Origin of the sequence: Streptomyces sp. NPDC057697 (genome assembly GCF_042799335.1) — a bacterium.
Taxonomy (GTDB): Bacteria; Actinomycetota; Actinomycetes; order Streptomycetales; family Streptomycetaceae; genus Streptomyces.
Genome location: NZ_JBHVJA010000010.1, coordinates 54,933 through 110,356, shown reverse-complemented (window position 1 = coordinate 110,356; position 55,424 = coordinate 54,933). Strand labels below are relative to the sequence as shown.

Sequence of the window (55,424 nt, the reverse complement as noted above, 5' to 3'; positions counted from 1 at the left end):
GACGGTCCGGGCGACCGACTCCTTGAAGTCGTTGTTCTTGACGACGAGCTGGCTGACGATCAGGCCGATCGCGGTCGGCACCATCATCCAGGTGACGTACTTGAGGATCGTGGAGATGCCGGTGCGCAGTTCGGACTGGACGAGGGTGAAGCGGGACGCCTCCTCGGCGAGCTGGGCGGCGTAGGCCTCGCGGCCGACCTTGGTGGCGGTGAAGGCGCCGCCGCCCGCGACGACGAAGCTGCCGGACATGACCGGGTCGCCGGGGTGCTTGAGCACCGGGTCGGCCTCGCCGGTGAGCAGCGACTCGTCGATCTCCAGGCCGTCGGCCTCGGCGACCGTGCCGTCGACGACGGCCTTGTCGCCGGGGCCCAGTTCGACCAGGTCGCCGAGGACGATCTCGGAGGTGGAGATCTCGGCCGTGACCCCGTCGCGCCGCACCGTGGGTCTGGCCTCACCGATGACCGCGAGGCTGTCCAGGGTCTTCTTGGCCCGCCATTCCTGGATGATGCCGATGCCGGTGTTGGCGATGATCACGAAGCCGAAGAGGCCGTCCTGGATCGGCGCGACGAACAGCATGATCAGCCAGAGCACGCCGATGATCAGGTTGAACCGGGTGAAGACGTTGGCGCGCACGATCTCGCGGAGGGAGCGGGACGAGCGCACGGGTACGTCGTTGACCTCGCCGCGGGCGATCCGCTCGGCCACCTCGGCCGCGGTCAGCCCGCGCGGGTCCACCGTCGGCGCGGGCAGCCGCACCGGATGGACCGGATCGAGCTCGGCCCCGGCGTCGATCATGGCCGAGCCCGGACGGCCGGTGGAACTGCTTGTTTCGGGGGTCTGCTCACCGAAGGAATGGGATGCCCGCTGCGTCATGGTTTCGACGGTACGGGGGGATGGTCCGGTTCACCCACCGGGTGGTCCGAAGATCAGACCGGCGGAGGAGGGGAATGGTCCTGTGGGGGTACGGGGAGGGTGCCGGACCCTTCAGGGGGTGGAGGTGCCGGAGCCCAAGGGGCTGAAAGGCGCCGGAGCCCCGGACACCGGAGCTTCAGCCGCCGGAACCTCAGACGTCGGCGCCGCTCCCGGCGGTGCCGTTCCCGGTGGTGCCGCTCCCGGCGTCCGCGGACGCGGCCGCGGCGGCCGCCCGCTTGATCGCGGCGTCACGCCCCCGCACGTACCAGATGCCGATCAGGCCGAGTCCCGCGCCGGCCAGACAGGTCCACACCCACCACAGGTGGCCGTGGTCGTCGAACCAGTTGTAGAACGGGATCTGGACCAGGAAGAGGACGAACCAGAGGATCGTGCCGCCGGTGATGGTGGCGACGACGGGCCCCTCCAGGGGCTCGGGTGCCTCGTGCTTCGGTGTCCACTTCGCCATGGGCTCAGTGTATGGGCCCCCCGCTCGGGCGCGGGGAGCGCCCGAGCGAAGCCCTCCGGTGCGGGCGGCCCAAGGGTCTACGCGCGGAGATAGCGATCTTCGCCTTATGTATTCATACTGAATCTGCTTACGGCTGTCTCGATTTATTCGTGTGAAAGTCCAAAGCTGACCGCATTTAAGCCACTCTACGTACGACTGAGGTCATACATGTCCCCCTCGGCCACCGCTCCGGTCGACGCCAGGCAGCCCGCGGCACCCCAGCCGCAGAACGGTCTGGATCGTTTCTTCAAGATCTCCGAGCGGGGGTCGTCGGTCGCCCGCGAGATTCGCGGCGGATTCGCCACGTTCTTCGCAATGGCGTACATCATCGTGCTGAATCCGATCATTCTCGGTAGCGCCAAGGACATGTACGGCCATCAGCTCGATGGCGGCCAGCTGGTCACCGCCACCGTGCTGACCGCCGCGTTCTCCACGCTGCTGATGGGCGTCATCGGCAATGTGCCGATCGCGCTGGCGGCCGGTCTCGGCGTCAACACCGTCGTGGCCCTCCAGCTCGCGCCCCGGATGAGCTGGCCGGACGCGATGGGCATGGTGGTCCTCGCGGGCATCGTGGTGATGCTGCTGGTCGCCACCGGTCTGCGGGAACGCGTGATGCACGCCGTGCCGACCTCGCTGCGCAAGGGCATCGCGATCGGCATCGGCCTCTTCATCCTGCTGATCGGCCTGGTCGACTCGGGCTTCGTCTCCCGTGTCCCGGACCTCGCGCACACCACCGTGCCGCTCCAGCTCGGCGGCGACGGCCACCTCAACGGCTGGCCGGTCCTGGTCTTCGTCCTCGGCGCGCTGCTCACCCTGGCGCTGATCGTCCGCAAGGTGCCGGGCGCCATCCTGATCTCCATCGTCGCGATGACGGTCGTCGCGATGATCATCGACGCGATCGCCGACCTGCCGGGCCAGGCGTGGGGGCTGACCGTCCCGCAGTGGCCGGGCAACCCGGTCGCCACCCCGGACTTCGGGCTGATCGGCAAGGTCAGTCTGTTCGGCGGCTTCGACAAGGTCGGCGTGCTCACCGGCATCCTGTTCGTCTTCACCGTGCTGCTGTCCTGCTTCTTCGACGCGATGGGCACCATCCTCGGGGTCGGCGACGAGGCGAAGCTGACGGACCAGGACGGCAACTTCCCCGGCATCAACAAGGTGCTGTTCGTGGACGGCATCGCGGTCGCCGCGGGCGGCGCGACCTCCGCCTCGGCGGGCACCTGCTTCGTGGAGTCGACCGCGGGCGTCGGCGAGGGGGCCCGCACCGGCTTCGCGAGCATCGTGACGGGTCTGCTGTTCACGGTGGCGCTGTTCCTGACGCCGCTGGCGACCATGGTCCCGTCGCAGGCGGCCACCCCCGCGCTGCTGGCGGTGGGCTTCCTGATCATCTCGGGCTCGGTGCGGGACATCGACTGGAGCGACTACACGCTCGCCATCCCGGCCTTCCTCGCCATGCTGATGATGCCGTTCACGTACTCGATCACCAACGGCATCGGCATCGGCTTCATCGCCTTCTGCGTGCTGCGGGCGGTGGCCGGGCGCTGGCGCGAGGTGCCGGTGCCCATGTACGTGGTCTCGGCGGTCTTCGTCTTCTACTACGCGATGCCGGCCCTCGGCCTCACGTGACCTCTTCGGTTCTGATCCCCGCGGTCCCCTCCGGGCCGTAGAACCTCTCCGTCTCGTCGACGGCCGCCTTGAAGCGCTCGTCGAAGTCATCGCGAATGAGCGTCCGGACGACATAGTCCTGGACGCTCATTCCGCGTTTGGCGGCGTGCTGCCGGAGCCGGTCGAGCAGCTCACCGTCTATCCGCAGGCTGAGCACAGTCGATCCCATGGCAAGCAGGGTTACGGTCCGTCGCGTCGTTTCGCGTCACTTTCCGGATGCGCCTCACTCGTTCGGGTGATGGATTGGGTGAAGTGCCTCTCGCGCGTGTAACACGAATGGTCTTTAGGGTAGGTAATGAGTTACGCTAATAAACATGCCTGACCTGATCCACGACGGTGACAGTGCCGCCGCCGTGAGCTCCCTCCGCTCCGCCGTGATGCTGCTCAGCCGGCGCCTCAAGCACCAGCGTGTCGACGAGTCGCTGAGCCCCACCGAGATGTCGGTGCTCGGCACGCTCGCCCGGTGCGGCTCGGCCACCCCCGGCGAGCTGGCCCGCAAGGAGCATGTGCAGCCTCCGTCGATGACTCGCATCGTCGCGCTGCTCGAAGCGAAGGGACTGGTCAGACTGGAACCGCACCCCGATGACCGTCGCCAGAAGGTGGTCAGCCAGACCGAGCAGGCGGAAGCCATGCTCGAAGAGAGCCGCTCCAAGCGGAACGCCTGGCTGACCGCTCTCGCCGAGGGCCTGGACGAGGACGAGTGGGAGACGCTCCGCAGGGCCGCGCCCGTGCTGGAGAAGCTCGCCCACCTCTAGCGGGGCGGGCCGCGCCGGACGAGAGCCCGCGCGCCGCCCGCACCACCGCTCCCGTCAGTCAGCGAAACGTATACGCCCGAGGAGGCGAACCCTTTTGAGTACGGGATCCGGAGCAGACTCCGCCCCCGCACCGACTTCCACCCACGAGAGCAAGCCCGGCGGGACCTTCTCGTCGCTGAAGATCCGTAACTACCGCCTGTTCGCCACGGGCGCCGTGATCTCCAACACCGGTACCTGGATGTCCCGCATCACGCAGGACTGGCTTGTCCTGAGCCTCACCGGGTCCGCCACCGCCGTCGGCATCACCACGGCCCTCCAGTTTCTTCCGATGCTTCTGTTCGGCCTCTACGGCGGCGTCATCGCGGACCGCCTGCCGAAGCGGAAGCTGCTCCTCATCACCCAGGCGGCGCTCGGTGTCTGCGGGGTCTCCCTCGCGGTGCTCACGCTCTCCGGCATGGTCCAGGTGTGGCACGTCTACCTCATCGCCTTCCTGCTCGGCCTGGTGACGGTGGTCGACAACCCGGCCCGGCAGTCGTTCGTCTCCGAGATGGTGGGCCCCGCGCAGCTGCGCAACGCGGTCAGTCTCAACTCGGCGAACTTCCAGTCCGCCCGGCTCATCGGCCCGGCCGTCGCCGGTGTCCTGATCACCACGGTCGGCAGCGGCTGGGCCTTCATGTTCAACGGCCTGTCCTTCGGCGCCCCGCTCATCGGCCTGCTGATGATGCGGACGAGCGAGCTGCACCCGGCCACCGTCGTGCCGCGCGCCAAGGGCCAGCTGCGGGAGGGCCTGCGCTACGTCTCCGGCCGCCCGGAGCTGATCTGGCCCATCGTCCTGGTCGGCTTCGTCGGCACGTTCGGGTTCAACTTCCCGATCTGGCTCACCGCCTTCGCGGACGAGATCTTCCACGGCGGCGCCGGGATGTACTCGTACTTCAACATCCTCATGGCCGCCGGTTCCCTCGCCGGTGCCCTGCTCGCCGCCCGCCGCCGCTCCTCCCGGCTGCGGATGCTGGTGGCCGCGGGCACGGTGTTCGGCGTGCTGGAGATCATCGCCTCCATGGCGCCGTCCGTCTGGCTCTTCGCGATCCTGCTGGTGCCGATCGGCATGATCGGACTGACGACCAACATCAGCGCCAACACCACCGTCCAGATGGCCGCCGACCCGGCCATGCGCGGCCGGGTCATGAGCCTGTACATGATGGTCTTCGCCGGAGGTACCCCGGTGGGCGCCCCGATCGTCGGCTGGATCAGCGACGCCTACGGGGTCCGTACGGGCATGGCGGCCGGCGGCGCGTTCTCGCTGCTGGCCGCGGTCGGAGTCGGCCTCATGCTGGCCCGCGCGGGCGGCCTGCGCCTGCGGGTGGACCTGCGCCCGGGGCGCCCGCACCTCCGGTTCGTCCCCCGGGAGGAACTGGCCACGGCGGCGTGAGCGCCGGCCCGTGAACCACATGGCGCGGCCCCGACCGGTACTCACCGGTCGGGGCCGCGCCATGTACCGGGGGCGTCAGTCGCGGGGGAAGTCGCCGGTCTCCAGGGCGAGGCCCACCACGGTGGAGGTGAGATCGACCGGGGTGCCGAAGTCGAGGCTCAGCACGCTGCGGTACTCGTCCTCCTTCGGGAGCGTGTGGAGGTGCCACGTGCCGGTGTACGGGTCGACGATGAGGTACACGGGCACCCCGGCGGTGGCGTAGGTGGCCTTCTTCGATCCGTAGTCGTTGGCGGCGGTGTCCTTGGAGATCACCTCGGCGACCAACTCGATGTCCTGGTAGCGCCAGCGGCCGTTGGAGTCCTTGGAGGCCTCCTCGGACAGGGCCACGACATCGGAGGCGAAGCCATTGAGACGCCCCGGAAAATCGATGCGCACGTCGGACTTCAACCGCTTCCTCGGGTACCTGGCACGGAGTTGTTCGACGATGTCGAAGATGATCTCCCAGTGGGTGTCCCGTTGCGGCGACATGTAGATGTTCCCCTCGACGATCTCGACCTTGAATCCCTCGGGGGTGGGCTCAAGCCACTCGAACATCATGTCCAGAGTGCGCTCGTCGCTGCTGTCGGCCATCTCGATCCTGTCGGTCTCTACGACGGTCATCGTGGCGCTCCTCCCCGCTGCCGCGCGGGCGCGGGCAGCCGCGTAGTACAACGATACGTACGGAAACGGGGACACGCCGGTACGGTGCGACACTCGGCCCATGAGCCGTCTCAGACTCTTCGTCGCCGTGCTGCCGCCCGACTCCGCAGTCGAGGAACTGCGCCGCGCCGTCGCCCCGCTGCACGCGCTTGACGGGGCCGGCGGGCTGCGCTGGACGGACCCGTCCGGCTGGCACTTCACCCTCGCCTTCCTCGGGGCCGTGGACGAGGAGCTGCTGCCCGAGCTGAAGGAGCGGCTGGCGCGGGCCGCCCGCCGGACCGAGCCCTTCCCGCTGCGGATCCACGGTGCCGGGCGGTTCGGCGGGCGGGCGCTCTGGGCCGGGGCCGCGGGCTCGATCGACCTGCTGCGGCTGCTCGCCGAGCGCGCGGACGCCGCCGCCCGCCGCACCGGCGTCCCGATGGAGGGGCACCGCCGCTACAGCCCGCACCTCACCCTCGCCCGCAGCCGCCACGAGACCGACCTGCGCCCCTGCGCCGAGGCGCTCGGAGGCTTCGAGGGCACGGTGTGGGAGGTCGGTGAGATGGCCCTCGTACGCAGCGATCCGCCGGTTCCGGGGGTGCCGGGCGCGCAGCCCCGGTACGAGGTGGTCGCAGCCTGGTCGCTGGGGCGCTGAGACCGGCGGTTACGCTCGGAGGGTGGATCCCAAGACCAGAAACCGCATCATGGCGGCCGTGCTCGTGCTGATGTTCGTCGTCGTCGCCGTGGCGGCCGCCGTAGGGGCGTGACGCGGCCGCCCGCCGCGCACCCCTTCGTCAGTCGGCGAGGGCCCGCGCGGTCTCCCGGGCGAACGCCTCCGGGTTGTCCAGCATGATGTTGTGCCCGCACCCCGGTACGGCCACGACCCGTACCCCGTGCGCGGTGAGCCGTTCCTCGCCGGGCAGCGGCCCGGCGTTCCGCGGCCGCAGGAAGGTGCGCGGAATCCGCAGCTCCAGCAGCAGCTCGCGCATCGTCGGCGCCGTCCCGCGCACCAGGTGCACCGCGCTGCGGTGCAGCGCCTCCCGGCCCGCCAGACGCATGGTCGCCCACCAGTGCGGCCCCACCCGGTCGCGCACCTCGGACCAGCCGTGCGCGAGGAACTCCTCCTCCGAGTACGCCGCGATGCCGCTGCTGCCCGGCCGCCCGGCCCCGGGCACCATCGGGTCCAGATTGGCGTCGGCCAGGACCAGCCGGGCCACCAGGTGCGGATGGCGCGCCGCGAGCACGACGGCCACCGCGCCGCCCATGCTGTGCGCGACCACGTCCGTACCGTGCGCACCCGCCGCCTCCAGCGCCGCCGCCACCGCGTCGGCGTGCTCCTCCAGCGTGTAGCCGAAGTCCACGGGGCGGTCGCTGATCCCGAAGCCCAGCAGGTCCATGAGGAGCGAGCGCTCCCCGGCCAGCAGGGGATGGGTGGCGCTCGCGGTGAAGTACGGGCCGGAGGAGGCCCCGAGCCCGTGCAGGAAGACCCGGGTGCGGGTGGATCCGGACCGGCAGGGTGTCTCCACCCATCTGATGCGCGCCCCGTCGTCCGTCACCCGGGCGTCGTGCATGTCGTCCCCCTCGTCGTCGTCGCCGTCACCACCGCTGCCCTTGAGCATCGGGGAGACTATACATAGATGCCGATGTATAAGGTTCGTCGGAGAGGATACGCACATGCTGGAACTGGCCATCCTTGGATTTCTGTACGGACAACCGCTGCACGGCTACGAACTGAAGCGCCGGGTCGCCCACCTCACCGGACACGTCCGCCCCATCGCGGACGGCACGCTGTACCCGGCGATCAAGCGGCTGGAGCGCGCCGGATGGCTGGAGCGCCGCACCGAACCCGGCAGCAGGGCCGCCCCCCGCCACACCCTCACCCTGACCGGCCCGGGGCGCGAGGAGCTGCTGCGGCGTCTGCGGGAGGCCGGAGAGGTGGACATCAGCGACGAGAACCGCTGGTTCACCGTCCTCGCCTTCCTGCGCCATCTGCCGTCCCCGGCCGAGCAGGCGGACGTGCTGCGACGCCGGCTGGCGTTCCTGGAGGAGCCGAGCAGCTTCTTCTACGAGGGGGAGCGGCCGCTCGGCGCCGAGTCGTTCGACGACCCCTTCCGGCGGGGGCTGCTGCGGATCGCCCGCGCCACCAGCGAGGCGGAGCTGAGCTGGCTCGGGTCGACGCTGGAGGAACTGGACGCGCGCTGAGACGGCGGCGGGCCGCGCTGAGACGGCGGCGCCCCGCGCGGACACGGCCGCGGGCCGCCTCCGCACCCGTCCCCCGGCGGGGACGGGACGGCGACGGCCCGTGTCCTGACGATCCGGTGATCGCGTCGGCCCGGCCTTCGCCGACCGACGTGATCACCGGACGGTCCTCACCAGGCGAAGGCCTCCGGCGAGGGCCCCGGCCCCGGGAAGATCTCGTCCAGCGACGCCAGCAGCTCGGCCGGGAGGTCGAGCTCCAGCGCCCGCACCGCCGAGTCCAGCTGCTCCCGGTTGCGCGGCCCGACGATCGGCCCGGTCACCCCCGGACGGGTGAGCAGCCAGGCCAGGCCGACCTCGCCCGGCTCCAGTCCGTGCTTGTCCAGCAGATCCTCGTACGCCTGGATCTTCTCGCGCTGGGCCGCGTTCTTCAGCGCGTCCGCGCTGCGGCCCGAGCCCGAGCGCCCGGCCGTCCCCTCGCGCTCCTTCTTCAGCACGCCGCCCAGCAGCCCGCCGTGCAGCGGGGACCACGGGATCACGCCGAGGCCGTAATCCTGCGCTGCCGGGATGACCTCCATCTCGGCGCGGCGCTCGATCAGGTTGTAGATGCACTGCTCGCTGACCAGACCCAGCGAGCCGCGCCGGGCGGCCAGCTCATTGGCCTGGGCGATCTTGTAACCGGCGAAGTTCGACGAACCCGCGTAGAGGATCTTGCCCTGCTGCACCAGGACGTCGATCGCCTGCCAGATCTCCTCGAAGGGGGTGTTCCGGTCGACGTGGTGGAACTGGTAGAGGTCGATGTGATCCGTCTGGAGCCTCTTCAGCGAGGCGTCGACGGAGCGCCGGATGTTCACGGCGGAGAGCTTGTCGTGGTTGGGCCATGCCTCGCCGTCGGCGCCCATGTTCCCGTACATCTTGGTGGCCAGGACCACCTTGTCGCGGCGGCCGCCGCCCTGGGCGAACCAGGTGCCGATGATCTCCTCGGTGCGGCCCTTGTTCTCGCCCCAGCCGTACACATTCGCGGTGTCGAAGAAGTTCAGGCCCGTGTCCAGCGCCGCGTCCATGATGGCGTGGCTGTCCGACTCGTTGGTCTGCGGGCCGAAGTTCATGGTGCCGAGGACGAGACGGCTGACCTTGAGTCCGGTGCGTCCGAGCTGCGTGTACTCCATGGACACCAAGCCAACGCCTTCGAGTCCGCTCAAGGCAAGGGCACCCGGGCACGACCGCCCGGACGGACCGGCGAAGACGCTCCGCCGGGGGCGGCGCCACGCGGCGCGTAGCCTGGCTGCCGTGAATTCCGTACCGCGCGTCCTGGCCGTACTCGACGATCTGCTCCGCGACGCGCCCCGTGACGCGCGCGGGGCGCTGTGGCAACTGGCCGAACAGGGACGGGAGCTGGACGCCAACCTGGTGCGGCTGCCGCCCGGCGGCGAGGTCGGCACGCACCAGGAGAACGTCCTGGACGTGCTGCTGGTCGTCGTCGCGGGCAGCGGCCGGATCGACACGGGCGACGGCGCGCTGGAGCTGACGCCCGCCACCGTGGCCTGGCTGCCCCGGACCTCCCGCCGGTCCCTCGCCGCCGGTCCGGACGGCCTCGCCTGGCTGACCGTCCACCGCCGCCGCCCCGGCCTCGCCATCACGTCCCCGGCCGCCCCCGCCCCGGCGGACGAGGGCGGCGAGGGCCCCTGCATGCTGGACCGGGTCTGCCCGGGGTGCGGGCGGCTCTCGCAGGACCCGGAGCCGGTGTTCTGCAGCCGGTGCGGGGTGCGGTTCGCCGAGGGGTGAGCCGGGCGGCTCCGGGCGCGGACGGCAGCGGCCGTACGGTGGGCGAATCGCAAGTGCCGTGCCCTGATGCGTATATGACCGAGCGTCTAGTCTGTTGCTCCATGTAGTCCACAGGGGGTCGCATGCACAGCGAGGGTACGGCCGGTCGCGACGCGGACCACGGGCAGGGCGACGGCTCCCCCCGCGGGGCCGGGGGCGGCTGGACGGGCGACTTCCTCCGGAGCGACTCGACCGGGCAGGCGCAGTCGTGGCCGGAACCGCTCTCGCCGGACGCGTCCTCGGAACGGGCCGCACGGCCCGCGCTGCCCGCGCCGCACATCGTGATCGACGGCCGTTACGAGCTGCTGCACAGCCTCGGACGCGGCGGCATGGGCGAGGTCTGGGAGGCGCTGGACACCCGCCTGGACCGGCACGTGGCGGTGAAGGGCCTGCTCGGCCGGGACGCCGTCGGAGCGGCCACGCAGGAACAGATGATGCAGCGGGCCCGCCGGGAGGCCGCGGCCATCGCCAAGATCAGGCACCCGAACGTGGTGGCGGTGCACGACCGGGTCGAGTCTGGCAACCAGGTCTGGATCGTGATGGACCTGCTCGACGCGCGTTCGCTCGCGGACCTGATCCGGGAGGAGCGGCGGCTCCCGGTGCGGCGCACGGCCGCGATCGGGCTCCAGGTGCTGAGCGGACTGCGGGCGGTCCACGAGGCGCGGGTGGTCCACCGCGACGTGAAGCCCGCCAACATCCTTTTCGCCAAGGACGACTTCGCGATCCTGGTCGACTTCGGCATCGCGACCTTCGACGGCGCCGCCCCGCTCACCCGGGCCGGCGAGCTCATCGGCACCTTCAAGTACCTGGCGCCCGAACTGCTCTCCCAGACCACGCAGGAGACCGTCGCCACCTCGGCGTCCGACCTGTGGTCGCTGGGCGTCACGCTGTACGAGATGGTCGAGGGCAGGCACCCCTTCGACCGGCCCAACGAGTACGAGGTACTGGTCGCCGCCTGCCAGTCCGACCCCCTGCCGATGGAGCACGGCCAGGAGCTGGCCGAGGTCGTGGGCAGGCTGATGGACAAGGACCCGGCCCGGCGGCTGAGCGCGGCGAACGCGGAGGACATGCTGCGCGACCTCCTGCGCACGACGGCCGCGCGGCCGGACCCGGTGCGCCCCGCGACCCCGCGGGAGGAGCCCGCGCCCGCCCCCGACCCCGCACCGCTCCCGCCGCCGCGCCCCCCGCAGCGTCAGGGTCCCGAGCGCGTCCCGCGGCAACAGCCGCCGCAGCGGCGCGTCCCGGGCCGGCGGAAGGTCTCGGCGGCCGTGGTGTGCGGGGCCCTGGTGCTCGGTCTCGGGTGGTTCGCCGCGGACCGGATGCGCGGGGACGGCCCGGCGGACGCGGCCCCCCGGCCGGGTCAGGGCGCGCGGGCGGAGCCGTACAGGAAGACGCACCCGATCCTGAAGGTGGGCGTCAAGGCGGACCAGCCCGGACTGAGCGAGAAGACCAAGGACGGCACGTACCGCGGGTACGAGATCGACCTGGCCTACGCCATCGGGCACGACATGGGCTACGGCCGCGACCAGGTCACCTTCGAGCCGGTGAGCAGCGAGAACCGGAGCACGATACTGCAGAAGGGCGATGTGGACCTGGTCATCGCCACCTACAGCATCACGGAGGAACGCAAACACGCGAAGGCCCCCGACTACAGCGTCGCGTTCGCCGGTCCGTACTACGTGGCCAGCCGGAGCTTCATGGTCCGCAGGAAGGCGAAGACGGTGTCGATCGACGACGCCCGGATGCTGCGGAAGAGGCAGTTCGAGGTGTGCACCGCGAGGAGTTCCACCTACGAGTCGTGGCTGCCCAGGGCGGGCTACAACATGACGGGGTCGCTGCCCAACGGCTACGACCGGTGCGTACGCGACCTGCTGGACCCGACGTCCTCGGTCTACGCGGTGAGCACGGACGACGTCATCCTCGCCGGATTCGTCAGGGACAACCCCGCCGAACTGAAGCGGCTGGACAGCGGTCCGGGCGCGGAGGGCTACGGCGTCGCCATGAAACCGGACGAGAAGGGGCTGAAGACGGAGGTGTGCTCGTCGCTGAAGAAGATCATGGCCGACGGGATCTGGGAGCAGTTGTACGCCGAGCACCTCGCACCGCTGCTGAACAGGTCGAGCCCGCCCAACAAGCCGAAGCTGGCGGAGTGCCCGTCCTGATCCCGTGCGCCCGCGCCCCGGTAGCCTCGCGGGATGGGGCTCGACATCACGGTGGTGATCGCCGACTGGGCATGGCTGGGCGAAGTGCCCGAGCGCGAGAGGCTGTTGCGGCTGAGGGACGCCTGGTACGCCGACGAGACGGGGCTGTGGGACGACGACGCCCCCGTGGTCCGGGGCGGCTGGGAGCGCCTGCGGGGGCCGGACGCCGCCTTCTTCGCCCTCTACGAGTTCCGTGACACCCTCGGCTCGTTCGCACCGCACTTCTGGGCCACGCACCACTGGGAGCGCCTCCGCGACCACGCCGATCCGCCGCTGCGGTCCGGGCTGGACGCCCTCCTGCTCGGACTGGTCCGGGACGGCGGGCCGGGGGAGACGGACCGCGGCTTCTTCGGCGACGACCCGAAGATCTCGTACGGTCTGCTGCTGGCACGGTCGCCGGAGGGCGTCCGGGAGCTCGCCGCGAGCTGGGCGGACGTGCGGCCGCGCCTCGACGGCCTGCGCGAGCCCTTCGACGTGTACCGCGCCGGATCCGGCGGCCGGTCCGGGGGATTCGACGCGTTCGCCGGACTGCTGACGGAGTGGGGCCATGTCCTCACCGAGGCCGCCGGGCGGGGCTGGGGAGTCGTGGGGCTGAGCGAGTAGGAAGGGCACGGACCGCGCGCCGGACGCTGCCCCCGCGAAAACACCTGGAGGGGGCCGCCCCCGGCGGACATGATGACGGCATGAGTACACGCGTACGTCCCGTGCAGGCGCTGATCGTTGTGGACATCCAGGCGGACGCGGTCCGCGGCGACCGGGCCGTGCCCGACGCGGCCCGGCTCGTGGAGCGGACGGCGGAGCTGATCGCGCGGGCGCGCGCGGCCGGGGCGCTCGTCGTCCACGTGCAGAACGACGGGCGGCCGGGGACGGGCGACGAGCCGGGGACGCCGGGGTGGGAGCTCCACCACCCCGTCGAGCCCTCGGCCACGGAGACGGTGATCCGCAAGACCCGGGACGACGGGTTCCACGGGACGCCGCTGGAGGGCCTGTTGACCGGCGCCGGGGTGCGGGCGCTCGCCGTCTGCGGGGTGATGTCGGAGATGTGCGTGCTGGCGACGGCCCGTACGGCGCTGGAGCTGGGCTACCGGGTCGTCCTGCCGCACGACGCCCACGCGACGCACGACATCCCGGCCGCCCCCGGGATCAGCGGGCCCGTCCCGGCCGCCACGGTCTCACGGGTCGCCGAATGGGCCCTCGGCAGCGATCCGGAGGTCGTCGCGCACGCCGCGGACGTCGCGTTCGCGGCCCCGGCCCCGGGAGCCGGGTGAACCGGACGGAGCGGGAACCGCCGCGGCCGGTCCTGTCGTCCTCACGCGCGCCACATGCGCGGGCCGCGCGCGAGTGCTTGTGCGGGCCGCGCCACCGACCCGAACTCCGAGGAGCAGCATGAGAGTCACCGGCAGCACGCGCCCCCGCGGCGGCAGCCGAGACGGTACCGCCTCCCTTCCCCGACGCAGCTCCCGCACGGCTCTCCTGAACGGCTCGAAGGCGGTGCTGGCCGTCGCGCTCCTCGTGGGCGCGGCCGCCGCCTGCGGCCCGTCGGGCGACGGGACCCATGCGGCCAAGGACTGGAAGGTCGGCGACTGCGCGGGGCCCGACAGCAGCGCGAAGGACGCCTACCAGCCCCTGGACTGCGACGACTCCAAGGCGACGATCAAGGCCCTGGAGATCAAGGACGGCGCCGTCTTCTCCGACTCCATCCAGTGCCCGGCCGGTACGGACTCGATCATCTCGGTGAAGGTCTCCTTCGGGTCCGGTGGCGACGCCCGGTCCGGCATCCCCAGCAAGACCATCTGCGGCCGCAACCTGAGCGGCGACCACCCCGGTGACGCGGGGGCGGGCGGCGGTCAGCTGGTGGAGGGCGACTGCGTGGACGACCAGGCCAAGGAGGTCGCCTGCGGCAGCGGCGGAAGCGGTGTGAGCAAGGTGCTCGACCTGACGAAGACGGCCGAGCAGTGCCCGGCCGGCAGCAAGCCGCTGGAGCTGTTCCCGAGCCCCGGCCGCCCCTACGACGCGATCTGCACCGGCAAGGTCTGACCGGCCCGTACCGGCGTCCGCCGCCGGGGCCGGTGGTACGGGGGCGACGCCTCCCGACGGCCGGGCCCGGCGGTCAGGCGCCCGGCGCGGCGCCCCGGCGGAACAGGGCCGTCCAGAGGAAGGGTTCGCCGAAGTGCGGGGAGCCGGAGGGCTCGTCGCGCATCCGGCGGAGCTCGGTCTCCGTCAGGTCCGCGAAGATCCGGCGCAGCGACTCCGGGGTGTAGGCGAGGCCGCCGCGCAGCCCGCCCCGGTCGTAGAGGGCCGCGTCGGGGAGTTCGGAGCCCATGCCGCCCTCACCGGCCGCGAAGCAGGTGAGGGCGAAGCCGCCGCCCGGGACGAGGACCCGGTCGAGCAGGGCGAGATAGCTGACGCGGCGGTGCGGCGGCAGGTGGTGGAAGCAGCCGGAGTCGTAGACGAGGTCGTACGGGCCGGTCAGCACCGTCTCCGTGAGGGTGAAGATGTCGCCGTGGTGGAAGCGGACCTCGGCCCCGGCCTCGCGGGCGCGCTCCCCGGCCCAGGCGAGGGCCGCCGGGGACAGGTCCACCGCGTCGACCTCGAAGCCCAGGGACGCCAGGTGGACGGCGTTCCGGCCCGGCCCGCAGCCGAGTTCGAGGACGCGGCCCGGCGCGATCAGCCCCCGGTCGACGTACGAGACGAGGTTCTCGTCCGGCTTCGCCGCGAAGAACGGCACGGGCTTCTCCCGGTCCGCGTAGAAGCCGTCCCACCAGGCGCCCGCCCCGGGCGTCCAGCGGTCGGTCTCCCGGGCGAACAGGCCGTCCATGAGCCTGAGTACGTCCTCCGTCGTGCGGATGCTCCGGTCCATGCGAACCCCTTCGCTCTCAGGGGTGAATCGTAGGGTCCCCGGAACCGGGAGCCCGGGGCGGCCGGGACCGGCGCGAGGCGTCGGCGGCCCCGTGGCGGCCGGGCGTGGAGCCCCCGTCAACATCCGTCGCACGGGCGGCCGTCGGGCGCGGGCGCATGCCTGCAGGGGCGTGAAGGGGCGTGTCCCGCGCCCCCGGGCGGGTGTTTCTTCGGGAGTCGGGCAGCCGAGGAGGCCCGAAGATGATGGAGTGCGGGTGCGGTACGAAGGACCCCCTGACGGCAACGGTTCGATGGGTAATCGGACTTGGCCGGGTCACCACCTCGCGCGGACCGGAGTGCGTGGCGGAGTCACCACCGGCCGGGCGGAACGTGGAGAGTGGGGGGCACGGTACGGACGACGAAGGAGGACCGATGACGGGTGTCGTGGCGAGCCGGCGGAACGGGGCGGTCGGGCAGCCCATGGAGCTCCTGGGGCCGCGGGACCGACTCCTGCGGGCAGGAAGGGAGTTGTTCGGCGCGTACGGGTACGCGCAGACGAGCATCGAGGATCTGTGCGCCCGCGCGAAGGTGCCCGCCCACGTCTTCCAGCAGGAGTTCCTCTCCCGGGAGGTGCTGCTGATGGCGCTCTACGACGAGGTCGCGACCCACGGGCTGCGCGCGGCCGAGAACGCCCTGATGGCGGAGGGCATGGAGGACTGTCCGACGTCGGTACGGGTCCGGCTGCTCTTCGAGGCCTATGTGAAGGCGGTCACCGAGGACCGGTGTGCGGCCCGGGTGGCCTTCGTCGAGGCGCTCGGGGTGAGCCGTGAGGTGGACAACCACCTCGCGACCTGGCGGGCGATGTGGATCGAGTTCCTGACGTCCGAGGCCGAACGCGCGGTACGCCGGGGCGAGGCGGTGCCGAGCGATCACGCGGTGACCGTCACGGTGCTCAACCACGCGGTGGACGAGCTGATGGCCCACCACGGCCGCAGGCCCCGGCAGGTCGACGCCGAGTGGCTGACCGACGAGCTGACCCGGCTCTCGCTGGCCATGATCCTGCCGTCCTGAGGCGTCCGGATCCTGCCGTCCCGGCGCATCCGATTGCCGGGGCGGCAAATAATGGGGAGATGGAACACGGCGCGGAGCACACGGAACGACCGGACGGCGACGATGACATCACGACGGTCCTGACCGGCGTCGGACCGCGGCTGCGGGCCCTGCGCCAGGACCGCGGCACGACTCTGGCACAGCTCAGCGAGACGACCGGGATCTCCCTCAGCACCCTCTCGCGCCTGGAGTCCGGCGGCCGCAAGCCCACGCTCGAACTGCTGCTGCCGCTGGCCAAGGCGTACGGGGTCCAGCTCGACGAGCTGGTCGGCGCCCCGGCCACCGGTGACCCGCGCGTCCACTTCCGCCCCTTCACCCGCGACGGCATGACGTTCGTGCCGCTCACCCGGCACCTCGGCGGACTGCACGCCTACAAGCAGATCCTGCCCGGCGGACGCGGGTCCGCGGGGCCGCTGGAACAGCGGGTGCACGAGGGATACGAATGGCTCTACGTGCTGGCGGGGCGGCTGCGGCTGCTGCTGGGGGAGCACGATCTGGTGCTCACGGCCGGTGAGGTCGCCGAGTTCGACACGCGTACCCCGCACGCCTGGGCCAGCGCCGGTCCCGAGCCGGTCGAGTTCCTCAGCCTGTTCGGGCAGCAGGGGGAGCGGATGCACGTGCGGGCCCGGCCGTCCTCGGAGCGGTGAGCCGCCTTCGCCCGCCTTTGGTCACGGGCGGGGGGTGTACGGGCCGCCCAGCCCCCACGCCTGGTGCATCGCGTCCGCGAAGGCGCCCGCCAGCGCGTGCTCACCGCTCGGGCCGGGGTGCGTCCCGTCGTACGTGTCCTCGTGGATGTCGTACCCCGGCGGGCGGGAGGCCAGCAGCAGAGGGGACCTCGGGTCGTCGAGATCGGCGACGGCCTTGGCCAGCAGTTCGTTGAAGCGTTCGCACTCGGCGGCGAACGGGGCGTCCGACTCCGCCCGGATGTTCGGTATCACCGGCAGGAGCACCATCCTGACGCGCGGGTTCGCGGTCCGCGCCGCCGCGACGAACGCTCGGGCGTTCACCGCCGTCCGGTCGCTGTCCGTGTAGAACCCGAGGTCTATCAGGCCGAGCGAGACGAGCAGCACGTCCGTGCGGTGCGCGGCCACCACGTCCGCGATCACCGGGGCCATGTGCAGCCAGCCCTCGCCCCAGCCGGCCAGGTGGGCGCGGGCCCCGGCGGGGAAGTCCGGCGCCCCGTAGGCGTACGAGACGGGGGCATCCGCCGAGGTGTCGTACAGCTCGGAGCGCGGTCCCACGATCGCGAACGGGGTGCCGAGAGTGGCGTCGAGGTGCTGCCACATCCGGTAGCGCCAGGTGAAGTCGCCGGCGCAGCCGATGGTCATGGAATCGCCGACAAACGTGAACCGCATGGCGTCATCATCGCGGATCGCTCCCACCGCCTGCGACGTGACGGTGGACACTTGAGCCATGCGTTCGTACCTGACTGCCTCCGGAGCCGCCGTGCTGCTCCTGCTCTCCGGGGCGGCTCCGGCCGTGGCCGACGACGGAGCCGACCGGAGTTTCACGATCGAGGACCCCCGGATCACCGAGTCCAGCGGCCTCGCCGCGAGCCGCGCCCACCCGGGTATCTACTGGACGCACAACGACAGCGACGACGGGCCGTACGTCTACGCCGTCGACTCGCGGACCGGCAAGACCGTGGCGACCGTCACGATGAAGGGGGTGGGCGAGCCGCGCGACGTGGAGGCGATCTCCCTCGGACCGGACGGCGATCTGTACGTCGGTGACATCGGCGACAACCTGAACGGCAGCTGGGACCACGTCTGGATCTACCGCTTCCCGGAACCGAAACAGCTGAAGGACATGACGGTCCGGGCCACCCAGTACGACGTGAAGTACGCGGACGGCCCGCGCAACGCCGAGGCGCTGATGGTCCATCCGAAGACCGGGCGGGTCTACATCGCGTCGAAGAACGAGGAGGGCGGCGGGCTGTACGAGGGCCCGGCGAAGCTGACCACCGGGGCCACCAACGTGTTCCGGCGGGTGGACGAGGTGCCGTGGGTGACGGACGGGGCGTTCTCGCCGGACGGCAAGGAGCTGGTCCTCCGCTCGTACTTCTCCGCCCGCGCCTACGCCTTCGAGAACGGCAGGCTCGGCGCCGACCACGCGGTCCAGGCGCCGTTCCAGCGGCAGGCCGAGTCCGTGACGTACACGGCGGACGGCTCGGCGCTGATGTTCGGCTCGGAGGGGAAGCGCAGCGGCGTGGAACGGGTGGACATCGAACGCGGCGGGAGCGGCGGCCGGTCGCCCTCCGGGGGCGGCGACTCCTCGCCCTCCTCGGCCGGGGCGGGGAGCGGCGCCGGCGGGGACATGAAGGGGACGACCCTGACCGGGGTGCTCGTCCTCGCCGGGATCGGCCTCCTGGTGTTCATGGCGCGGCGGCGCAAGAGCGGGTGAGGGGATGGACCTTAGGCCCGGCCCCTTCGCCACCGCGCGGCTGGACGCGCTGCCCTTGCGGGTCGCGTACGCGGACGAGATGGCGGCGGTGCTCGACGACCCGGCCCTGTACACGTACACCGGCGGCGCCCCGGAGACCGCCGACGAGCTGAGGGCCCGCTACGCACGCCAGGCCGCCGGTCCGCCGGACCCCGGGGTGCGGTGGTGGAACTGGATGCTGCGGGTACGGAACGAGGACCGCCTGGCCGGATACGTCCAGGCGACGGTGGACGTGCCGGGTGCGGCGGCGGAGGTCGCCTGGGTGGTCGGGACGCGGTGGCAGGGGCGCGGATACGCGCGGGAGGCCGCGGCGGGGCTGGTGGCGCACCTGCTGGGGACGGGGGCGGTGCGTAGCGTCCTCGCCCACATCCATCCGGACCACCACGCCTCCGCCGCCGTGGCCGGTGCGGCGGGGCTGGCGCCGACGGAGGAGTGGTGCGACGGCGAGCGGCGCTGGGAGCGGGCGGCGGAGAACGGCTGAGCCACGGCCCGCCGTTGTCAGTGGTGGCTGCGAGAGTGGCACACGTACGGACAGCACTCGCGGAGGGAACACCCCATGGGCACCTGGGACACCGGGCATTTCGACAACGACAGCGCTGCGGATTTCTCGGGGCGGATCGACGACGCGCCCGAGGCCGGGAAGGCAGCGGTGCTCCGCGACGCCCTGACCGCCGCGATAGAGGCGGACTACCTGGACAGTGACGAGGGCGCTCCCGCCGTCGCGGCGGCGGCGCTGATCGCCGCCCAGTGCCCGGGAGGCGAGCCGGTGACCACCGCGTACGGCCCCGACGAGCCGCTGCCCACGCTCCCGGCGGAGCTGCGCCCCCTGGCGGTGAAGGCCCTCGACGCGGTGCTGGGCGAGAATTCGGAGCTGCGCGAGCTGTGGGACGACGCGGGGGACAAGGAGTGGGCCCCGGGCATGGCCCGGCTCCGGGAGGTGCTGGTGGCGGCCTGCGCCGGATGATCAGGAGCGGCGGCGGCCGGCCTGGATGAGCTGGTCGACATCGAGCGTCACGGGGGCGCCGATCGACTCCGGGAGGGTGACGGTCTGCCCGGGGGCGTACACCTGGTGGCTGTCGTAGCCGCCGTTGACGGGCTCGGTCAGGACGTGCAGTCGGCCGTGCCTGCGGTCGGTGATCACGTACACCGGGATCTTGGCCTCGGCGTACGCGACGACCTTGTTGCGCAGGTCGTTGTTGTAGTTGCTGGAGGTGACCTCCAGGACGAGGCGGAAGACGGCGGGGTCGTAGCAGTTGTTCTCGACCCGGTGCTCGTCGAAATCGGCGTCGACGATCGCCAGGTCGGGGATGGCGTAATCCTCCGGGCCTCCGGGGAGCCACAGGCCGATTCCCTGAAGGACTCTGCTCTCCGTGCCATGGAGACCTGCGGTCAGGAAGGGGACCATGAGTGTGGTCAGTGCATCCGCGTGCGGGCCGTCCGCGGGTGGGGCCGCAGTGATGACGCCTCCGATGATCTCGATGCGCCAACCCGGACTGCGCTCCGCGACCCTGTTGGCCGTTGGGAGCAGCGACTCCGGCTCGACGTCACAGGGGTGCTCGACTGCTGCCGCGGACATTGCGGGCCTCCTGAAGGGGTGATGTCGAGGCCATCGCCGTAGGCCGATCCGGCCGCCGACGCCCGAAAGCCGTTCCGCCACCCGACCGAGTGAACGAGGAAGGGCCCCGCGCGCCGGCGCGGAGCCCTTCCTCGGACGGGTGCGCGTTACAGCTTCTCGATCACGTAGTCGATGCAGGCGGTCAGCGCCTGGACGTCCGACGGGTCGATCGCCGGGAACATCGCCACGCGCAGCTGGTTGCGGCCCAGCTTGCGGTACGGCTCGGTGTCCACGATGCCGTTGGCGCGCAGCACCTTGGCGACGGCCGCGGCGTCGATCTCGTCCGCGAAGTCGATCGTGCCGATGACCTGCGAGCGCTTCGCCGGGTCGGTGACGAACGGGCTCGCGTACTTCGACTCCTCGGCCCAGCCGTACAGGTGCTGCGACGAGGCGGCCGTGCGGCCGGTGGTGAAGTCCAGGCCGCCCTGGGTGTTCATCCAGGTCAGCTGCTCGTTCAGGAGGAACAGCGTGGCCAGGGCCGGGGTGTTGTACGTCTGGTTCTTCAGGGAGTTGTCGATCGCCGTGGGCAGCGAGAAGAACTCCGGGATGTGGCGGCCCGAGGCGTGGACGCGGGCGGCGCGCTCCAGGGCGGCCGGGGAGAAGACGCCGATCCAGAGGCCGCCGTCGGAGGCGAAGGACTTCTGCGGGGCGAAGTAGTAGACGTCCGACTCGGTGATGTCGACGGGCAGGCCACCCGCGCCGGAGGTGGCGTCCACCAGGACCAGGGAGCCCTCGTCGGCGCCCGCGACGCGCTCGACGGGCGCGGCGACACCGGTCGACGTCTCGTTGTGCGTGAAGGCGTAGACGTCGACGCCCGCCTCGGCCCGCGGGTCCGGGTGGGTGCCCGGGTCGGAGGCGATCACCGTCGGGTCGGCCAGCCACGGGGCGAGCTTGGCGGCCTTCGCGAACTTCGACGAGAACTCACCGAAGTTGAGGTGCTGGGACTTCGTCTCGATGAGTCCGTGCGTCGCGATGTCCCAGAAGGCGGTGGAACCGCCGTTGCCCAGGATCACCTCGTAGCCCTCGGGCAGGGAGAAGAGGTCGCGCACGCCCTGGCGCACCGAGCCGACCAGGTTCTTGACCGGGGCCTGGCGGTGGGACGTACCGAGGAGAGACGTACCGGTGGCGGCCAGCGCGTCGAGCGCCTCCGTCCGCACCTTGGAAGGACCGGCGCCGAAGCGTCCGTCGGCGGGCTTGATGTCAGCGGGAATCTGGATATCGGCCACGAACCGGAGCGTAGTACCTCATGGACACGGCCGAGCACCGTGTCCGTCGGATGAGACGCCCGCTCCGGTCCGCGGACCGCGTACGGGGGCTGCCGTCAGCCCAGCTCCACCGGCAGGTCGTGCAGGTCGTTCTGGGTGACGATCGGCTTGTTCCGCAGCTCGGACGCGGGAACGGCGAGTTCCAGCTCCGGGAACCGCTCGTACAGCGCGGGCAGCGCCACGCCCGCCTCCAGCCGGGAGAGCGCCGCGCCCGGACAGACGTGCGGGCCGTGGCCGAACGCGATGTGGCGGTTGGGGGAGCGGGTGACGTCGAAGTCACCGGCCGTCGGGCCGTGCTGCGCCTCGTCGCGGCCGAGCGCGCCGAAGGAGACGATCAGCGCCTCGCCCTTGGGCAGCACCGTGCCGCCCACCTCGACGTCCTCGGTGGCGAACCGGATCAGGACGTGCGACGTGGGGGTGTTCCAGCGCAGCGTCTCCTCGATCACGTTCTCCCACGGCACCTCTCCCGCCAGCACCCGTGCGCGCTGCTCGGGGTGGGTCTGGAGCGCGACGACCGCGTTCACGATCAGGCTGATCGTGGTCTCGTGACCGGCCGCGATGATCAGCTGGAGGGTGTTGACGATCTCCTCGTCGGTGAGCTGGTCACCGTTCTCGGAGGCGGCGATCAGGGCGCTGGTGAGGTCGTCGCCCGGGTTCTCCCGCTTGCCGTCGACGATCTTGGTGAAGAGCGCGCCGAGGTCCGCCATCATCTGCGGGACCTCCTGGGGCGGCGTCTGCGTCGAGAAGAACTTCTCGAACAGCTCCTTCAGCCGCGGGTGGTCCGCGCTGTCCACGCCCATCAGCTCGCTGATCACGTTCATCGGCAGCGGGTAGGCGAACTCCGCCTTCAGGTCGACCCGCTCGCCCTTCGGCAGCGCGGCCAGCCGGTCCAGGCTCGCCGTGGTAAGCGCCTCGATGCCGGCCCGCAGCCGCTCCACCCGCTTCACCGTCAGCGCCTGGGCGACCAGGGTGCGCAGCCGTCGGTGGTCCGCGCCGTCGACGGTGAGCATGGAGCGGCCGGGGTTGGCGAGACCGATCAGCGGCCAGTCCATCGGTATCTCGCCGCGCTGCCAGGCGTTCCAGACGTTGATGTCCTTCACGATCCGGCTGTCGGTGAGCAGCTGCCGCGCCTCGGCGTGGTGGGTGACCGCGTAGCAGTGCACCCCGCCCGGCAGTTCCACCTCGGCGAGCGGCCCGGCGGCCCGCAGCCGGGCGCTCTCGCCGTCGAGATCGGCGACGAAGGGGTCGAGTGCGATGCGGGTCATCTCTGGCCTCCGGTGGCGGCTTCCGTGGTGGGTCCCAGGGCGAGGGTGGGGGTGAAGGTCAACGGCAGGTCGGTCAGGCCCCGCAGCCACGGGGACGGGCGCCGGGTGAGCCGTTCGGCGGGGACGGCGAGGTCGAGGTCGGGAAGCCGGTCGAGCAGGACCTCGATGCCGGTACGGGCGATGACCTCGGCGGTCTCCTGGGCGGGGAACGGGCAGCGGTGCTCGCCGTGGCCGAAGGAGAGGAACGCGTTGTTGCCGCCGGTCAGCGTGGAACCGTCGGTGCGGACCTGCGGGTCCGCGTTGGCGGCCGCGATGCCCAGCAGCAGCAGGTCGCCCGCCTCGATGTGGCGGCCGCCGAGGCGGGTGTCGCGCGAGGCCCAGCGGCCCGCGACGTTCTGCGTCGGGGTGTCCTCCCAGAGGACCTCGTTCATGGCCTCGGCGACGCTGTGCCGACCGCCCGAGAGGGAGGCGGCGAAGCGGTCGTCGGTGAGCATCAGCCGCAGCGAGTTGCCGATCCAGTCGGCGGTCGGCTGGTGGCCCGCGGCCATCATGACCATCAGGTCCTGGGCGACCTCCTCGTCGGTGAACCCGCCGCGGTCGGCGAGCATCCGTGAGGCGACGTCGTCGCCGGGCTCGGCGTGCTTGTCGGCCAGCAGCTGGAACATGGACGAGGCGAGGTGCTGCTGGCCCGCCAGGGCCCGCTCCCGGCCGTCGATCATGTCGTTGAGCGAGCCGACGAGCGCATGGCCGACGGTGTCGCTGAACCCGTAGATCTTCGCCAGGACGAGGGCGGGCAGCAGCATCGCGTACTCGGCGATGATCTCGGCGCCGCCGGTGGCGCAGAACCGGTCGACGAGACCGTCGGCGAACTCCTCCGCGTACCGCTTCAGCGCGAACGGGTCGACGGCCTCCAGCGCGTTGCTGATCATCGCGGCGCGCTCGGTGTGCCGGGGGCCGACCGTGTAGAGGATCGACGGCTGCTTGCGGCCGATCATCGGCAGCAGGGGCCAGTCGTCGGGGATGCGGTCCCACTGGTTCCACAGGTCGGAGTCACGGCTGAACAGCACCGGGTCGGCGGTGACCTGGTGCAGTTCGCGGTAGCCGAGCACGAGCCAGGCGGGTATGTCGCCGTCGAGGACGACGGGGGCGACGGCTCCGTGGTCGCGGCGCATCTCGCGGTAGAGCCGGGTCGGTTCGGTCTGGAACCGCGGGCCGGAGAGGGGCGCGCGGCCCTGGGACACGGGGCAGCCGGCGGGCGGCGCCGGGGGCTGGGTCACGGCGTGGGCTCCGGGGTCTTCTCCGGCGCGATCTCCGGACGGGTGGCGGCGGACCGGGCGAAAGCCCCGCCCTGCGAGAGGGTGTGGAGGTACTCGACCAGGGTGATCAGCACGTACTTGCTGGACGAACGGTCCCGGGCGTCGCACTCCACCAGCGGCACGTCGTCCGAGAGCGCGAGCGCCTCGCGTATCTGCTGTTCGGTGTGGAGCGGGCCGCCGAAGTCGTTGCAGGCCACTATGAACGGCGTGCCGTGGTGCTCCAGCCGGTCGATCGCGTACCAGGAGTCGGCGAGCCTGCGGGTGTCGACGAGTACGACGGCACCGAGCGTGCCGGAGAACAGGCGGTCCCACAGGAACCAGAAGCGTTCCTGGCCGGGGGCGCCGAAGAGGTACAGGACGGAGCGCTCGTCGAGCGAGATCCGGCCGAAGTCGAAGGCGACCGTGGTGGACGTCTTCGACTGCACGCCGTCGAGGTGGTCGACGGCCTCGCCCGCGCGGGTCATGGTCTCTTCCGTGTTCAGCGGACGGATCTCGCTGACGGAGCGGACCATGGTGGTCTTGCCGACGCCGAAGCCGCCGACGACGACGATCTTCAGTCCGTTGTCGGCCGTCGCCCGCAGGGCGGCACGGTCAGAGGTTGCGGAGTCCAACGAGCACCTGTTCCAGGATGTCGGGGTCGGGGAGCCGGTCCGCGACACGGGCAGTACGGGGGTGGCGGGCGCTGATCCGTCCGGTGTCCAGCAGGTCGGACAGCATGATCCGGACGATGCTGACGGGCAGGCCGAGGGCCGCCGAGATCTCCACGACCGCGGTGGGCAGTTGGCACATCCGCAGGATCGTGGCGTGCTCCGACTGCATGCCGGGGGTCGGCTCGCACTCGGAGACCACCAGCGTCACCAGGTCGAACGCGTCCGAGTCGGACCGGCTGCGGCCCCCGGTGAGGGTGTACAGCCGGTCCGGATCGTCGTCCCGGCCGGGGCGGCGGGGGCGGGTCATACGGCCGCGTTCGCGTCGGCGGCGGTGACGTCGGAGGCCGGGGAGGAGCGCGGCGGGGCGCTGAGGTGCTCGCCGAGCTGCTCGACGAGCTCGCTCATGTTGTGGCCGATGAGGCCGACGTCGGAGTCCTCGGAGGCGACGACCGCGAGATGGGCGCCCGCGCCCGCCTCGACGATGAACAGCACTCCGCCGTAGAACTCGGCCATCGCGGAACGTACGCCGCCGGTGCCGTCACCGAATTCGACGGACGCGCCGTGCGACAGGCTCTGGATACCGGCCGAGATCGCGGCCAGCTGATCGGCCTGGTCGACGGAGAGCTCGGGGGTGCGGCACAGCTTGAGGCCGTCCCTGGACAGGACGAGGGCGTGACGAGTGCCGGGGGTGCGCTCCAGGAGCCCCTCCAGCAGCCAGTTGAGCTTCTCGTCGGTGGTGGCGGTCATCGGGTGTTGCCTTCTTCCGGGTGCGGGGAGTTGGCCCGAACAGCCTGGCGGAAGCTGCTGAAGCGGGCGGCCTGTTCCTTGGGGTCGGAGGTGCGGGGCCGGGAGGCCGTGGCGTCGTCGGAGTGGGCGTGGGCACGGGCCTCCGCGGCGGCGAGGGTGCGGCCGCGGGGGCGCTTGGGCAGTCCGCTCTCGCCGAACCGGGGGAGGTTGACGGTGCTGGTGTCGGACGCGTCGGGGTCCGCCGGGGCGGGGGTGGCCGGTCCGGACGGCTCGGCGGCGGCCGGTCCGTGCTGCGGGTGCGGCGCGTGGTGCGCCGCGGCCGGTGCGGCCGGTGCGGCCGTCGGTGCCGTCGCCGGTGCGGCCGAGGGGGCCGTGCCGTGCGCGGGTTCCGGCTCGGGCACCGGCCGGGGGGCCGGGACGGGGGCCGGGGCGGACGCCCGGGTGAGGAGCTCCTGCGGGAGCATCATCAGGGCGCCCGTGCCGCCGCGCGCGGAGGGCCGGAAGGAGACGGTCAGACCGTGCTTGCGGGCCAGTCGGCCGACGACGGCGAGGCCGAGCCGGGTGCCGGAGAGACCCGTCAGGTCCTGGTGGGTGGCCGAGACCGCGCGCTCGGCGCGGCGCAGCTGCACATCGCTCATGACCAGGCCGCTGTCCTCGACGGTCAGGACGATGCCGGCCGGTACCTCCTCGACGTACACATGGACTTCGGCCGTGGGCGGCGAGAAGTTGGCCGCGTTGTCGAGGAGCTCGGCGAGCGCGTGCATGACGCCCTCGGCGGCGTGGCCGGCGACCGCGACATCGCTGGTCGAGTGGAGCCGCACCCGCTGGTAGCCGCTGATCCGGCCCATGGCGCCGCGCAGGATCGACTCCATCACGATGGGCTTGGCCCAGCGCCGTCCGGAGCGGGCGCCGGTCAGCACGGCGATGGAGTCGGCGAGCCGGCCCGCCTGGGCGGTGCGGTGGTCCAGGTGGAGCAGATCGCCGAGCACGTCCTCGGCGGAGTGCCGGTGCTCCATCTCGCGCAGGTCGGCGAGCATGCTGGTGGCCAGGGCCTGCATCCGGCCCGCTGCGTTGGCGCAGGCGGCGACCGCGGCGGAGCGCTCGGTCTCGCTGCGGGTCGCGCGGGCGGTGAGCCGTGCGGTCTCGACGGTGAGCCGTTCGGCCTCGGCCGCGGCCTGGGCGGTGAGTCGCGCGTGCTCGGCCTCGGCGGCGGACCTGATCCGCGCCGTCTCGGCCGCCGCGGCGGCCTTGATCCGCGCGGTCTCGGCGGTGAACCGCTGGCCCTCGGCCGCGGAGCTGGACACGAGACGGCTGATCTCGCCGGTGAACCGCTGGGTCTCCGACGCGAGCCGGGCGCGCAGACGGCCGGCGTTCGCGCGGGCCTGGACGGCGGTGGCCACGGCGACGGACAGCAGCACGGCGGCGGCCCCCGCCCCCCAGGCCAGCTGCGTCCGTACCGAGTCGGGGGCAGCGGCGACCGCCCACAGGCACAGGGATCCGGTGACGGCCAGCGATATCAGCAGGGCCACTGCGGTCGGCCGGGATGAGGGGCTCAATGGGGGTCCTTGCGAGCGGACGGGTACGGATGGATCGGACGGATCGGGCAGGTCGAACGATCCAGAATGGGGTGTTTCCGGACAACGCGACTGAATGCGACAACTGGAGCTGACAATTCCAAGGTAAGTCGTGGTCACTATATGAGAATTGACGCTCTCTTTGGGAAGACCTTGTGGCGTTCTCTGTTACGTATGTGACTACGCATCCGACGTATTCCGGCGTACTGACGTATTCGGGGGAAACGTGCGGCGCCGGAAGGCCGAGCGGCCCGATCAACGGCATCCTGGGCCCCATGGCCGAACGAAAGAAACCGACGGAACGCACCGAACTCGCTTCGGCGCTGCGCTCCGCGATCCGCGGCGAGGTCGAATTCGGCTCCACAGCAAGGGCGTTGACCACGATGGACGCCTCCAACTACCGCCGAGTCCCGCTCGGCACCGTCGCCCCGCGCGACGCCGACGACGTGGCCGCCGCGCTGGCGGTCTGCCGTGCGCACGGCGTGCCCGTGGTGCCGCGCGGCGGCGGCACCTCCATCGCCGGACAGGCCACCGGCACCGGCGTGGTGCTCGATCTCACCCGCCATCTGAACGGGATCCTCGCACTGGACCCCGGCTCCCGCACCGCGGTCGTCCAGCCGGGCGTGATCCTGGACGAACTGCGCACCGCCGCCGCCCCGCACGGCCTCACCTTCGGCCCCGACCCGTCCACGCACGGCCGCTGCACGCTGGGCGGCATGATCGGCAACAACTCCTGCGGCGCGCACTCGGTCGCCTGGGGCACCACGGCCGACAACACGCGGGCCCTGACCGTGACCCGCTACGGCGGCGACACCCTGCGCCTGGGCCGGGGCGCCGTCCCCGAGGCCCTGACCGGCCTCCCCGAACTCATCGGCGGCCACCTCGCCGCGCTGCGCACCGGCTTCCCCGAACTCCCGCGCCGCATCTCCGGGTACGCCCTGGACGCCCTGCTGCCGGAGCGCGGCACCGACCTCGCCCGCGCCTTCTGCGGCAGCGAGGGGACGCTCGGCGTGGTGACGGAGGCGACCGTGCGCCTGGTGGAGGCTCCGGCGGCCCGCGCGCTGGCCGTGCTCGGCCACGCCGACGAGGCGGCCGCCGCCGAAGCCGCCCCCGGCCTGCTCCCGTACCGCCCGCTCACCGTCGAGGGCATGGCCGCCGACCTCGTACGGGAGGCGGCCGGACTGCCGCGCGGCGGTGCCTGGCTCTTCGTCGAGACGGGCGGTGCCACCCCCGCCGAGGCGCGGGCGCACGCCGAACGCATCCTCCGGGCGGCCGACGCCCTGGACGCCACCGTCGTCACCGACCCCGCCGGACAGCGGGCCCTGTGGCGCATCCGCGAGGACGCCGCGGGCACCGCGACCCGGATGCCGGACGGCACCGAGGCCTGGCCCGGCTGGGAGGACTGCGCCGTGCCGCCCGCCCGGCTCGGCGGGTACCTCCGCGACTTCCGCGCCCTGCTCGCCGCACACGGGCTGCGCGGCACCCCGTACGGGCACTTCGGCGACGGCTGCATCCATGTCCGGATCGACTTCGACCTGCTGAGCCCCCCGGGCGTGGCCCGCTTCCGCCGCTTCTCCGAGGAGCTCGCGGACCTGGTCGTCGCGCACGGCGGATCGCTGAGCGGCGAGCACGGCGACGGCCAGGCCCGCGCCGAACTGCTGCCGCGCATGTACGGGGACGACCTGGTCGCCCTCTTCTCCCGCTTCAAGGACATCTGGGACCCGGACGGCGGCATGAACCCCGGCATCCTCGCCCGCCCCGCCCGGCTCGACGAGAACCTCCGCTTCGCGGTGCTGCCGAAGCGCCCGGTCGACGTCGAGTTCGGCTATCCGCACGACGGCGGCGACTTCACGGCGGCGGTGCGGCGGTGCGTGGGCGTCGCCAAGTGCCGTACGAAGGAGATCTCGGGCCCGTCCGTGATGTGCCCCTCCTTCCGGGCGACCGGCGAGGAGACCCACTCCACGCGCGGCCGAGCCCGCCTGCTCCACGAGATGCTCGCGGGAACGGGCGGGGAGCCGGGTACGGGAACGGGTGCGGGCACGGAAACGAGTGGGGCCGGGGGATCGAGTACGGGAACGGGCGCAGGCGCAGGGGCAGGCACAGGCGCAGGCGCGGGCGGGGTGATCGCGGGCGGCTGGCGCTCGACGGAGGTGCGGGACGCGCTCGACCTCTGCCTGTCCTGCAAGGGCTGCCGCAGCGACTGCCCGGTGGGGGTCGACATGGCCACGTACAAGGCGGAGTTCCTGCACCACCACTACCGCCGCCGACTGCGCCCCGCCGCCCACTACACGATGGGCCGGCTGCCGGCATGGCTGCGCCTCGCGGCCCCCTTCGCGGCCCCGCTGAACGCACTGGCCCGGGTGCGCCTTCTCGCCGCCCTCGCCAAGCGGCTGGCGGGCATCACGCCGGAGCGCGGGATTCCGGTCCTGGCGCGGGAGACGTTCACCCGGTGGCTGAACCGGCGCGGGGGCACGGACGCGTCCACCCCCTCGGCCGACGAACCGGCCATGATCTGGCCCGACACCTTCACCGAGCACCTCTCGCCCGAGGCGGGCCGGGCGGCGGTGCGGGTCCTGGAGGCGGCGGGCCGCCGCGCCGTGCCCGCCGGGCGCGGGCTGTGCTGCGGCCTGACCTACGTCTCGACGGGCCAGCTCGACAAGGCCCGCAGGGTCATGCGCCGCACCCTGGACCGGCTGGGCGGCGCACTCGGCACCCCCCTGGTCGTCCTCGAACCGAGCTGCGCCGCCACCCTCCGCACCGACCTGCCCGAACTCCTCACCGACGACCCGAGAGCCGCCGAACTGGCCGCGTCGGTCAGGACGCTGGCCCAGTACCTGGAGGAGTACGCCCCCGACTGGCGGCCGCCCCGCCTGGACCGCCCGGCCATCGGCCAGACCCACTGCCACCAGCACGCGGTCCTGGGCGACGCGGCGGAACGCCGGCTGCGCGAGCGCGCCGGACTGACGGGCGAGCTGAGCGGCGGCTGTTGCGGCCTGGCCGGGAACTTCGGCTTCGAACGGGGCCACTGGGAGGTGTCGGCGGCCTGCGCGGAGGAGAGCCTGCTGCCCTCGGTACGGGCCGCCGAACCGGGCACGGAGATCCTGGCGGACGGCTTCTCCTGCCGGACCCAGCTGGAACAGCTGGGCGGCGTACGGGCACGGCATCTGGCCCAGGTGCTGGCGGAGGGCCTGGGGGAGGAGGCCGAGTGACTACGCGGTGCGGCGCGCCGCGAACTTCTCGACGGCCTCCGGGGTGACGGGCGTGAAGAAGTTGACGAGGTTCCCGTCCGGGTCGCGGAAGAGCAGCGCCCGGTTCCCCCACGGCATGGTGGTCGGCTCCTTGACGAAGTCGGCGACGAACCCGGTCAGGTCCCGGTGGACGCGGTCCACGTCGTCGACGAGGAACTCGATGACGACGCTGCTGTTCGCCGCGGGCCGGGCCGAGCCGGGGGCGAACATCGGCACGGTGCGTTCGCTGCCGATCGCGAGCGTGGCGTGGGGCAGGCGCAGTTCCGCGAAGTCCTCGGTGGCGCGGTCGGCCGTGACCCCCGTGATCCGCTCGTAGAACGCCACGAGGCGCGCGACGTCGGCGGTGATGATGCGGATCGAGACGAAGTCCATAATGTGGTCCCAGGAATCGGTGCGAGGGGTGGGCGCCAGGGGCGGGCGGCCGCCCGGTTGAAGGCGTCGTTGCACGGCACACCGCAGGACCGATGGCGGACGGAATCGGTCCGCTTTCCGTCGCGGGGCAGGGAGGGCCGCTACGGCGCGTTCCGAGCTTCGGTCTCCGGGCTTCGAGCCCCGATCTCCGAGCTTCGGGCTTCGGGCTCCGGTCTCCGAGCTTCGGGCTTCGGGCTTCGAGCTCCGGACAGGGCTTGTTCACTCTTTCGTGGGTACGAGGAGAGGTCCGGGGCCGGGTCTTGAGTTCCGGGCTTCGGGGGCCGGGATCCGGGCGTCGGGATTCGAGCGATGACGTACAACCGGTAGGTGAATGAGGGGGTTTGGGGAGACCTCCCCGCCCTCCCCACCCCGTCACGGCCAGCAAGTATGACTAATCGTGACCAGCTTGCGGCGCGCAGTCGCGGGTGCTTACGGTGCCCAACGTAATGACCCCGACGCGGTGTTCACAGCACCGGCCGGGGTCTGACCCCAAGATCGAGAGATAGGCGATCCCGTGGCTGTCTCAAACCTTAGCCCTGTCCTGCGTGCGCCCGCATCCTCGCGCGCCCACCCGAAGGCCAGGCCCGGCTACGGAAAGCGTTCCGTGCGGGAGCAACGCGCGCCCCGGGAGAGCGACTTCGCCCTCCTCCCCGAACGTGAGCGGCATATCGCCGGGTTCGTGGAGGCGTTGCCCGAGGGCGCGGCGATGGACATCAAGTCGCTGGCGAAGAGCCAGCCGTTGTACGGCCAGATGGCCGTGGGCAGCGCGCTGCGGGCCCTGGGCGTGGCGGGCCACCTGCGGCATGTGCGGTGCCTGAGCGGCGAGGGCGACCAGGTCCGCTGGGTGACCCGGACCTTCTGGTCCCGCACCGCCCATGACAACGAGTGGTGGAACGCCTTCCTGACCGCCGAGGAGAGCGCCCCCGCGCCGCAGCCGTCGGCAGCCGCCACGGAGGCGGACACCCCGAAGGAAGCACCCGCACCCGAGCCCGCACCTGAGCCCGCACCCGCACACGGGCCCGACCCCGCATCCGACCGCGACCGCGACCCCGTCCCGGCACGGCCGTCCGCCCCGACGGTGCCGCAACAGCGCACCGCGCAGCCGCAGCCGGGACCCTCTCCCGCCTTCGCCGCCCTGGCCCGCCTCGGCCGCACCGACCCCCGTCTCGCGCTCTCGGCGGCGGACTGCGCGGCGCTGGAACAGGCGGCCGCCGAGTGGCTGGCACGCGGTGTGGACGCCGACTATCTGACGCACGCCCTCACCGCCGGGCCCCCCGCGTCCGTCGACTCCCCCTTCGGCTTCGTCCGCCGCCGCCTCCACGACAAGCTCCCGCCCCGCCTGCCCACCGCGAACCCCACCGCCGGGCCGACTCCCGCACGCCGCCTGATGATCGAATGCACCGAGTGCGGCGCACCCGGAAGGCCCGAGGCATTCCGCGACGGCCTGTGCAGGCCCTGCCGCGAACCCGCCCCGGCGGCCTGACGGCACGGCACCGCCCCCCGCCGCGCGGCGGGGGCCGGACGCGCCGGGCCGTCGGCGGCTGGTTTTACGCTGCCGGCGTCGCCCATCCGCCCGCCATGGGGCGGGAATCGGGGCGGGACAAGGGGCAGCGGCCCCGCGTAACCTCCACCTGTGGTGGATCACGAGCAGTACGTCCGGTATCGGGAAGACTCGAAGGTGCTGGCGGCGATCGGGAAGCACATCGATGCCCAGATCGGGCCGATCACCGTGCGGCTGGCCAGGGACGTGGCCGAGGCCGCGGTGAAAGCCTGGGAGCGCGACGAGTCGGGGGACCTTCCCGAGGAGACCCATGAGCAGTACGCACTGCGGGACCGGGCCGGGGAGCTGGCGCTGATCGGCCTCGCGATCTCGGAGCGGGGCCGGTGGGAGGGCGACGAGGTCGTCATCGCCCTGCATGTCGCCTCCGCGGGAGCGGCCCTGAGGGCGTCGGATTAGCCGGGCGGCCCGGACCGGTCCAAACGTGTCCAGAGCGTTCGGGGCGGTGTCCGGGGCGGACGTGTCGGTGGTCCGGCCGGTGTCTCAGGCTCCGGCGGCACCCCGCCCCACCACCTCGCGCGCCAGCGCGACCAGGTCCGGCAGTGCCGGATGCCCGGGGACGTCCCGCCGGGCGAGGAGTACGGGGACGGGCGGGGCGTCGGTCAGCGGGCGGTAGGTGACACCCGGGTGCGGGTGCATGCCGGCCGTGGAGGCGGCGGAGACGCCGACGCCCCGGCCCGCCGCGATGGCGGTCAGCCAGTCGTCGGTATTGGCGACGGTGAGGGTCGCGACGGGGCGGGCGGACGGTGGCCACAGCTCCACCGTGGTGGTGCCCGAGACGGTGTTGAGGACGACGGTCTCGCCCGCCAGGTCGGCGAGGCGCAGTGCCGCGCGGTCCGCGAGCGGGCCGTCTGCCGTCACCGCCGCCACCCGGTCCTCCTCGAACAGCACCTCGGTGACGAGACCGGGCGCCCCCACCGGGCCCCGCAGCAGCGCGGCGTCGACCTCGCCGCGGGTGAGCCCTGCGGTGCGGTCGTCGATCCGCAGCAGTTCGAGCGGGGTCCGTGGATACCGTTCCTGCCAGCGGCGCAACAGCGGTGTGGTGTACGGGCCGAACGCCGACCAGGCGTGCCCGAGCCGCAGCGGCCAGTGGTGCAGCCCCTCGGAGTCGAGCGCCTCGTCGAAGGCGGCGACCGCGGCGGCGGCCTTGTCCCGGAACACGACGCCCTCGGGGGTGAGGGCGAGGTGGTGGGTGGACCGGTCGACGAGCCGCACGCCGAGGTGCCGCTCCAGGGCGGCGAGGGTGCGGGAGACCGCGGGCTGGGTCAGGCGCAGACGGGCGGCGGCGCGGGTGACGTTGCCTTCGTCGGCCACGGCGAGGAAGGCGCGCAGATGGCGGATCTCGATGCCTCGGCCGGTGCTGGGCCCCGCGCTGGGCCCCGTGCCGGGTACGGCGCCGTGTCCGGTGCCGTACCCGGCGCCTCGGCCGGTGCTTTGTCCGGAACGCCCGATGCTCATGCGCCGGGAGCATAACCGCAGCGCGATCGACATTTCACGTGGCACGCGGAGGTACCTACCGTAAGAGGACGTACCGCATGAGCAGAGTGCAGTATCTTGGATCGAACAGTGCATTGAGCTGAACGATCGGATTCGGGAGGAACACCGCAGGTGAACGACCAGCGCAGTGCAGCAGGGGCCCCGGCGGCCGCGGCGGCCGTGGAGCGGGCCGCGGCCGTCGCCGTACCCGAGGCGGCGCCCGCTCTCGGCGGGGCGGCCCCCGCCGGGGTCAGGGGCCGGGGTGCGGCGCTCGCCCCGGTCGCGCTGGTGGTCGCGGGCGGCCTCTCCGTCCAGTTCGGCTCCGCCGTCGCCGTGCTGCTGATGCCGAGGGCCGGTGCGCTCGGCGTCGTCACGCTGCGCCTGGCCGTGGCCGCGCTCGTGCTGCTGGTCGTCTGCCGCCCGACGGTGCGCGGCCACTCGCGCGCCGACTGGGGCACGGTCCTCGCCTTCGGGCTGGCCATGGGCGGCATGAACACGCTCTTCTACCAGGCCGCCGACCGCATCCCGCTGGGCGCGGCCGTCACCCTGGAGGTGCTGGGGCCGCTCGCCCTCTCGGTGATCGCGTCCCGTCGGCTGATCAACGTGGTCTGGGCCGGGCTCGCCCTGGGCGGAGTGGTGCTGCTGGGCGGCGGGGGCTTCGACCGCCTCGATCCGGTGGGCGCCGCCTACGCCCTCGGCGCGGGCGCGATGTGGGCGACGTACATCGTCTTCAGCGCCCGCACAGGCCGCCGCTTCCCCCAGGCGGACGGCCTGGCCCTGGCCATGGTCGTCGCCGCGCTCCTCTCGCTGCCCCTCGGCCTCATGGAATCCGGCTCGAAGCTGCTCGTCCCGTCCACGCTGGGGCTGGGCGCGGCGGTGGCGATGCTCAGCTCGGTGCTGCCGTACACGCTCGAACTCATGGCGCTGCGCCGTCTGCCCGCGCCCACCTTCGCGATCCTGATGAGCCTGGAGCCGGCGATCGCGGCCACGGCCGGATTCCTCATCCTCGACCAGGCCCTGACGACCACCGACGCACTGGCCATCGCGCTGGTCATCGGGGCGAGCATGGGTGCGGTACGCAGCCAGACCCGGCGCGCGAAACCCCGCGAACGCACCTGAGCCTCCGGGGGCGTGCATCGGAACTCCCGTCTGCACTCCCGTCTGCCCGACGGGGTCCGGCACGCACGCACGCTCGCCGCGTTGTCGCGATAGCACGCACCGGACACCGCCGGGCCCGCCGGGCGGACGACGCCGCTTTCGATCCACACCCTGGCACGGGCGGCCCGTCGTACGACCGTGCGGCGGTGGACGCCGTACGGAACGCGTCCGGCCGACGGCGTCGGGGCCGGGGCCTTGTCGGTCCGGTCCCGCGCACGGGACCATGGCGGCTCGTCCGCGAGATCCCGCCGGGAGAGTCCATGGTCGTCGCCGTCCTCTACTTCGTCGTCGCCGCGGGTGCGGCCGTGATCTTCGGGAAGAACATGGACCGCCACCTCCAGGGCCCCCGGCTCCGGGCCCTCTGGGCGCAGGGCCGTACGGCCGAGGCCCGGTGCACCGGGCTGCGCACCGAGGAGGCCCAGGACGCGGAGGGCGGGTTCGTCCAGCACACCCACCCCACCCTGGAGTTCCGTACCGACGACGGGCGCACCGTCAGCTTCGAGGAGCGCCAGTCGCGCATCGCTCCGGCCGAGGGCGACTTCGTGACCGTCCACTACAGCCCGGCGAACCCGGAGGACGCGACCACCCGGGCCCCGTCCTTCGGCATGCGCCACGCCAGGACCGTGCTCACCGCGGCGGGCTGCTTCTTCGCCCTGGTCTCGGCTGTCGTCATCGCCGTGGTCGTCTGAGGCCCACACGGTCCGTCAGAAGCGCGACCGCGCCGGCGCCGCCCTTCCCGGCCGGGCCCCGGCCCGTGCTGCCCCGCACGCCCGCTACCGCGCCCGCTACCTCGCGCTGCCCCGCGCGTCTGCCTGCCCGTCTGCGCCGTCCCTGCGCGTCCGCGTCTGCCCGCGCGTCCGCGTCTGCCCGCGCGCCCGCGTCTGCCCGCGCGCCCGCGTCTGCCCGCCCGCCCGCGTCTGCCCGCGCGTCCGTGTCTGCCTGCCCGTCCGCGCCGTCCCCGCGCGCCCGCGCTTGCCGCCCCGCCCGCGCCTGCCGCCCCGCCCGCGCTGGCCGCCTCGCGCGCCCGCCACCTCGCGCGCCGTCCCCGCCGCCCCGCGCGCCCGCCGCCCCGCCCGCTGCCCCTGCGGCGTCCCTCTCGACCGGCACCCGTCCCCTCCCGACCGGCCTCCTGCCCCGCCCCCGCGCACACTCGTCCCGAAAAAATAATGCAAGCATGCTTGCTTGTTTATTGCTCCGCTGCCATGCTCCTGGGCACACCGCCATGCCCCGAGGGGAGCGCACCGTGTCCGAAGTCGCAGCCGTGATCGACGATCTGCGTGACGAGAGCGCCGAAGTCGACCTGCTGGTGGGGGAGTTGAGCGCTGAGCAATGGGCCGCGCCGACCCCCGCGCCCGGCTGGAGCATCGCCCACCAGATCGCCCATCTCACCTGGACCGACGAGGTCGCGCTGCTCGCCGCCACCGACGCCGATGCCTTCGCGGCGGAGACGGCCAAGGCCATGAAGGCACCCGACTCCTTCGTGGACCGGGGCGCCGAGGAGATCGCCGACGCCCTCGCCCCGGCGGCGCTGCTCACCCGGTGGCGCGACGGGCGGCACCGGCTGGAAAGGGTGCTGCGGGAGGCTCCGGCGGGCACCCGCATCCCCTGGTACGGGCCGCCGATGGGCGTCGCGTCCATGGCGACCGCCCGGATCATGGAGACCTGGGCGCACGGCCAGGACATCGCCGACGCCCTCGGGGCCACCAGGACCCCCACCGCCCGGCTGCGGCACGTCGCCCGGATCGGGGTGCGCGCCCGCGACTACGCCTGTCTGGTGCACGGGATCGAGGCGCCCGGGGAGGAGTTCCGGGTCGAGCTCGAAGCCCCGGACGGCGGGGCGGTCGCCTTCGGCCCGGAGGACGCCGCCCAGCGGGTCACCGGACCGCTCGTCGACTTCTGCCTGCTCGTCACCCGGCGCGCCCACCGCGACGACCTCGCCGTCCGGGCGTCCGGCCCCGACGCCGACCGCTGGCTCGACATCGCCCAGGCGTTCGCCGGGCCACCCGGACCGGGCCGGGCGCCCCGGACGGACCCCGCGTGACCGGCGTACTGCGGATCGGCAACGCCTCCGGGTTCTACGGCGACCGCTTCGACGCGATGCGCGAGATGCTCACCGGCGGGCCGCTCGACGTCCTCACCGGGGACTACCTGGCCGAGTTGACCATGCTCATCCTCGGCCGGAGCAGGCTCAAGGACCCCACGCGCGGCTACGCCACCACCTTCCTGCGCCAGCTCGAAGAGGGCCTCGGGCTCGCCCGGGAACGCGGCGTACGGATCGTCGCCAACGCGGGCGGACTCAATCCGGCCGGGCTGGCCGACGCCGTACGGGAACTGGCCGCGAAGACCGGCATACCCGTGCGCGTCGCGCATGTGGAGGGCGACGGCCTGCCCGTCCCCGAGGGGTTCCTCACCGCCAACGCCTACCTCGGCGGCGCCGGGATCGCCGCCTGCCTCGAAGCGGGCGCGGACATCGTCGTCACCGGGCGGGTCACCGACGCCGCACTGGTCACCGGACCCGCCGCCGCCCACTTCGGCTGGGGACCCGACGACCACGACGCGCTCGCCGGGGCCGTCGTCGCCGGACACGTCCTGGAGTGCGGCACCCAGGCCACCGGCGGCAACTACTCCTTCTTCCGGGGCCACGACCTGCGCAGGCCCGGCTTCCCCGTCGCCGAGATCCATGCCGACGGCTCCTGTGTCATCACCAAGCACGACGGCACCGGCGGCGTCGTCGACATCGGCACCGTCACCGCCCAGCTGCTGTACGAGACCGGCGGCGCCCGGTACGCCGGACCGGACGTCACCGCCCGGCTCGACACCGTACGGCTGACCCAGGACGGACCCGACCGGGTCAGGATCTCCGGGGTGCGCGGCGAGGCCCCGCCGCCCACCCTCAAGGCCGGGCTGAACCGGCTCGGCGGCTGGCGCAACGAGGTGGTCTTCGTACTCACCGGCCTCGATGTCGAGGCCAAGGCCGGGCTGGTCCGGGAACAGTTCGCCGACGCGCTCGCCCGCTCCGGCGCCGCACCCCGCGAGGTGCGGTGGGAGCTGTCCCGGACCGACCGGGCCGACGCCGCCACCGAGGAGACCGCGAGCGCCCTGCTCCGGCTCGTCGTCCGCGACCCGGACCAGGACGCCGTCGGGCGCGCGGTCTCCGGCGCCGCGATCGAGCTGGCCCTCGGCAGCTACCCCGGCTTCCACGTCACCGCCCCGCCCGGCAAGGGCACGCCGTACGGGGTGTTCGAGGCCCGGTACGTACCGGCCGGGGAGGTCCCGCACATCGCCGTGCTCCCCGACGGGCGGCGACAGGAGCTGGCGCACCCCGCGACGACCCGCCCGCTCCGGGACGCCGCCGAACCGCCCCTGCCCGCGCCCCTGCCGGACCCCGGCCCCACCCGTTCCGCCCCGCTCGGCCGGATCGCGGGCGCCCGCAGCGGCGACAAGGGCGGGGACGCCAACGTGGGCGTATGGGCCGTGGACGAGGACGCCTGGCGGTGGCTGGCCCATGAACTGACCATCGAACGGTTCCGGGAGCTGCTGCCGGAGACCGCCGCCCTCACCGTCGTACGCCACCTCCTGCCGAATCTGCGCGCGCTGAACTTCACCGTCCACGGGCTGCTCGGCGAGGGCGTCGCCGCCCAGCACCGGTTCGACCCGCAGGCCAAGGCGGTGGGGGAGTGGTTGCGCTCCCGGCACCTGCCGATCCCCGTATCGCTGCTGGAGACCGCCCAGGCACCGGAGGCACCCGCATGACCGTCCAGGTACCCGGGGGCGCCCGTATGACCGTCCAGGTACCCGGGGGTGCCCGCATGACCGCCCAGGCACCGGAGGCGCCCGCATGACCGCCCAGGTACCCGGGGCCGTCCAGGTACCCGGAGGCACCCGTACGACCGTCCACGCACCGGAGGCGCCCGCATGACCGCCCAGGTACCCGGGGACGCCCGTATGACCGTCCAGGTACCCGGGGCCGTCCAGGTACCCGGAGGCACCCGTACGACCGTCCACGCACCGGAGGCGCACGCATGACCGTCCTGCCCACCGCGCTCGACACCGCGGGGCCCGAATACGCCGCCCACCGCACGGCCATGCTCGCCAGGCTCGACGAACTGGCCGCCGAGCACGCCAAGGCGCAGGCGGGCGGCGGCGAGAAGTACGTGGCGCGGCACCGCTCTCGCGGCAAGCTCCTGGCCCGCGAACGCATCGAGCTGCTGATCGACGAGGACACCCCGTTCCTGGAGCTCTCGCCGCTCGCCGCCTGGGGCAGCGAGTACACGATCGGCGCCTCGCTCATCACCGGGATCGGGGTGATCGAGGGCGTGGAGTGCCTGATCACCGCCAACGACCCGACCGTACGCGGCGGCGCCTCCAACCCCTGGACCCTCAAGAAGGCCCTGCGGGCCAACGAGATCGCCTTCGCCAACCGGCTGCCCTGCGTCAGCCTCGTCGAGTCGGGCGGCGCCGACCTCCCCTCGCAGAAGGAGATCTTCATCCCCGGCGGGGCGCTCTTCCGCGACATCACCCGGCTCTCGGCGGCCGGCATCCCCACCGTCGCCGTCGTCTTCGGGAACTCCACCGCGGGCGGGGCATACGTCCCCGGCATGTCGGACCACACCGTCATGATCAAGGAACGGTCCAAGGTCTTCCTCGGCGGACCGCCCCTGGTGAAGATGGCGACCGGTGAGGAGAGCGACGACGAATCGCTCGGCGGCGCCGAGATGCACGCCCGCACCTCCGGGCTCGCCGACCACTTCGCCGTGGACGAGCAGGACGCGCTGCGCCGGGCCCGCCGGATCGTCGCCCGCCTCCACTGGCGCAAGGCACACCCCGATCCGGGCCCCGCCGAACCGCCGAAGTACGACGAGGACGAGCTGATCGGCATCGTGCCCGGCGACCTCAAGGTGCCCTTCGACCCGCGCGAGGTCATCGCCCGGCTCGTCGACGGCTCCGACTTCGACGCCTTCAAACCGCTCTACGGGACCAGCCTGGTCACCGGCTGGGCGCGGCTGCACGGCTACCCCGTCGGCATCCTCGCCAACGCGCAGGGCGTGCTGTTCAGCGAGGAGTCGCAGAAGGCCGCCCAGTTCATCCAGCTCGCCAACCAGCGCGACATCCCGCTGGTCTTCCTCCACAACACCACCGGCTACATGGTCGGCAAGGAGTACGAGCAGGGCGGCATCATCAAGCACGGCGCGATGATGATCAACGCGGTCTCCAACTCGAAGGTCCCGCATCTGTCGGTCCTGATGGGAGCCTCGTACGGCGCCGGGCACTACGGCATGTGCGGCCGGGCCTATGACCCGCGCTTCCTCTTCGCCTGGCCCAGCAGCAAATCCGCCGTCATGGGACCGCAGCAGCTCGCCGGGGTGCTCTCCATCGTCGCCCGCGCCTCCGCCGCCGCCAAGGGCCGGCCCTACGACGACGAGGCGGATGCCGCGCTGCGCGCCATGGTCGAGCAGCAGATCGAGTCGGAGTCGCTGCCGATGTTCCTGTCCGGGCGGCTGTACGACGACGGGGTCATCGACCCGCGCGACACCAGGACCGTCCTCGGGATGTGCCTGTCCGCGATCCACACCGCCCCGGTCGAAGGCGCCCGCGGCGGCTTCGGCGTCTTCCGGATGTGACGAGGGATGACCGAGATGATCTCCACACTGCTCGTGGCCAACCGGGGCGAGATCGCCTGCCGGATCTTCCGCACCTGCCGCGCGCTCGGCATCGCCACCGTCGCGGTGTACTCCGACGCGGACGCCGACGCGCTGCACGTACGGGAGGCCGACACCGCCGTACGGCTGCCCGGCGCCGCCCCGGCCGACACCTACCTCCGCGGCGACCTCGTCGTACGCGCCGCGCGCGCGGCGGGCGCCGACGCCGTCCACCCCGGCTACGGCTTCCTCTCCGAGAACGCCGGATTCGCCCGCGCCGTGCAGGATGCCGGGCTCGTCTGGGTGGGCCCGCCGGTCAAGGCCATCGAGCTGATGGCGTCCAAGACCCGCGCCAAGGAACTGATGGCCGCCGCCGGGGTGCCGCTGCTCGCCCCCGTCGACCCGGCACGGGCCACCGCCGACGACCTGCCGCTGCTGCTCAAGGCGGCGGCGGGCGGCGGCGGACGCGGCATGCGGATCGTCCGCGAACTCGCCCACCTGCCCGCCGAGCTGACGGCCGCCACCGCCGAGGCGACCGCCGCGTTCGGGGACGGCGAGGTCTTCGCGGAGCCGTACGTGGAACGCGGCCGCCACATCGAGGTCCAGGTCATGGCGGACGGACACGGCACCGTCTGGGCGCTGGGCACCCGCGACTGCTCGCTCCAGCGCCGCCACCAGAAGGTCATCGAGGAAGCCCCGGCACCCGGGCTCGACGACACGCTGCGGACCCGGCTGCACGACGCCGCCACGGCCGCCGCACAGGCCGTCGGCTACCGGGGCGCGGGCACCGTCGAATTCCTCCTCGCCGCCGACGGGCGCCCGTACTTCCTGGAGATGAACACCCGCCTCCAGGTCGAACACCCCGTCACCGAGGCCGTCTTCGGCCTCGACCTCGTCGCCCTCCAGCTCCGCGTCGCCGAAGGCGGACCCCTGCCCGCCCCCGCACCCCCCGCCCCGCACGGCCACGCCGTCGAGGCCCGTCTCTACGCCGAGGACCCCACCCGCGACTGGCAGCCGCAGACCGGCACCCTGCACACCCTGGACGTCCCCGGCGAACCAGGCATCCGCCTGGACACCGGCTACACCGACGGCGACACCATCGGCGTCCACTACGACCCGATGATCGCCAAGGTCATCGCCCACGCCCCCACCCGCACCGAAGCCGTACGCCTCCTCGCCCGCACCCTCGAACGCGCCCGCGTCCACGGCCCGGTCACCAACCGCGACCTGCTCGTACGGTCCCTGCGCCACCCCGACTTCCTCGCCGCCCGCCCCGACACCGGCTTCTACGACCGCCACCTGGACGCCCTCGCCCCGGCCCCGGACCCCGGCGCGGCCGGACCGCGCCGCGCCGCCCTGGCCGCCGCACTCGCCGACGCCGCGGCCCGGCAGCACGGCCCGGGGCCGCTCCCCGTCCGCCTCGGCGCCTGGCGCAACCTCTCCTCGCAGCCCCGGACCAAGCGCTACCGCACCCGACCCGACGACGGCACCGAACACCAGGCCGTCTACCGCACCACCCGCACCGGCCCCGTCCCCGAGACCGGCGAACGCGTCATCGCCGCCGCGCCCACCCGCGTCACCCTCGAAACGGACGGCGTCACCCACCACTTCGACATCGCCGCCCACGGCGACACCACGTACGTGGACACCGCCACCGGCTCGTACACCCTCACCGCACTGCCCCGCTTCACCGACCCCGCCGACCGGACCGAACCCGGCTCCCTGCTCGCCCCCATGCCCGGCACCGTCGTCCGCGTCGCCGAGGGGCTCACCGCGGGGGCCCCGGTCACGGCCGGACAGCCCCTGATCTGGCTGGAGGCGATGAAGATGGAACACCGCATCCTCGCCCCCGCCTCCGGCACCCTCGCCGCGCTCCACGCCGCGCCCGGCCTCCAGGTGGAGGTCGGCGCCCTGCTCGCCGTCGTGCAAGACGTACAGGAGGAACCGAAGCCATGAGCACCGACCTCGAAACCGAAGAGCACCAGGCCCTGCGCGCCGCCGTCACCGCCCTCGGCAAGCGCTACGGACGCGACTACATGACCTCCGTCGTCCGCGACGGCGCCCACCCGCGCGAACTGTGGACCGAGGCCGCCAAGCTCGGCTACCTCGGCGTCAACCTCCCCGAGGAGTACGGCGGCGGGGGCGGCGGCATGGCCGAACTCTCCATAGTCCTGGAGGAACTGGGCGCGGCCGGCAGCCCGCTGCTGATGATGGTGGTCTCCCCGGCGATCTGCGGCACCGTCATCGCCCGCTTCGGCACCGACACCCAGAAGCGCCAGTGGCTCCCCGGCCTCGCCGACGGCAGCCTCACCATGGCCTTCGGCATCACCGAACCCGACGCAGGCTCCAACTCCCACCGCATCACCACCACCGCCCGCAAGGACGGCGAGGAGTGGCTGCTCACCGGCCGCAAGGTCTTCGTCTCCGGCGTCGACATCGCCGACGCCACGCTCATCGTCGGCCGCACCGAGGACGCCAGGTCCGGCCGGCTCAAGCCCTGCCTCTTCATCGTCCCGCGCGACGCACCCGGCTTCGGCCGCTCGCAGATCGACATGGAACTCCAGGCCCCGGAGAAGCAGTTCGAGCTGGTCCTCGACGACGTACGCCTGCCCGCCGACGCCCTGGTCGGGGACGAGGACGCCGGGCTGCTCCAGCTCTTCGCCGGACTCAACCCCGAACGCATCATGACCGCCGCGTTCGGCATCGGCATGGGCCGCTACGCCCTCGGCCGCGCCGTCGACTACGCGAAGACCCGCCAGGTCTGGAAGGAACCCATCGGCTCCCACCAGGCCATCGCCCACCCCCTCGCCCAGGCCCACATCGAACTCGAACTGGCCCGGCTCATGATGCAGAAGGCCGCCCGGCTCTACGACGACGGCGACGACATCGGCGCGGGCGAGGCCGCCAACATGGCGAAGTACGCGGCGGGCGAGGCCTGTGTGAAGGCGGTGGACCAGGCCGTCCACACCCTCGGCGGCAACGGCCTCACCCGCGAGTACGGCCTCGCATCCCTGATCACCGCGGCCCGCGTCGCCCGGATCGCCCCGGTCAGCCGGGAAATGATCCTCAACTACGTCTCCCACCAGTCCCTGGGCCTGCCCAAGTCGTACTGACACGGGGCAGCCCGGTGCGGGGCGGTCGTGATACCTGCACGTAGGCTCACGCGTGAACGGGTCCCGGAGTCCAATCCACTCCGGGACCCGTTCGCGCGACCGCCCGCTATCCGCACGCGCGCCGGGGCGGGATCACTCGGTCCTCACCTCCGCCCACACGTATTTCCCCATCGGGCGCTCAGCGATTCCCCAGGTGGCCAGGGCGTCCACGATGAACAGCCCACGCCCGCGTTCGCGTTCCGCACTCTCCGGCCTGCGCCTCGGACGACGCCGTGCGGCGTCGTGCACCTCCACACGCGTGCGGCGCTCGTCGGCGTCGAGCGCGAGGAGCACGAAGTCGCCGGGTTCCGTCCCGTAGCGAATTCCATTGGTCACTAATTCCGAGACCACGAGCACCACATCGTCCGTGTGGCACGGGCCGATGTCCGGCAGGTGGTAGCGAACGAACTCACGTGCGTGGTCGCGGGCCGCCTTCACGGACTCGTCGACGCCTTCGAGCATGAGCCGGGGCGGTGGGGCCACCGGCGGCCGAGCAGAGGGCATTTCACGTCTCTGCGGGAGCAATGTCATGCATATCCCCTTCTGGGTGGGGCCAAGCTGACGCGGAAATCCGATGTGCCAGCGTGGGCAAGATCGAGCTTCGCGCCCAAGCTTGCTCTCCCAGGTGACTGGCATGCAAGCCACGTAAGAGTGAAATGAGAATTCTCAAATATGCGAGCGAGGGTGGGAGGCCTGGTCAAGGCGGCATGTGACAGGGAACAGGTCGCGCGGCAGACTGTCGGGCAGGGCCTGACAGGGAGGGGAGTCAGTGAGTGCGCCAACCGTGCGCCGACGTCGGCTTGGTGCGAAACTGCGTGCGCTGCGCGGTGATCTGAATCTCGAAGACGTCGCAGAGGAGTCGGGCGGAGCCTTCACGCTCTCGAAGCTGTCCAGGCTGGAGACGGCCAAGAGCGCAGCCAAGCAGGCAGACATCGCCAAGCTCCTCGACCTCTATGCCGACCTCGGGCGCGAGGTCGACGACGAGTTGCGCGCCGCGCTGTTGACGCTGACCAAAGAGGGCGCGCAGCGCGGCTGGTGGCATTCGTACCGTGGCGTGCTCACCCCGGTCTACGAAGATCTGATCAGCCTTGAGGCGGAGGCGACCGGAGTGTCGACCTGGCAGCTCGGCGCGGTGCCGGGTCTGCTCCACACGTCCGAGTACGCGCGGGCGATCATCGGCGCGACCGCGATGTCGGAAGCGGTGGAGGCCAAGGTCGACGCCTTGGTCGAAGTGCGGCTCGCGAGGCAGGCCGTACTCACCCGCGAGAACCCGCTGACGTTGTGGGCGGTCATCGCGGAAGGTGCTCTGCGGACGAAGGGTGTGGGCGAAGGCGTCATGGACGAGCAGCTCGGCCGGTTGCTGTCCATGGGAAAGCGCCCCAACGTGAACATCCAGGTCTTGCGGTCCGATGCTCCGTTCCACGTCGGTCAACTCGGCTCGTTCAGCATCCTGTCGTTCGGTGATCATGCGGACCTCGACGTCGTCCACACTGAGAACCTGACGTCCGCCGTGTACGTCGAGCAGCGCGACCAGGTGTCCATGTACCGGGAGGCCACGCGGAGGCTCACCTCTGCCGCCGAGTCGGTCGAGGCGTCCGCGGAACTGATCGCAGAGATAAGGAAAACCCAATGACCCACGTTGATGACGCGTCCACCCTGCCTGTTTCCTGGTGGAAGTCGTCGCGATCCGATACCGGCGCGCAGTGCGTCGAGTGCGGCATCGTGAACCACGTCGGGCAGCGCGTCGCCGTGCGGGACAGCAAGAACCCGAGCGGTCCGGCGCTGCTGTTCTCGTATGCCGCCCTGGGCGGCCTGGTGGACGCACTCCGCCGGGGCGACCTGCGGTAGGCAGATGCGGCAGAGCGGCGGTCCGCCCCCTACCTCCGGGGCGGACCGCCGACGCGTACCGGACCCGACATCGGATAAGCGCGCTTGATTGTTCTGCTGCCTGCTGCCTGCTGCCTGCTGCCGCGCCGGTCTCATTGCCGTCGTCCCCCGCGCCGCCTCATGCAAGATCCTCCGCTGGATTCTCAGTCCGCTTCGGGTCGCCAGGATGGTGCGGCGCGGCGCGCCGAGTGCGCCGCGAGGAGGCCGATTGTCACGGCAGCGAGTGAGAAACCGGTGGCTGCTGTGGCCAGAACCGGCCAGGAGAACTTTCCTTCTCGCAAGGAGATGACGAAGAACAGCGAGTGCCAGTTGGTGATGAATGTGGCGATGCAGGTTGCGATGAGCAACGGCACAGTCAAGTACCACAGGGCGATGGCGCGGAAGATTCGGGTATCGCCGGTGAGCACGCTCAGCGGGGCAAGACCTCGCCTGATGCGTACGAACTCGGCGGCCGCGCTGATCAGTCCTGTCACCAGCAGCAGGGCCAGACCTGTGCCGCCGAAGAGGTAGAGCCAGTAGTTGAGCCGGTTCTTCTGTTGGGCGCCGATCACCCAGGTTTCGCCGGGTGTTTCCACGTTGATCCCGGGGAGCACGGCATAGGCGGCCTTCTCGATCTCTGCCCGGTGCCCGGGCTCATCGGCGGTTACGACCAGTGACTGGGTGGCCCGACCGCTTGGCAGCGCGCCGTTGACGGCTTGGACCGTGAGGTTGCCCTTGTAGGGGGCGGCCAGTTCCTGTAGCCGCGGGTCTTGTGTGGTGATGGGCTGGGCGCTTGTCGGGCAGGGCAGGCGCATCGCTTCGAGGTCGCGGCAGGCGCCGGTCACGTCGATGTGGGGGTGCTTGCCTTCTGGATGGGCGGTGGTGGCCAGGAGGTGCGTCCTGTCCGGCAGGGTGCGTGCGAGCTGTTCGGTGGTGCGTGGGGTGAGGTTGCTGCTGGAGACAGTGAAGAGGGTGTCTCCCACGCGTTGGGCCAGCCGCTGAGCGGCTGCGGCGCTGTCTCCCAACCGGCTGTTCCAGACCTGGAGATGGCTGATGAGGCCGATGCCGATGACGAAGACCACGGAGAGTCGGACAAGCACTCCTGGATGAGTCACGGTCCAGCGGCCTGCGATGAGGCGCCCCGGGTTCCCCTTGCGATAGCCGTTCGCGGCCAGACGTTTCCCGTTGGCGACGCTGAGCATGGCGACAGCTGACGGCAGCATGGCCCACATCAGAACGGTTCCGGCCAGGAAGACCATGACATCTGGACCCTTGGGGGCGTACTGGCTGAAAGCGATTGCCAAGACACCGGTGATGCACAAGGCCAAGCGCCATTTGGGCAGGTGCGGGGAGGATGCGCTGGGCCGTGTCGCCGTCTTCGTTCGTTGCACCCGGTGGAGGATCACGACCAACAGGAGTGTCAGGACCAGGGAGACAGCGAGCGAGGCGGTCAGCTGCGGCCACGCATGGCGCAGGTCGGCAGCGTTGACGATGTAGCCCGTAAAGGGCAACCGTACGTCGGTGGCCAGCAGGACGGCGGCAGGGATGAGGGCCAGGAGTGTCCCTGTGGCGGCCGGGGCGAAGGCTTCCCCTGTGTTGATCACTGCCCGGTGTGTCCAGGAGGCTCCCAGGGCGTTGACGAGATGGCTTCGACGGTCTCGGGTAGCTGATCCGACTCGGGTGGCCACGACCAGGAGAGCCAAGGCCGGTACCAACATGAGGACCGAGATGACTCCGACAGTCTCCGCCTTGGTGAAGGGGTAGATGTCTTGGTTCATCGGGAAGAGCTGGCCGAAGCCCGTGATGTACTGCCAAGACGCTGCCGTGGGATCGGCCGGCGGATGAACGGGGCGGGCATAGGCAATACGTTCAGACGGTGACCTGAGCCCCTGCTTGTCGATCGTCCCGGCGTATCGGCCGTATCTGTCGAGGCTGTCGTCGACCTTCGCTGCTCGGGCAAGTTCCGGGGACAAGAAGACCTCGCCCGGCCGGGGCCAGCGGGAGAGGCCCGGCGGTGGAGGCGTGTCGGTCGCGAGAGGCTCGACGTAGATGATGCTGTGCGGTGACGTGCCGAACGAGTCGATGGCCTCTTTCCACAAGGCCGTGGCCCGATGCGCGCTGCCGGCCAGAAGGGGGCCTCGTGCCGTGTCGCGCTGCGTGCGGCCGTCGAAGGTCGCGCTGGTGGTCACCATGGCCAGGGCGGTCAGCGCAAGAGCGGCAGAGGCCATCATCAGGGCCCACATACGCAGTCGCGTGCCGGGCGTGGTGCTTCCTGCGGCGCGCCCGATCCGCAGAAGCTGGACCCAGAGTTTTCCAGGGCGGCGGAGGCGTGGTGAGTGCTGGTCAGTCACGCGCGCATCCCCCGCTGGACAGGGACGAGCGTGCTCTCCTGAAGCTGAAACTCGTCGTTCGCGCGATCGGCGACTGCGGGATCGTGGGTGACTACCAGCAGCGCGCAGTTCCGCTCGCGGCAGATCCGGAACAGCTGGTCGGCCACGTTCTCGCGTGCTTTGGGGTCCAGGGCACCGGTGGGCTCATCCGCCAGCAGCACGGACGGCTGCGCGATGAGTGCCCGGGCCACGGCCGTGCGCTGGCGTTCTCCTCCGGAGAGCATGCCGGTCGGGGTACTGCCGTGGGGTACTTCGAGTTCTTCCAGGAGCCGCGTGGCTGACTCATGGGCACGATGATGGTCGACGCCGTCGAGGAGCATGGGCAGAGCCACGTTTTCCACTGGTGTCAGCTCGGGCAGCAGCTCGCCGAATTGGAAGACCATGCCAAGGTGTTTGCGGCGGGCCTTGGTCAGGGCGCCGGGCAGGAGTCCCGTAAGGCGATGCCCTCCTGCCGTGATCGTGCCGGAGGCCGGTTTGATCAGACCGAGCACGCACATCAACAGTGTTGACTTGCCCGATCCGCTGGGCCCGGTAACGGCCACCGACTTCCCCGCGTGAACGGTGAGGTCGACGTTGTCGAGGAGCACTCGGTCTCCGACCTGATAGGTCAGGCCCTTGATTTGAAGACCACCGCCCGGCGGAGGGGTGTGGGTCACAGCACGTCCCTGTCTTGAAGTAGGCGAGTAGAGATGAAAGCAGCCGGGTAAGCCGTGGGACGGCCTACCCGGCGAGTACTCAAGCGGCATCTCCGGTTACGGAGCCTTCCACCCGGAACAGTCGTCGCTGGCCCAGTCGTTGTCGTCGCACGCCCTGAACTTGATGATCTTCGAGCCACCGCCCGAGATCACGCGGGTCTTGTAGCCGCCGTGGTTCCACAGCGTGCGCAGGGTGCCGACGCTGGCCTGACGGTAGTACTCGGCCTTGCCCGAGTCACCGTCGTCGCCGTCGTCGCTGCCGTCGTAGACGGAGATGACGCCGCCGTCGCCGTTCCACGGAGTGGTCGCGGTCATACCGCCACCCTTGGCGTCAAGTGCCGTCGCGGCGCTGGTCGGGACTCCGACACCGGTGATCAGCGCTATGCCGGCAATCGTCTTGATTCTGCGCATAGTTGATTCCTCCCCTGTCCGAGTGACCTGTGCGGCTTGTGTGCCGCCTGGTTCAAGAATTGATCATGAGTGGGGCAAGATTCCTTCACGAGGAGATCACTCTCAGTGTGAGAGGTGTCACTCAATGGAAGGTGGAGCTCCGGTTCCGGCGTTGGGTAGTGGAGTGAGCGCTGCCATTGGCCGTAGACCGACTCGGCAAATCCTTCGGGTCGTCGTGCGGCGCCGACGCGAGCTCGCGAACGTGCCGCCGGGCGCCTCGCCGGTTGATGGTCGCAAGACCATCGGCTACAGCCCTTGCAGGGCCAGTGGTGCACCCTGCTCGCGGCGGCGTGGCCCGTCCAGCTTTTGACGTGGCGCCCGCGACTCCAGCCCCGAGGCAGTCGGCGGTGGTCACTTCGCGGGGTGTCACGGCCCCCGCCGGCTCATTGGTGTCGGATCGACGGGGGCGTGGGGGCTTGCGGACGGGCAGGGTGGTCAAGGTCCGTCCGGCTCCTGCGGCGGCTCCTCCGCCCAGACGTGCGGTGAGGGCGAGCCCGGCCCGCTTCGAAAGTTCGGCGAGCCGGTCGGACGGGCAGCGGGTGGGGCTCGCGGGACACCGGAAGACCGCCGTACACCCGCGCAGGGCGCGGATGCCGGCCGGCCCCACGTGCCCAGCCGACTCCGAACGGTCCGACTCCGAACGGTCCGGCTCCGAACGGTCCGGCTCCGCCGTTTTCGTACGTTGTCCTGGGCGGCCTGGTGGACGCGTTGCGTCGGGCTGCCTCCGGTAGGTGCGGCGTCCGCGCCCACGCTTCGGAGGGCGGCCCGCTGTGTTGTGTGAAGCCAATTATCATGCAAGCGCGCTTGATTGTTCTTGGTCGCGCTGCCACGCTCGACGGGACGGCCCGGCCCGGCGCAAGGAGACGAACCGCATGACGCTGCTCGCCCCACCCACCCACGACCGGGGCATCACCACCCTCACCCTCGACTCGCCCGCCAACCGCAACGCCCTCTCCGCGCCCCTGGTCGCCGCGCTCTCCGCCGCCCTGGACGCATGCGCGGCCGACGACACCGTACGGGCCGTCGTCCTCACCCACACCGGCAACACCTTCTGCGCGGGCGCCGATCTCACCGCGCCGCCCGAGCCGCACGCCCTCGTCGCGCTGATGCGGCAGATCGTCGCCCTGCCCAAACCCGTTGTCGCCCGCGTCACCGGCCACGTACGGGCGGGCGGTCTCGGTCTGCTCGCCGCCTGCGACATCTCCGCAGCCGGGCCCGGGGCCTCCTTCGCCCTCACCGAATCCCGCCTGGGCCTCGCCCCGGCCGTCATCTCTATGCCCCTGCTGCCCCGCATCGACCCCCGGGCCGCCGCCCGCTACTACCTCACCGGGGAACGCTTCGACGCGGCCGAGGCCGCCCGCATCGGTCTGGTCACCCTCGCCGCCGACGAGGTGGACAAGGGCCTTGCCCCCGTCCTGGCCGGGCTCCGCAAGGCGTCCCCCCAGGGGCTGGCGGCGTCGAAGGAGCTGGTCACGGCTACTGTGCTGAGCACCTTCGACCAGCACGCCGAAGACCTCATCGCCCGCTCGGCGGCCCTCTTCGCCTCCGCCGAGGCCCGGGAGGGAATGACGGCCTTCCTCGAACGACGGGACCCCGCATGGGTGTTGTGACGCCCCCCACCGACCGGACCCCCAAGCAGGACCGCAGCCGCGCCACTCGCCGCCGACTCCTCGAAGCCGCCGTCGCCTGCCTCGCCGAACACGGCTGGGCGGGCTCCACCGTCTCCGTCGTCGCCAAACGCGCGGGCGTCTCGCGCGGCGCCGCCCAGCACCACTTCCCCACCCGCGAGGACCTGTTCACCGCAGCCGTCGAATACGTCGCCGAGGAACGCTCCGCCGCCCTGCGCGCCCTGCCCGTCCAGGGGCGTGCGGACGTCGTCGCCGCCCTCGTCGACCTCTACACCGGCCCGCTCTTCCGCGCCGCCCTCCAGCTCTGGGTGGCCGCATCGAACGAGGCGCAGCTGCGCCCCCGGGTCACCGAACTCGAAGCCCGCGTCGGCCGCGAGACCCACCGGATCGCCGTCGAACTCCTCGCCGCCGACGAGACGAGGCCCGGCGTCCGCGAGACCGTTCAGGGCCTCCTCGACATGGCTCGCGGCCTGGGCCTGGCCAACGTCCTCACCGACGACACCGCTCGGCGCCGCAGGGTCGTGGCGCAGTGGGCGGCGCTGCTGGAGGACGCGCTGGGGTGAGGGCCGTAGTCCCCGGGGCGGTAGAGGTGGCCCTGAGTCGGGACCGTTGCGCTGGATCCAGCCTTGCTCAGCCGCGAACTTGGCCAGGTTGACGATCAGCGACGCAACAGCGATCCCCGTGCTCAGGGACCCACCCTTGCGGCGCGGTTTTCTGCGGCGTGCAGCCACGACTGCCCCCTTTCCACCTTTCCACGACTGCCCCCTTTCAATGGATGCGCAGGGGACCGCGTCGCTGCGACAGCGGTACAGATGGTCGCCGCAACGCCACTGCATGCACATGCGACCGGTCGGGGTGAGCCGTCGTCCTCAGCAGGATGCCGGACTGCACCCGGCCCACGCCGAACCTTAGGCTCGCCCGAGTGAAGACGATCGTGTTCGACATCGGTGAGACCCTCGTCCGCGACGACCGGTACTGGGCTTCCTGGGCCGACTGGGTAGGTGTCCCCAGGCACACCCTCTCCGCGCTCGTCGGCGCCGTCACCGCCCAGGGCCTCGACAATGCTGAAGCCCTCGCGCTCTTGCGGCCCGGCATCGACATCACGGCCGAGTACGCCGCGCGGGAGGCTGCCGGCTGCGGCGAGCACCTCGACGAGACCGACCTGTACCCGGACGTCCGACCGGCTCTCGCCGCGCTGCAGCGCCTTGGCGTGCGGGTCATCATCGCGGGCAACCAGACTGTGAAGGCCGGAGCCCTGCTCCGCAGCCTGGACCTGCCGGCCGACTTCATCGCCACCTCCGGAGAGTGGGGCTGCGCCAAGCCCTCGCCCGACTTCTTCGCCCGAGTCCTCTACGCCTCCGGGGCCCTGGCTACGGAAACCCTCTACGTCGGTGACCACCCCATGAACGACGTCTTCCCCGCGCGTGCGGCCGGACTCCGTACGGCGCATCTCCGCCGCGGGCCGTGGGGGCACCTCTGGGCGGATGACCCGCAGGTACAAGAGGCTGCGGACTGGGTGATCGACTCACTCATGGACCTGACCACGATCGTCAACAAGTAGACCGATCCCACGTCCGAACAGCGACGATCCGGGTACGGTCGGATCGTGTCCGTCGACTCCCCGCGCGAGGTCGGTAAGCGGATCGCCGCCCGCCGACGCGCGCGCCGCCTCACCCAGACTGGCCTTGCCGCCGCCTCGCACGTCTCCTACGCCACTGTTCGCGCTGTCGAGCGCGGAGCCAGGCGACCGAGCGACGAGGTACTCGAAGCGCTCGCTGCCGCGCTTGAGGTCGATGCCACACAGTTGCGCACGGGGTACGTCGGCACCGAACGGCGCGTGCACCGAGCGCTGCCCGCACTGTCCGCGGTGATCGCGGGTCACGACATCCCGCAGGGCCCTCCGAGCCGGGGGCCGACCGAACTGTCCGCCGCGGTCGCCCAGGTGGTCAGTCGGCGGCTCCGGGCGCAGTACGGCCGGATCGCTGCGGAGATCCCCGCCCTGCTGCACGACACCATCAGGTATGTCCACTCGGCACGGTCCACCGATCAGCGGGAGGCGGCTCGGATGCTGGTCGCGGCCGCCCGCGCGGCTGACGCGATCGCCTTCAAATACCGGTCGCATGATCTTTCTGCCCGGCTGATCGACCTGATGCGGTGGGGCGCCGACCGAACCTCTGACCCCCTGGTGCAAGCCGCCACCGCGTACGTCCGGACAGAGGTCTTCTTTGCCGCACGGGCCTATGCTGTCGGCCTCGCCGCGCTGGAGCAGGCCATTGACGTGGCCCCGGCGCCGTCGTCCCGCTCGGCCACCGCTGCCCGCGGCGCCCTTCACATGAGGGCGGCCGTGATCGCCGGGCGGGGTGGAGACGTGGCCGGCGCCGACACCCACCTGGCGCACGCCCGGCAGCTTGGCGACCAGGTTGCGCGTGAGGGCGTCCACCTGGGCACCACCTTCGGACCGGACTCGGTCCGTATTCACGAGGTGTCGGTCGCCGTCAGCCTCGGGCCGGACCATGTCGACCGTGCGCTGCGCGTGGCCACCGAGTGGAAGCCACCCGCCGCCCTTCCGGCCGAGCGCCGCTCCGGCTTCTACATCGAGCTGGCCCGCGCGCAGGACTGGTCCGGACTCCGGTCGGATGCCTTCGAGAGCCTCAAGGCCGCTCGCGCGGCGGCCCCGCAGCACACACGCGAGCACCCGTGGGCGCGAGAAGTCGCCAGCAGCCTGCGCCGGTTCCACCGCTCGGATGCCGAGAGCCTGTCGCACTTCGCACACTGGATCGGCGCCGTCTGAAAACTGCTACAGCTTGTAGCAGTTGCGTCCCTCCTCAGGCCCCACGCTCTACCTGTCCGAACCGCAGGTAGAGGAGGGGACATGGCCGCACCACCTGTGCTCGTGGCTGGGCGGGAGAGCATCGCCCGGCTTCACGGTGCCGCCTGCTGGCACTGCGCCGCCGCGAAACGACGCCTTGCTCCGGCCGGGGCCGTGGTACGGGAGGGCCAGGCACGTGTCCGGCCGATCGCCTCATGCGGGTGCTCGCCCCGGCGCTCGACATGTCGATGACGATCACGGTGTACAAGGCCGACCGGCACGGCCGAACGCGGGTCGTTCGCCCGACGACGCAGGTGGTCACGCTCAAGGATCCGCCCCGGACATCCAGGTACCCGCCGTGCACGTGCGACCGGTGCGGCAACGGCACACCTCACCACATTGCAGAACCAACCCGCCACAGGAGGAACGACACGTGATCACCACCATTGCGGATCCGCGGGACGCCTTCCCGCTCGCATCCGAGCTGCCGCGCGTCTTACGCGGCAGCGAGTTGCCGAGCAGCGTGAACACTCGCCCGTGGGTCCTCCGGTTCGCCCGGACCCCGGACGCGACAAAGGCCATCGTGATGCCGTCGGCCGTCTACGACAACGAACTGCAGATGTCCGTCGGTCTCCACGAGGGTCCGCTGCCCTATATGCAGACCCACACGCCCACCGTCCCCGACGGGAGCATGACCAACCCGCCGCCGCTCGACGAGGGCCCGAAGGACTGACCCCATGTCCACCGTTCTTGTGATCGCAGCACGTGACGACTGGCCGACCGACCGAGTCGTCAAGGCGCTCGCGGACGGTGGTGCGGAGGTGTTCCGACTGGACACGTCCGAGTTCCCGCAGGAACTCACCCTTGCCGGGCGCATCGACGCCCGGCAAGGGTGGGCCGGCGGACTCACCACCGCCCACCGCGCCGTTGACCTCGCCGATATCGAGGCCGTCTACTACCGCGCCCCGAACCCGTTCGCCCTGTCCCCTGCCATGTCGGAGCCCGAGCGCCGGTTCGCCGCCGCTCAGGCCCGCGCCGGCCTCGGCGGTATCATCACCGCGCTCGACTGCCGCTGGGTCTCCCACCCGGCCGCCATGTCCCGCGCCGAGTACAAGCCGCTCCAACTCTCCAGCGCACGCCAAGTCGGCCTGACCATTCCGCCGACGCTCATCACCAACACTCCTGATGCGGTAAGGGCGTTCGTCGGCGATGTCGGCGGCTCCGCCATCTGTAAGCCGGTCGCCACCCCGGTGTTCGTCGAGGGCGACCAGCTCAAGGCCGTGTACACCCACCGCATCACCGAGACGGACCTCGACGACCTGCGCGGTATCGACACCACCGCCCACCTCTTTCAAGCATGGGTGGACAAGGCGCACGAGGTACGGCTCACCATTGTGGGCGACCGTCTGTTCGCCGCCGAGGTCCACGCCGGCAGCGCCGCCGCTCACACCGACTGGCGCAGCGACTACGCCTCACTCACCTACCGCCCGACCACGACGCCCGCCGACGTCGCCGAGGGCGTGCGCCGCTACATGTCCGCGCTCGATCTGCGATTCGCCGCCGCCGACTTCATCGTCACTCCGGACGGGGAGTGGGTCTTCCTGGAGGCGAACCCGTGCGGTCAGTGGGACTGGATCGAGCACGCCACCGGTCTGCCCATCGCGTCGGCCATCGCCGATGAACTACGAGGAGTCCCCGCATGAGCGCTCCGACCATCGACCACGCCCGCCCCCACATGTCGGCCCTCGCCGACGAGCTGACCCGCTCCCGCGCCGTCCGGACGCCCCCGTGGGCCGAAGCCTTCCGGGCCGTACCTCGACACCTGTTCGTGCCCCGCTGGTTCGCTCAGGAGACGAACGACAAGGGCATCGCCGTGTGGCGCGAGCACCACGGTGCGACCACGGTCGACGACCTCGCCGCCGTCTACCGCGATCAGACGCTCGTGACCGCCTTGGACCCG

General features: G+C 71.8%; 56 protein-coding genes (2 of these 56 cut by a window edge). 34 read left to right on the top strand and 22 right to left on the bottom strand.

Annotation, left to right across the window (positions count from 1 at the left end; genetic code table 11):
* Together ACFVFH_RS24520 and ACFVFH_RS24515 are read right to left on the bottom strand one after the other, a co-directional pair.
* A protein-coding gene (locus tag ACFVFH_RS24520) for an HAD-IC family P-type ATPase (protein WP_383772321.1) crosses the window boundary here: on the bottom strand, positions 1–873 show its 5' end (the start). 1,608 nt of this gene lie to the left of the window's left edge; 873 of the gene's 2,481 nt are visible here — the first part of the coding sequence; the start codon lies at positions 871–873; its stop codon lies beyond the left edge, outside the window.
* Positions 874–1,063: 190 nt separating this feature from the next.
* Positions 1,064–1,378, bottom strand: a complete 315-nt coding sequence (locus tag ACFVFH_RS24515) for a DUF2530 domain-containing protein (protein ID WP_383772319.1) — start codon at positions 1,376–1,378, stop codon at positions 1,064–1,066.
* A 207-nt stretch (positions 1,379–1,585) separates the two neighbouring features.
* Between ACFVFH_RS24515 and ACFVFH_RS24510 the strand changes: the two genes are divergently transcribed.
* Positions 1,586–3,040, top strand: a complete 1,455-nt coding sequence (locus ACFVFH_RS24510) for an NCS2 family permease (protein WP_383772317.1) — start codon at positions 1,586–1,588, stop codon at positions 3,038–3,040.
* Here the strand turns inward: ACFVFH_RS24510 and ACFVFH_RS24505 are convergent.
* Positions 3,033–3,248: a ribbon-helix-helix protein, CopG family gene (locus ACFVFH_RS24505; RefSeq protein WP_093540363.1), complete on the bottom strand. Its 216-nt coding sequence runs from the start codon at positions 3,246–3,248 to the stop codon at positions 3,033–3,035. The two genes, ACFVFH_RS24510 and ACFVFH_RS24505, sit on opposite strands and share 8 nt — an antisense overlap.
* Positions 3,249–3,393: 145 nt before the next feature.
* Here ACFVFH_RS24505 and ACFVFH_RS24500 point away from each other — a divergent pair, with 145 nt between their 5' ends.
* The gene (locus tag ACFVFH_RS24500; protein ID WP_383772314.1) at positions 3,394–3,834 is read left to right on the top strand and encodes a MarR family winged helix-turn-helix transcriptional regulator; all 441 of its coding nucleotides are present in this window, start codon (positions 3,394–3,396) and stop codon (positions 3,832–3,834) included.
* Between the two features lie 94 nt (positions 3,835–3,928).
* The gene (locus ACFVFH_RS24495; RefSeq protein WP_383772312.1) at positions 3,929–5,263 is read left to right on the top strand and encodes an MFS transporter; all 1,335 of its coding nucleotides are present in this window, start codon (positions 3,929–3,931) and stop codon (positions 5,261–5,263) included.
* Between the two features lie 75 nt (positions 5,264–5,338).
* On the opposite strand, the gene ACFVFH_RS24490 is transcribed toward ACFVFH_RS24495, so the two are convergent.
* Positions 5,339–5,923 carry a Uma2 family endonuclease gene (locus ACFVFH_RS24490; RefSeq protein ID WP_383772310.1) on the bottom strand — a complete coding sequence of 195 codons (585 nt, stop codon included), beginning with the start codon at positions 5,921–5,923 and terminating at the stop codon, positions 5,339–5,341.
* A 100-nt stretch (positions 5,924–6,023) separates the two neighbouring features.
* Here ACFVFH_RS24490 and thpR point away from each other — a divergent pair, with 100 nt between their 5' ends.
* A complete protein-coding gene (gene thpR / locus ACFVFH_RS24485) occupies positions 6,024–6,596 on the top strand; it encodes an RNA 2',3'-cyclic phosphodiesterase (RefSeq protein ID WP_383772308.1) in 573 nt (190 codons plus the stop codon).
* Between the two features lie 139 nt (positions 6,597–6,735).
* On the opposite strand, the gene ACFVFH_RS24480 is transcribed toward thpR, so the two are convergent.
* Complete coding sequence (locus tag ACFVFH_RS24480) at positions 6,736–7,512, bottom strand: alpha/beta fold hydrolase (protein ID WP_383772712.1); 777 nt, start codon at positions 7,510–7,512, stop codon at positions 6,736–6,738.
* 103 nt (positions 7,513–7,615) lie between these two features.
* Here ACFVFH_RS24480 and ACFVFH_RS24475 point away from each other — a divergent pair, with 103 nt between their 5' ends.
* Entirely contained in the window at positions 7,616–8,143 is a 528-nt protein-coding gene (locus ACFVFH_RS24475; RefSeq protein ID WP_383772306.1) for a PadR family transcriptional regulator, read from the top strand.
* Between the two features lie 167 nt (positions 8,144–8,310).
* Here ACFVFH_RS24475 and ACFVFH_RS24470 read toward each other — a convergent pair whose 3' ends face one another.
* Positions 8,311–9,306, bottom strand: coding sequence for an aldo/keto reductase (locus ACFVFH_RS24470; RefSeq protein WP_383772304.1), 996 nt, complete (start codon positions 9,304–9,306; stop codon positions 8,311–8,313).
* A gap of 121 nt (positions 9,307–9,427) precedes the next feature.
* On the opposite strand from ACFVFH_RS24470, the gene ACFVFH_RS24465 reads away from it, so the two are divergent.
* The 5 genes from ACFVFH_RS24465 to ACFVFH_RS24445 all read left to right on the top strand — a co-directional run bounded on the left by ACFVFH_RS24465 (position 9,428) and on the right by ACFVFH_RS24445 (position 14,199).
* Positions 9,428–9,922: a hypothetical protein gene (locus ACFVFH_RS24465; RefSeq protein WP_383772302.1), complete on the top strand. Its 495-nt coding sequence runs from the start codon at positions 9,428–9,430 to the stop codon at positions 9,920–9,922.
* Positions 9,923–10,044: 122 nt separating this feature from the next.
* Entirely contained in the window at positions 10,045–12,123 is a 2,079-nt protein-coding gene (locus ACFVFH_RS24460; RefSeq protein ID WP_383772300.1) for a serine/threonine-protein kinase, read from the top strand.
* A gap of 33 nt (positions 12,124–12,156) precedes the next feature.
* Entirely contained in the window at positions 12,157–12,765 is a 609-nt protein-coding gene (locus ACFVFH_RS24455) for a hypothetical protein (RefSeq protein ID WP_383772298.1), read from the top strand.
* 80 nt (positions 12,766–12,845) lie between these two features.
* Entirely contained in the window at positions 12,846–13,430 is a 585-nt protein-coding gene (locus tag ACFVFH_RS24450; protein WP_383772296.1) for a cysteine hydrolase family protein, read from the top strand.
* 118 nt (positions 13,431–13,548) lie between these two features.
* Entirely contained in the window at positions 13,549–14,199 is a 651-nt protein-coding gene (locus ACFVFH_RS24445) for a hypothetical protein (protein ID WP_383772294.1), read from the top strand.
* 73 nt (positions 14,200–14,272) lie between these two features.
* Here ACFVFH_RS24445 and ACFVFH_RS24440 read toward each other — a convergent pair whose 3' ends face one another.
* Positions 14,273–15,022, bottom strand: a complete 750-nt coding sequence (locus ACFVFH_RS24440) for a class I SAM-dependent methyltransferase (RefSeq protein WP_383772292.1) — start codon at positions 15,020–15,022, stop codon at positions 14,273–14,275.
* A gap of 458 nt (positions 15,023–15,480) precedes the next feature.
* Between ACFVFH_RS24440 and ACFVFH_RS24435 the strand changes: the two genes are divergently transcribed.
* Positions 15,481–16,071: a TetR/AcrR family transcriptional regulator gene (locus tag ACFVFH_RS24435; RefSeq protein ID WP_383772710.1), complete on the top strand. Its 591-nt coding sequence runs from the start codon at positions 15,481–15,483 to the stop codon at positions 16,069–16,071.
* A 59-nt stretch (positions 16,072–16,130) separates the two neighbouring features.
* Positions 16,131–16,757 carry a helix-turn-helix domain-containing protein gene (locus tag ACFVFH_RS24430; protein ID WP_383772290.1) on the top strand — a complete coding sequence of 209 codons (627 nt, stop codon included), beginning with the start codon at positions 16,131–16,133 and terminating at the stop codon, positions 16,755–16,757.
* Positions 16,758–16,778: 21 nt separating this feature from the next.
* On the opposite strand, the gene ACFVFH_RS24425 is transcribed toward ACFVFH_RS24430, so the two are convergent.
* The gene (locus tag ACFVFH_RS24425; protein WP_383772288.1) at positions 16,779–17,465 is read right to left on the bottom strand and encodes a GDSL-type esterase/lipase family protein; all 687 of its coding nucleotides are present in this window, start codon (positions 17,463–17,465) and stop codon (positions 16,779–16,781) included.
* Positions 17,466–17,523: 58 nt separating this feature from the next.
* Here ACFVFH_RS24425 and ACFVFH_RS24420 point away from each other — a divergent pair, with 58 nt between their 5' ends.
* The 3 genes from ACFVFH_RS24420 (at position 17,524) to ACFVFH_RS24410 (ending at position 19,516) form a co-directional block, all read left to right on the top strand.
* Positions 17,524–18,513, top strand: a complete 990-nt coding sequence (locus ACFVFH_RS24420) for a YncE family protein (RefSeq protein ID WP_383772286.1) — start codon at positions 17,524–17,526, stop codon at positions 18,511–18,513.
* Positions 18,514–18,517: 4 nt separating this feature from the next.
* Positions 18,518–19,033 (top strand): GNAT family N-acetyltransferase, encoded by a 516-nt coding sequence (locus ACFVFH_RS24415; RefSeq protein WP_383772284.1) that lies wholly within the window; start codon positions 18,518–18,520, stop codon positions 19,031–19,033.
* A 75-nt stretch (positions 19,034–19,108) separates the two neighbouring features.
* Positions 19,109–19,516, top strand: a complete 408-nt coding sequence (locus tag ACFVFH_RS24410; protein ID WP_383772282.1) for a DUF4259 domain-containing protein — start codon at positions 19,109–19,111, stop codon at positions 19,514–19,516.
* On the opposite strand, the gene ACFVFH_RS24405 is transcribed toward ACFVFH_RS24410, so the two are convergent.
* From ACFVFH_RS24405 to ACFVFH_RS24370, 8 genes are all read right to left on the bottom strand, one after another.
* The gene (locus ACFVFH_RS24405; RefSeq protein ID WP_383772280.1) at positions 19,517–20,128 is read right to left on the bottom strand and encodes a Uma2 family endonuclease; all 612 of its coding nucleotides are present in this window, start codon (positions 20,126–20,128) and stop codon (positions 19,517–19,519) included.
* Between the two features lie 146 nt (positions 20,129–20,274).
* On the bottom strand, positions 20,275–21,393 hold the full coding sequence (gene serC, locus ACFVFH_RS24400) for a phosphoserine transaminase (protein ID WP_383772278.1): 1,119 nt from the start codon (positions 21,391–21,393) through the stop codon (positions 20,275–20,277).
* Between the two features lie 95 nt (positions 21,394–21,488).
* A complete protein-coding gene (locus tag ACFVFH_RS24395) occupies positions 21,489–22,697 on the bottom strand; it encodes a cytochrome P450 (protein ID WP_383772276.1) in 1,209 nt (402 codons plus the stop codon).
* Positions 22,694–23,974 carry a cytochrome P450 gene (locus ACFVFH_RS24390; protein WP_383772274.1) on the bottom strand — a complete coding sequence of 427 codons (1,281 nt, stop codon included), beginning with the start codon at positions 23,972–23,974 and terminating at the stop codon, positions 22,694–22,696. Before ACFVFH_RS24390 ends, ACFVFH_RS24395 begins: the two co-directional genes overlap by 4 nt.
* Positions 23,971–24,624 (bottom strand): ATP/GTP-binding protein, encoded by a 654-nt coding sequence (locus ACFVFH_RS24385; RefSeq protein WP_329922814.1) that lies wholly within the window; start codon positions 24,622–24,624, stop codon positions 23,971–23,973. Before ACFVFH_RS24385 ends, ACFVFH_RS24390 begins: the two co-directional genes overlap by 4 nt.
* Positions 24,605–24,970: a DUF742 domain-containing protein gene (locus ACFVFH_RS24380; RefSeq protein ID WP_124717135.1), complete on the bottom strand. Its 366-nt coding sequence runs from the start codon at positions 24,968–24,970 to the stop codon at positions 24,605–24,607. The genes ACFVFH_RS24385 and ACFVFH_RS24380 overlap by 20 nt, the downstream gene beginning before the upstream one ends.
* Positions 24,967–25,410 carry a roadblock/LC7 domain-containing protein gene (locus tag ACFVFH_RS24375; RefSeq protein ID WP_383772271.1) on the bottom strand — a complete coding sequence of 148 codons (444 nt, stop codon included), beginning with the start codon at positions 25,408–25,410 and terminating at the stop codon, positions 24,967–24,969. The genes ACFVFH_RS24380 and ACFVFH_RS24375 overlap by 4 nt, the downstream gene beginning before the upstream one ends.
* Complete coding sequence (locus tag ACFVFH_RS24370) at positions 25,407–26,966, bottom strand: sensor histidine kinase (RefSeq protein ID WP_383772269.1); 1,560 nt, start codon at positions 26,964–26,966, stop codon at positions 25,407–25,409. Before ACFVFH_RS24370 ends, ACFVFH_RS24375 begins: the two co-directional genes overlap by 4 nt.
* A gap of 293 nt (positions 26,967–27,259) precedes the next feature.
* Here ACFVFH_RS24370 and ACFVFH_RS24365 point away from each other — a divergent pair, with 293 nt between their 5' ends.
* Positions 27,260–30,193 carry an FAD-binding and (Fe-S)-binding domain-containing protein gene (locus ACFVFH_RS24365; RefSeq protein WP_383772267.1) on the top strand — a complete coding sequence of 978 codons (2,934 nt, stop codon included), beginning with the start codon at positions 27,260–27,262 and terminating at the stop codon, positions 30,191–30,193.
* Here ACFVFH_RS24365 and ACFVFH_RS24360 read toward each other — a convergent pair whose 3' ends face one another.
* Entirely contained in the window at positions 30,194–30,604 is a 411-nt protein-coding gene (locus ACFVFH_RS24360) for a VOC family protein (RefSeq protein ID WP_383772265.1), read from the bottom strand.
* A 553-nt stretch (positions 30,605–31,157) separates the two neighbouring features.
* Here ACFVFH_RS24360 and ACFVFH_RS24355 point away from each other — a divergent pair.
* Positions 31,158–32,126 (top strand): MarR family transcriptional regulator, encoded by a 969-nt coding sequence (locus tag ACFVFH_RS24355; RefSeq protein ID WP_383772263.1) that lies wholly within the window; start codon positions 31,158–31,160, stop codon positions 32,124–32,126.
* A 150-nt stretch (positions 32,127–32,276) separates the two neighbouring features.
* Positions 32,277–32,600 carry a hypothetical protein gene (locus tag ACFVFH_RS24350; protein WP_383772261.1) on the top strand — a complete coding sequence of 108 codons (324 nt, stop codon included), beginning with the start codon at positions 32,277–32,279 and terminating at the stop codon, positions 32,598–32,600.
* A gap of 84 nt (positions 32,601–32,684) precedes the next feature.
* On the opposite strand, the gene ACFVFH_RS24345 is transcribed toward ACFVFH_RS24350, so the two are convergent.
* A complete protein-coding gene (locus ACFVFH_RS24345; protein WP_383772708.1) occupies positions 32,685–33,548 on the bottom strand; it encodes a LysR family transcriptional regulator in 864 nt (287 codons plus the stop codon).
* 261 nt (positions 33,549–33,809) lie between these two features.
* Here ACFVFH_RS24345 and ACFVFH_RS24340 point away from each other — a divergent pair, with 261 nt between their 5' ends.
* From ACFVFH_RS24340 to ACFVFH_RS24310, 7 genes are all read left to right on the top strand, one after another.
* On the top strand, positions 33,810–34,796 hold the full coding sequence (locus ACFVFH_RS24340; RefSeq protein WP_383772260.1) for a DMT family transporter: 987 nt from the start codon (positions 33,810–33,812) through the stop codon (positions 34,794–34,796).
* 299 nt (positions 34,797–35,095) lie between these two features.
* Positions 35,096–35,524 (top strand): DUF3592 domain-containing protein, encoded by a 429-nt coding sequence (locus ACFVFH_RS24335; protein WP_383772258.1) that lies wholly within the window; start codon positions 35,096–35,098, stop codon positions 35,522–35,524.
* Between the two features lie 554 nt (positions 35,525–36,078).
* Positions 36,079–36,876, top strand: coding sequence for a TIGR03084 family metal-binding protein (locus ACFVFH_RS24330; protein ID WP_383772256.1), 798 nt, complete (start codon positions 36,079–36,081; stop codon positions 36,874–36,876).
* 56 nt (positions 36,877–36,932) lie between these two features.
* Positions 36,933–38,588: an acyclic terpene utilization AtuA family protein gene (locus tag ACFVFH_RS24325; protein WP_383772706.1), complete on the top strand. Its 1,656-nt coding sequence runs from the start codon at positions 36,933–36,935 to the stop codon at positions 38,586–38,588.
* Positions 38,589–38,857: 269 nt separating this feature from the next.
* Entirely contained in the window at positions 38,858–40,456 is a 1,599-nt protein-coding gene (locus ACFVFH_RS24320; protein ID WP_383772254.1) for an acyl-CoA carboxylase subunit beta, read from the top strand.
* Between the two features lie 15 nt (positions 40,457–40,471).
* Positions 40,472–42,430, top strand: coding sequence for an acetyl/propionyl/methylcrotonyl-CoA carboxylase subunit alpha (locus ACFVFH_RS24315; protein WP_383772704.1), 1,959 nt, complete (start codon positions 40,472–40,474; stop codon positions 42,428–42,430).
* On the top strand, positions 42,427–43,587 hold the full coding sequence (locus ACFVFH_RS24310; protein ID WP_383772252.1) for an acyl-CoA dehydrogenase family protein: 1,161 nt from the start codon (positions 42,427–42,429) through the stop codon (positions 43,585–43,587). The genes ACFVFH_RS24315 and ACFVFH_RS24310 overlap by 4 nt, the downstream gene beginning before the upstream one ends.
* A gap of 132 nt (positions 43,588–43,719) precedes the next feature.
* Here the strand turns inward: ACFVFH_RS24310 and ACFVFH_RS24305 are convergent, their stop codons facing one another.
* Positions 43,720–44,130, bottom strand: a complete 411-nt coding sequence (locus ACFVFH_RS24305; RefSeq protein ID WP_383772250.1) for an ATP-binding protein — start codon at positions 44,128–44,130, stop codon at positions 43,720–43,722.
* Between the two features lie 265 nt (positions 44,131–44,395).
* Here ACFVFH_RS24305 and ACFVFH_RS24300 point away from each other — a divergent pair, with 265 nt between their 5' ends.
* Positions 44,396–45,259, top strand: coding sequence for a helix-turn-helix domain-containing protein (locus ACFVFH_RS24300; RefSeq protein WP_383772248.1), 864 nt, complete (start codon positions 44,396–44,398; stop codon positions 45,257–45,259).
* Entirely contained in the window at positions 45,256–45,474 is a 219-nt protein-coding gene (locus ACFVFH_RS24295; protein WP_383772246.1) for a DUF397 domain-containing protein, read from the top strand. Before ACFVFH_RS24300 ends, ACFVFH_RS24295 begins: the two co-directional genes overlap by 4 nt.
* A gap of 182 nt (positions 45,475–45,656) precedes the next feature.
* Here the strand turns inward: ACFVFH_RS24295 and ACFVFH_RS24290 are convergent, their stop codons facing one another.
* The 3 genes from ACFVFH_RS24290 to ACFVFH_RS24280 all read right to left on the bottom strand — a co-directional run bounded on the left by ACFVFH_RS24290 (position 45,657) and on the right by ACFVFH_RS24280 (position 48,988).
* Positions 45,657–47,843 carry a permease gene (locus ACFVFH_RS24290; RefSeq protein WP_383772244.1) on the bottom strand — a complete coding sequence of 729 codons (2,187 nt, stop codon included), beginning with the start codon at positions 47,841–47,843 and terminating at the stop codon, positions 45,657–45,659.
* Positions 47,840–48,538, bottom strand: a complete 699-nt coding sequence (locus ACFVFH_RS24285; protein ID WP_383772242.1) for an ABC transporter ATP-binding protein — start codon at positions 48,536–48,538, stop codon at positions 47,840–47,842. Before ACFVFH_RS24285 ends, ACFVFH_RS24290 begins: the two co-directional genes overlap by 4 nt.
* A gap of 96 nt (positions 48,539–48,634) precedes the next feature.
* A complete protein-coding gene (locus tag ACFVFH_RS24280) occupies positions 48,635–48,988 on the bottom strand; it encodes a hypothetical protein (RefSeq protein WP_383772240.1) in 354 nt (117 codons plus the stop codon).
* Positions 48,989–49,899: 911 nt separating this feature from the next.
* On the opposite strand from ACFVFH_RS24280, the gene ACFVFH_RS24275 reads away from it, so the two are divergent.
* The 7 genes from ACFVFH_RS24275 to ACFVFH_RS24245 form a co-directional block, all read left to right on the top strand.
* A complete protein-coding gene (locus ACFVFH_RS24275; protein WP_383772238.1) occupies positions 49,900–50,637 on the top strand; it encodes an enoyl-CoA hydratase family protein in 738 nt (245 codons plus the stop codon).
* On the top strand, positions 50,625–51,218 hold the full coding sequence (locus tag ACFVFH_RS24270) for a TetR/AcrR family transcriptional regulator (RefSeq protein WP_383772236.1): 594 nt from the start codon (positions 50,625–50,627) through the stop codon (positions 51,216–51,218). Before ACFVFH_RS24275 ends, ACFVFH_RS24270 begins: the two co-directional genes overlap by 13 nt.
* A 359-nt stretch (positions 51,219–51,577) precedes the next feature.
* Positions 51,578–52,216 (top strand): HAD family hydrolase, encoded by a 639-nt coding sequence (locus ACFVFH_RS24265; RefSeq protein ID WP_383772234.1) that lies wholly within the window; start codon positions 51,578–51,580, stop codon positions 52,214–52,216.
* 45 nt (positions 52,217–52,261) lie between these two features.
* Entirely contained in the window at positions 52,262–53,446 is a 1,185-nt protein-coding gene (locus tag ACFVFH_RS24260) for a helix-turn-helix domain-containing protein (protein ID WP_383772232.1), read from the top strand.
* 451 nt (positions 53,447–53,897) lie between these two features.
* Positions 53,898–54,197, top strand: a complete 300-nt coding sequence (gene tgmA / locus ACFVFH_RS24255; RefSeq protein ID WP_383772230.1) for a putative ATP-grasp-modified RiPP — start codon at positions 53,898–53,900, stop codon at positions 54,195–54,197.
* Between the two features lie 4 nt (positions 54,198–54,201).
* The gene (gene tgmB, locus ACFVFH_RS24250) at positions 54,202–55,167 is read left to right on the top strand and encodes an ATP-grasp ribosomal peptide maturase (protein ID WP_383772228.1); all 966 of its coding nucleotides are present in this window, start codon (positions 54,202–54,204) and stop codon (positions 55,165–55,167) included.
* Positions 55,164–55,424, top strand: the beginning of a protein-coding gene (locus tag ACFVFH_RS24245; RefSeq protein ID WP_383772226.1) for a methyltransferase domain-containing protein. 921 nt of this gene lie beyond the right edge of the window; the window shows 261 of its 1,182 coding nt (coding positions 1–261); it begins with the start codon at positions 55,164–55,166; its stop codon lies off the right edge, out of view. Before tgmB ends, ACFVFH_RS24245 begins: the two co-directional genes overlap by 4 nt.

What these genes read in the sequence shown, in the direction of transcription:
- ACFVFH_RS24515 (WP_383772319.1), bottom strand. Translation starts at nt 1,378, where the DNA reads ATGGCGAAGTGGACACCGAAGCACGAGGCACCCGAGCCCCTGGAGGGG.
- ACFVFH_RS24510 (WP_383772317.1), top strand. Translation starts at nt 1,586, where the DNA reads ATGTCCCCCTCGGCCACCGCTCCGGTCGACGCCAGGCAGCCCGCGGCA.
- ACFVFH_RS24505 (WP_093540363.1), bottom strand. Translation starts at nt 3,248, where the DNA reads ATGGGATCGACTGTGCTCAGCCTGCGGATAGACGGTGAGCTGCTCGAC.
- ACFVFH_RS24500 (WP_383772314.1), top strand. Translation starts at nt 3,394, where the DNA reads ATGCCTGACCTGATCCACGACGGTGACAGTGCCGCCGCCGTGAGCTCC.
- ACFVFH_RS24490 (WP_383772310.1), bottom strand. Translation starts at nt 5,923, where the DNA reads ATGACCGTCGTAGAGACCGACAGGATCGAGATGGCCGACAGCAGCGAC.
- thpR (WP_383772308.1), top strand. Translation starts at nt 6,024, where the DNA reads ATGAGCCGTCTCAGACTCTTCGTCGCCGTGCTGCCGCCCGACTCCGCA.
- ACFVFH_RS24480 (WP_383772712.1), bottom strand. Translation starts at nt 7,512, where the DNA reads ATGCACGACGCCCGGGTGACGGACGACGGGGCGCGCATCAGATGGGTG.
- ACFVFH_RS24475 (WP_383772306.1), top strand. Translation starts at nt 7,616, where the DNA reads ATGCTGGAACTGGCCATCCTTGGATTTCTGTACGGACAACCGCTGCAC.
- ACFVFH_RS24470 (WP_383772304.1), bottom strand. Translation starts at nt 9,306, where the DNA reads ATGGAGTACACGCAGCTCGGACGCACCGGACTCAAGGTCAGCCGTCTC.
- ACFVFH_RS24460 (WP_383772300.1), top strand. Translation starts at nt 10,045, where the DNA reads ATGCACAGCGAGGGTACGGCCGGTCGCGACGCGGACCACGGGCAGGGC.
- ACFVFH_RS24455 (WP_383772298.1), top strand. Translation starts at nt 12,157, where the DNA reads ATGGGGCTCGACATCACGGTGGTGATCGCCGACTGGGCATGGCTGGGC.
- ACFVFH_RS24450 (WP_383772296.1), top strand. Translation starts at nt 12,846, where the DNA reads ATGAGTACACGCGTACGTCCCGTGCAGGCGCTGATCGTTGTGGACATC.
- ACFVFH_RS24445 (WP_383772294.1), top strand. Translation starts at nt 13,549, where the DNA reads ATGAGAGTCACCGGCAGCACGCGCCCCCGCGGCGGCAGCCGAGACGGT.
- ACFVFH_RS24440 (WP_383772292.1), bottom strand. Translation starts at nt 15,022, where the DNA reads ATGGACCGGAGCATCCGCACGACGGAGGACGTACTCAGGCTCATGGAC.
- ACFVFH_RS24435 (WP_383772710.1), top strand. Translation starts at nt 15,481, where the DNA reads ATGGAGCTCCTGGGGCCGCGGGACCGACTCCTGCGGGCAGGAAGGGAG.
- ACFVFH_RS24430 (WP_383772290.1), top strand. Translation starts at nt 16,131, where the DNA reads ATGGAACACGGCGCGGAGCACACGGAACGACCGGACGGCGACGATGAC.
- ACFVFH_RS24425 (WP_383772288.1), bottom strand. Translation starts at nt 17,465, where the DNA reads ATGCGGTTCACGTTTGTCGGCGATTCCATGACCATCGGCTGCGCCGGC.
- ACFVFH_RS24420 (WP_383772286.1), top strand. Translation starts at nt 17,524, where the DNA reads ATGCGTTCGTACCTGACTGCCTCCGGAGCCGCCGTGCTGCTCCTGCTC.
- ACFVFH_RS24415 (WP_383772284.1), top strand. Translation starts at nt 18,518, where the DNA reads ATGGACCTTAGGCCCGGCCCCTTCGCCACCGCGCGGCTGGACGCGCTG.
- ACFVFH_RS24410 (WP_383772282.1), top strand. Translation starts at nt 19,109, where the DNA reads ATGGGCACCTGGGACACCGGGCATTTCGACAACGACAGCGCTGCGGAT.
- ACFVFH_RS24405 (WP_383772280.1), bottom strand. Translation starts at nt 20,128, where the DNA reads ATGTCCGCGGCAGCAGTCGAGCACCCCTGTGACGTCGAGCCGGAGTCG.
- ACFVFH_RS24395 (WP_383772276.1), bottom strand. Translation starts at nt 22,697, where the DNA reads ATGACCCGCATCGCACTCGACCCCTTCGTCGCCGATCTCGACGGCGAG.
- ACFVFH_RS24380 (WP_124717135.1), bottom strand. Translation starts at nt 24,970, where the DNA reads ATGACCCGCCCCCGCCGCCCCGGCCGGGACGACGATCCGGACCGGCTG.
- ACFVFH_RS24375 (WP_383772271.1), bottom strand. Translation starts at nt 25,410, where the DNA reads ATGACCGCCACCACCGACGAGAAGCTCAACTGGCTGCTGGAGGGGCTC.
- ACFVFH_RS24365 (WP_383772267.1), top strand. Translation starts at nt 27,260, where the DNA reads ATGGCCGAACGAAAGAAACCGACGGAACGCACCGAACTCGCTTCGGCG.
- ACFVFH_RS24360 (WP_383772265.1), bottom strand. Translation starts at nt 30,604, where the DNA reads ATGGACTTCGTCTCGATCCGCATCATCACCGCCGACGTCGCGCGCCTC.
- ACFVFH_RS24335 (WP_383772258.1), top strand. Translation starts at nt 35,096, where the DNA reads ATGGTCGTCGCCGTCCTCTACTTCGTCGTCGCCGCGGGTGCGGCCGTG.
- ACFVFH_RS24325 (WP_383772706.1), top strand. Translation starts at nt 36,933, where the DNA reads ATGCGCGAGATGCTCACCGGCGGGCCGCTCGACGTCCTCACCGGGGAC.
- ACFVFH_RS24320 (WP_383772254.1), top strand. Translation starts at nt 38,858, where the DNA reads ATGACCGTCCTGCCCACCGCGCTCGACACCGCGGGGCCCGAATACGCC.
- ACFVFH_RS24315 (WP_383772704.1), top strand. Translation starts at nt 40,472, where the DNA reads ATGATCTCCACACTGCTCGTGGCCAACCGGGGCGAGATCGCCTGCCGG.
- ACFVFH_RS24310 (WP_383772252.1), top strand. Translation starts at nt 42,427, where the DNA reads ATGAGCACCGACCTCGAAACCGAAGAGCACCAGGCCCTGCGCGCCGCC.
- ACFVFH_RS24305 (WP_383772250.1), bottom strand. Translation starts at nt 44,130, where the DNA reads ATGCCCTCTGCTCGGCCGCCGGTGGCCCCACCGCCCCGGCTCATGCTC.
- ACFVFH_RS24295 (WP_383772246.1), top strand. Translation starts at nt 45,256, where the DNA reads ATGACCCACGTTGATGACGCGTCCACCCTGCCTGTTTCCTGGTGGAAG.
- ACFVFH_RS24280 (WP_383772240.1), bottom strand. Translation starts at nt 48,988, where the DNA reads ATGCGCAGAATCAAGACGATTGCCGGCATAGCGCTGATCACCGGTGTC.
- ACFVFH_RS24275 (WP_383772238.1), top strand. Translation starts at nt 49,900, where the DNA reads ATGACGCTGCTCGCCCCACCCACCCACGACCGGGGCATCACCACCCTC.
- ACFVFH_RS24270 (WP_383772236.1), top strand. Translation starts at nt 50,625, where the DNA reads ATGGGTGTTGTGACGCCCCCCACCGACCGGACCCCCAAGCAGGACCGC.
- tgmB (WP_383772228.1), top strand. Translation starts at nt 54,202, where the DNA reads ATGTCCACCGTTCTTGTGATCGCAGCACGTGACGACTGGCCGACCGAC.